At 71.7% G+C, this 57505-nt stretch carries 47 protein-coding genes and 2 pseudogenes (1 of these 49 only partly in view); 30 read left to right on the forward strand and 19 right to left on the reverse strand.

Features of this window, described 5'->3' with window-relative positions:
* Positions 1-394: 394 nt before the first annotated feature.
* Positions 395-850: a MarR family winged helix-turn-helix transcriptional regulator gene (locus tag ACZ6NC_RS14715; RefSeq protein WP_465732561.1), complete on the reverse strand. Its 456-nt coding sequence runs from the start codon at positions 848-850 to the stop codon at positions 395-397.
* Positions 851-957: 107 nt separating this feature from the next.
* On the opposite strand from ACZ6NC_RS14715, the gene ACZ6NC_RS14720 reads away from it, so the two are divergent.
* From ACZ6NC_RS14720 to ACZ6NC_RS14730, 3 genes are all read left to right on the forward strand, one after another.
* Complete coding sequence (locus tag ACZ6NC_RS14720; RefSeq protein WP_465732563.1) at positions 958-1989, forward strand: aldo/keto reductase; 1032 nt, start codon at positions 958-960, stop codon at positions 1987-1989.
* A gap of 311 nt (positions 1990-2300) precedes the next feature.
* Positions 2301-3422 (forward strand): Gfo/Idh/MocA family protein, encoded by a 1122-nt coding sequence (locus tag ACZ6NC_RS14725; protein ID WP_465732565.1) that lies wholly within the window; start codon positions 2301-2303, stop codon positions 3420-3422.
* A gap of 160 nt (positions 3423-3582) precedes the next feature.
* Entirely contained in the window at positions 3583-4017 is a 435-nt protein-coding gene (locus ACZ6NC_RS14730) for a hypothetical protein (RefSeq protein WP_465732567.1), read from the forward strand.
* A 605-nt stretch (positions 4018-4622) separates the two neighbouring features.
* Here ACZ6NC_RS14730 and ACZ6NC_RS14735 read toward each other — a convergent pair.
* From ACZ6NC_RS14735 to ACZ6NC_RS14745, 3 genes are read right to left on the reverse strand one after another with little or no spacing between them, the layout of a single operon-like run.
* A complete protein-coding gene (locus ACZ6NC_RS14735; protein ID WP_465732569.1) occupies positions 4623-6989 on the reverse strand; it encodes an FtsX-like permease family protein in 2367 nt (788 codons plus the stop codon).
* 4 nt (positions 6990-6993) lie between these two features.
* Positions 6994-7755: an ABC transporter ATP-binding protein gene (locus ACZ6NC_RS14740; RefSeq protein WP_465732571.1), complete on the reverse strand. Its 762-nt coding sequence runs from the start codon at positions 7753-7755 to the stop codon at positions 6994-6996.
* Positions 7752-8255, reverse strand: a complete 504-nt coding sequence (locus ACZ6NC_RS14745; RefSeq protein WP_360217492.1) for a PadR family transcriptional regulator — start codon at positions 8253-8255, stop codon at positions 7752-7754. Before ACZ6NC_RS14745 ends, ACZ6NC_RS14740 begins: the two co-directional genes overlap by 4 nt.
* A 144-nt stretch (positions 8256-8399) precedes the next feature.
* On the opposite strand from ACZ6NC_RS14745, the gene ACZ6NC_RS14750 reads away from it, so the two are divergent.
* From ACZ6NC_RS14750 to ACZ6NC_RS14770, 5 genes are all read left to right on the forward strand, one after another.
* Positions 8400-9707 carry an ABC transporter substrate-binding protein gene (locus ACZ6NC_RS14750; RefSeq protein ID WP_465732573.1) on the forward strand — a complete coding sequence of 436 codons (1308 nt, stop codon included), beginning with the start codon at positions 8400-8402 and terminating at the stop codon, positions 9705-9707.
* Positions 9708-9903: 196 nt separating this feature from the next.
* The gene (locus ACZ6NC_RS14755; protein WP_465732575.1) at positions 9904-11604 is read left to right on the forward strand and encodes a glycoside hydrolase family 13 protein; all 1701 of its coding nucleotides are present in this window, start codon (positions 9904-9906) and stop codon (positions 11602-11604) included.
* A gap of 51 nt (positions 11605-11655) precedes the next feature.
* Entirely contained in the window at positions 11656-12984 is a 1329-nt protein-coding gene (locus ACZ6NC_RS14760; protein WP_465732577.1) for an ABC transporter substrate-binding protein, read from the forward strand.
* 6 nt (positions 12985-12990) lie between these two features.
* Positions 12991-14307: a carbohydrate ABC transporter permease gene (locus tag ACZ6NC_RS14765; RefSeq protein ID WP_465732579.1), complete on the forward strand. Its 1317-nt coding sequence runs from the start codon at positions 12991-12993 to the stop codon at positions 14305-14307.
* Complete coding sequence (locus ACZ6NC_RS14770; protein WP_465732581.1) at positions 14304-15224, forward strand: carbohydrate ABC transporter permease; 921 nt, start codon at positions 14304-14306, stop codon at positions 15222-15224. Before ACZ6NC_RS14765 ends, ACZ6NC_RS14770 begins: the two co-directional genes overlap by 4 nt.
* A 75-nt stretch (positions 15225-15299) precedes the next feature.
* On the opposite strand, the gene ACZ6NC_RS14775 is transcribed toward ACZ6NC_RS14770, so the two are convergent.
* On the reverse strand, positions 15300-15977 hold the full coding sequence (locus ACZ6NC_RS14775; protein WP_465732583.1) for an alpha/beta hydrolase: 678 nt from the start codon (positions 15975-15977) through the stop codon (positions 15300-15302).
* A gap of 882 nt (positions 15978-16859) precedes the next feature.
* Between ACZ6NC_RS14775 and ACZ6NC_RS14780 the strand changes: the two are divergent.
* A pseudogene (locus ACZ6NC_RS14780) lies at positions 16860-16988 on the forward strand (family 1 glycosylhydrolase); the annotation flags it as partial.
* Positions 16989-17187: 199 nt separating this feature from the next.
* Here ACZ6NC_RS14780 and ACZ6NC_RS14785 read toward each other — a convergent pair.
* A complete protein-coding gene (locus ACZ6NC_RS14785; protein WP_465732585.1) occupies positions 17188-17730 on the reverse strand; it encodes a thioredoxin family protein in 543 nt (180 codons plus the stop codon).
* A 497-nt stretch (positions 17731-18227) separates the two neighbouring features.
* Between ACZ6NC_RS14785 and ACZ6NC_RS14790 the strand changes: the two genes are divergently transcribed.
* From ACZ6NC_RS14790 to ACZ6NC_RS14805, 4 genes are read left to right on the forward strand one after another with little or no spacing between them, the layout of a single operon-like run.
* The gene (locus ACZ6NC_RS14790) at positions 18228-19577 is read left to right on the forward strand and encodes an MFS transporter (protein ID WP_465732587.1); all 1350 of its coding nucleotides are present in this window, start codon (positions 18228-18230) and stop codon (positions 19575-19577) included.
* A 33-nt stretch (positions 19578-19610) separates the two neighbouring features.
* Complete coding sequence (locus tag ACZ6NC_RS14795; protein ID WP_465732589.1) at positions 19611-20939, forward strand: hydantoinase/oxoprolinase family protein; 1329 nt, start codon at positions 19611-19613, stop codon at positions 20937-20939.
* A 34-nt stretch (positions 20940-20973) separates the two neighbouring features.
* Positions 20974-22104 (forward strand): DUF917 domain-containing protein, encoded by a 1131-nt coding sequence (locus tag ACZ6NC_RS14800; protein ID WP_465732591.1) that lies wholly within the window; start codon positions 20974-20976, stop codon positions 22102-22104.
* Positions 22098-23612 carry a PucR family transcriptional regulator gene (locus ACZ6NC_RS14805; RefSeq protein ID WP_465732593.1) on the forward strand — a complete coding sequence of 505 codons (1515 nt, stop codon included), beginning with the start codon at positions 22098-22100 and terminating at the stop codon, positions 23610-23612. Before ACZ6NC_RS14800 ends, ACZ6NC_RS14805 begins: the two co-directional genes overlap by 7 nt.
* Before the next feature lie 122 nt (positions 23613-23734).
* Here the strand turns inward: ACZ6NC_RS14805 and ACZ6NC_RS14810 are convergent, their stop codons facing one another.
* The 3 genes from ACZ6NC_RS14810 to ACZ6NC_RS14820 all read right to left on the reverse strand — a co-directional run bounded on the left by ACZ6NC_RS14810 (position 23735) and on the right by ACZ6NC_RS14820 (position 28059).
* Entirely contained in the window at positions 23735-25432 is a 1698-nt protein-coding gene (locus ACZ6NC_RS14810) for a hydantoinase B/oxoprolinase family protein (RefSeq protein WP_465732595.1), read from the reverse strand.
* A complete protein-coding gene (locus ACZ6NC_RS14815) occupies positions 25429-27471 on the reverse strand; it encodes a hydantoinase/oxoprolinase family protein (RefSeq protein ID WP_465732597.1) in 2043 nt (680 codons plus the stop codon). Before ACZ6NC_RS14815 ends, ACZ6NC_RS14810 begins: the two co-directional genes overlap by 4 nt.
* A gap of 111 nt (positions 27472-27582) precedes the next feature.
* On the reverse strand, positions 27583-28059 hold the full coding sequence (locus ACZ6NC_RS14820; RefSeq protein ID WP_465732599.1) for a YybH family protein: 477 nt from the start codon (positions 28057-28059) through the stop codon (positions 27583-27585).
* A gap of 265 nt (positions 28060-28324) precedes the next feature.
* On the opposite strand from ACZ6NC_RS14820, the pseudogene ACZ6NC_RS14825 reads away from it, so the two are divergent.
* Positions 28325-28441 (forward strand): annotated as a pseudogene (locus ACZ6NC_RS14825) (family 1 glycosylhydrolase); the annotation flags it as partial.
* Positions 28442-28691: 250 nt separating this feature from the next.
* Positions 28692-29510 (forward strand): LURP-one-related/scramblase family protein, encoded by an 819-nt coding sequence (locus tag ACZ6NC_RS14830; RefSeq protein ID WP_465732766.1) that lies wholly within the window; start codon positions 28692-28694, stop codon positions 29508-29510.
* A gap of 125 nt (positions 29511-29635) precedes the next feature.
* Here the strand turns inward: ACZ6NC_RS14830 and ACZ6NC_RS14835 are convergent, their stop codons facing one another.
* The 6 genes from ACZ6NC_RS14835 to rph all read right to left on the reverse strand — a co-directional run bounded on the left by ACZ6NC_RS14835 (position 29636) and on the right by rph (position 37615).
* A complete protein-coding gene (locus ACZ6NC_RS14835) occupies positions 29636-31912 on the reverse strand; it encodes a S9 family peptidase (RefSeq protein ID WP_465732601.1) in 2277 nt (758 codons plus the stop codon).
* A 171-nt stretch (positions 31913-32083) separates the two neighbouring features.
* Entirely contained in the window at positions 32084-32965 is an 882-nt protein-coding gene (locus ACZ6NC_RS14840; RefSeq protein ID WP_465732603.1) for a GNAT family N-acetyltransferase, read from the reverse strand.
* Positions 32966-33095: 130 nt separating this feature from the next.
* Positions 33096-33548, reverse strand: a complete 453-nt coding sequence (locus ACZ6NC_RS14845) for an aromatic-ring hydroxylase C-terminal domain-containing protein (protein WP_465732605.1) — start codon at positions 33546-33548, stop codon at positions 33096-33098.
* Positions 33464-33844, reverse strand: a complete 381-nt coding sequence (locus tag ACZ6NC_RS14850) for a VOC family protein (protein WP_465732607.1) — start codon at positions 33842-33844, stop codon at positions 33464-33466. Before ACZ6NC_RS14850 ends, ACZ6NC_RS14845 begins: the two co-directional genes overlap by 85 nt.
* A 127-nt stretch (positions 33845-33971) precedes the next feature.
* Positions 33972-34859, reverse strand: a complete 888-nt coding sequence (locus ACZ6NC_RS14855; protein WP_465732609.1) for a LysR family transcriptional regulator — start codon at positions 34857-34859, stop codon at positions 33972-33974.
* A 134-nt stretch (positions 34860-34993) separates the two neighbouring features.
* Positions 34994-37615, reverse strand: coding sequence for a rifamycin-inactivating phosphotransferase (gene rph / locus ACZ6NC_RS14860; protein ID WP_465732611.1), 2622 nt, complete (start codon positions 37613-37615; stop codon positions 34994-34996).
* Between the two features lie 481 nt (positions 37616-38096).
* On the opposite strand from rph, the gene ACZ6NC_RS14865 reads away from it, so the two are divergent.
* The 4 genes from ACZ6NC_RS14865 to ACZ6NC_RS14880 all read left to right on the forward strand — a co-directional run bounded on the left by ACZ6NC_RS14865 (position 38097) and on the right by ACZ6NC_RS14880 (position 40504).
* Positions 38097-38312, forward strand: a complete 216-nt coding sequence (locus ACZ6NC_RS14865; protein WP_465732613.1) for a family 1 glycosylhydrolase — start codon at positions 38097-38099, stop codon at positions 38310-38312.
* A 40-nt stretch (positions 38313-38352) separates the two neighbouring features.
* Positions 38353-39123, forward strand: a complete 771-nt coding sequence (locus tag ACZ6NC_RS14870; RefSeq protein WP_465732615.1) for a hypothetical protein — start codon at positions 38353-38355, stop codon at positions 39121-39123.
* Between the two features lie 175 nt (positions 39124-39298).
* A complete protein-coding gene (locus ACZ6NC_RS14875; RefSeq protein WP_465732617.1) occupies positions 39299-39523 on the forward strand; it encodes an NAD-dependent epimerase/dehydratase family protein in 225 nt (74 codons plus the stop codon).
* 132 nt (positions 39524-39655) lie between these two features.
* Positions 39656-40504 carry an alpha/beta fold hydrolase gene (locus tag ACZ6NC_RS14880; RefSeq protein WP_465732619.1) on the forward strand — a complete coding sequence of 283 codons (849 nt, stop codon included), beginning with the start codon at positions 39656-39658 and terminating at the stop codon, positions 40502-40504.
* 312 nt (positions 40505-40816) lie between these two features.
* Here ACZ6NC_RS14880 and ACZ6NC_RS14885 read toward each other — a convergent pair whose 3' ends face one another.
* Positions 40817-42934 carry an alpha-galactosidase gene (locus ACZ6NC_RS14885; protein WP_465732621.1) on the reverse strand — a complete coding sequence of 706 codons (2118 nt, stop codon included), beginning with the start codon at positions 42932-42934 and terminating at the stop codon, positions 40817-40819.
* 171 nt (positions 42935-43105) lie between these two features.
* On the opposite strand from ACZ6NC_RS14885, the gene ACZ6NC_RS14890 reads away from it, so the two are divergent.
* The 6 genes from ACZ6NC_RS14890 to ACZ6NC_RS14915 all read left to right on the forward strand — a co-directional run bounded on the left by ACZ6NC_RS14890 (position 43106) and on the right by ACZ6NC_RS14915 (position 51401).
* Positions 43106-44263, forward strand: a complete 1158-nt coding sequence (locus ACZ6NC_RS14890) for an ROK family protein (protein ID WP_465732623.1) — start codon at positions 43106-43108, stop codon at positions 44261-44263.
* Between the two features lie 177 nt (positions 44264-44440).
* Positions 44441-45712 carry an ABC transporter substrate-binding protein gene (locus ACZ6NC_RS14895; RefSeq protein ID WP_465732625.1) on the forward strand — a complete coding sequence of 424 codons (1272 nt, stop codon included), beginning with the start codon at positions 44441-44443 and terminating at the stop codon, positions 45710-45712.
* Positions 45709-46701: a carbohydrate ABC transporter permease gene (locus tag ACZ6NC_RS14900; RefSeq protein ID WP_465732627.1), complete on the forward strand. Its 993-nt coding sequence runs from the start codon at positions 45709-45711 to the stop codon at positions 46699-46701. Before ACZ6NC_RS14895 ends, ACZ6NC_RS14900 begins: the two co-directional genes overlap by 4 nt.
* A gap of 5 nt (positions 46702-46706) precedes the next feature.
* Complete coding sequence (locus ACZ6NC_RS14905) at positions 46707-47552, forward strand: carbohydrate ABC transporter permease (protein WP_465732629.1); 846 nt, start codon at positions 46707-46709, stop codon at positions 47550-47552.
* A 97-nt stretch (positions 47553-47649) separates the two neighbouring features.
* Entirely contained in the window at positions 47650-49611 is a 1962-nt protein-coding gene (locus ACZ6NC_RS14910) for a glycoside hydrolase family 5 protein (RefSeq protein ID WP_465732631.1), read from the forward strand.
* Between the two features lie 35 nt (positions 49612-49646).
* Positions 49647-51401 (forward strand): beta-galactosidase, encoded by a 1755-nt coding sequence (locus tag ACZ6NC_RS14915; protein ID WP_465732633.1) that lies wholly within the window; start codon positions 49647-49649, stop codon positions 51399-51401.
* A 60-nt stretch (positions 51402-51461) separates the two neighbouring features.
* Here ACZ6NC_RS14915 and sigJ read toward each other — a convergent pair whose 3' ends face one another.
* A complete protein-coding gene (gene sigJ / locus ACZ6NC_RS14920) occupies positions 51462-52388 on the reverse strand; it encodes an RNA polymerase sigma factor SigJ (RefSeq protein ID WP_465732635.1) in 927 nt (308 codons plus the stop codon).
* A 138-nt stretch (positions 52389-52526) separates the two neighbouring features.
* Between sigJ and ACZ6NC_RS14925 the strand changes: the two genes are divergently transcribed.
* Both ACZ6NC_RS14925 and ACZ6NC_RS14930 read left to right on the forward strand, forming a co-directional pair.
* Complete coding sequence (locus ACZ6NC_RS14925) at positions 52527-53045, forward strand: nuclear transport factor 2 family protein (protein ID WP_465732637.1); 519 nt, start codon at positions 52527-52529, stop codon at positions 53043-53045.
* Entirely contained in the window at positions 53045-53674 is a 630-nt protein-coding gene (locus ACZ6NC_RS14930) for an LUD domain-containing protein (RefSeq protein ID WP_465732639.1), read from the forward strand. Before ACZ6NC_RS14925 ends, ACZ6NC_RS14930 begins: the two co-directional genes overlap by 1 nt.
* A 160-nt stretch (positions 53675-53834) precedes the next feature.
* Here ACZ6NC_RS14930 and ACZ6NC_RS14935 read toward each other — a convergent pair whose 3' ends face one another.
* Positions 53835-54275 carry an Lrp/AsnC family transcriptional regulator gene (locus ACZ6NC_RS14935; protein WP_465732768.1) on the reverse strand — a complete coding sequence of 147 codons (441 nt, stop codon included), beginning with the start codon at positions 54273-54275 and terminating at the stop codon, positions 53835-53837.
* Positions 54276-54366: 91 nt separating this feature from the next.
* Between ACZ6NC_RS14935 and ACZ6NC_RS14940 the strand changes: the two genes are divergently transcribed.
* Positions 54367-55287, forward strand: a complete 921-nt coding sequence (locus tag ACZ6NC_RS14940; protein ID WP_465732770.1) for an SMP-30/gluconolactonase/LRE family protein — start codon at positions 54367-54369, stop codon at positions 55285-55287.
* 135 nt (positions 55288-55422) lie between these two features.
* Positions 55423-55593 carry a hypothetical protein gene (locus ACZ6NC_RS14945; protein WP_465732641.1) on the forward strand — a complete coding sequence of 57 codons (171 nt, stop codon included), beginning with the start codon at positions 55423-55425 and terminating at the stop codon, positions 55591-55593.
* Between the two features lie 40 nt (positions 55594-55633).
* Here the strand turns inward: ACZ6NC_RS14945 and ACZ6NC_RS14950 are convergent, their stop codons facing one another.
* On the reverse strand, positions 55634-56296 hold the full coding sequence (locus ACZ6NC_RS14950; RefSeq protein WP_465732643.1) for a LysE family translocator: 663 nt from the start codon (positions 56294-56296) through the stop codon (positions 55634-55636).
* Between the two features lie 76 nt (positions 56297-56372).
* On the opposite strand from ACZ6NC_RS14950, the gene ACZ6NC_RS14955 reads away from it, so the two are divergent.
* Positions 56373-57505: the 5' portion of an aminotransferase-like domain-containing protein gene (locus ACZ6NC_RS14955; protein ID WP_465732645.1), read on the forward strand. The gene runs 295 nt beyond the window's last position; only the first 1133 of its 1428 coding nucleotides appear in the window; the start codon lies at positions 56373-56375; its stop codon lies off the right edge, out of view.

The raw sequence follows: 57505 nt of genomic DNA on the forward strand, positions 1-57505 counted from the left end.
CTGTGGGGGGGGGGGGGGGGTATCTCCGCTCTGGGTGGTCGGGTTTATCGGGGTGGGACAGGAGGAGGGCCCCAACCCCCCCCCCCCCCCACCCCCCCCCCCCCCCCCCCCCCCCCCCCCTCGGCTGTGCGACCGTCGGTCAAGAGAGGAGGGCCACCAGCGCGACCATCCCTGGACGCCCTGATCTCCGCTCCTGCCCGGAGACGACCGCCCTCGCCGGCCTCGTTCGCTCCTTCGCCGGCGGCCGACCTGCCCCACCTGTACGCCTTCGCACGCGGCCTCGAGCTGGACCGGGACGCCGTGACCGCTGCCCTGACCTGCTCGGCTGACGTCGCCCTCCGTCACCAGCGCATGTGAGACGGAGCCGATGGCTGGACCGGCCCTGTTCCGGCGCCTACAGCCTGCGGAACACGGAGCTCAGTGTTTCGATCTCCTGCGCAGAGAGCCTGTCGGTGAGGTGGCGGCGTACCGCGGTGTCCAGGCCGGGGTGTACGGCGGTGATGGCCGCGCGTCCGGTGTCGGTGAGGGTGACGGTGACAGCGCCGGCGCGTTCGCGGGTGACGAGTCCGCGCTTGCCCATGCGGGTGAGCTGGTGGGAGATGCGCGTGCGGTCCCAACCGAGTGATGCGGCGAGCTCGCTCTGGCGCAGGGCGCCTCCGGCCTTGTTGAGGTTGACGAGGATCGTCAGGTCCGGCTCGGACAGGCCCGCCGCCTCGGCGGTGTCCGCGATCACGCGTGCTCGGACGACCTCGTGGGCGCGCTTGAAGGCGCTCCAGAAATCGACGGGCTCGGACGCGGCGTCGGTCATGGCCTCGTCCGACGCGGCGGTCTCCCCGCTCCTTGTTGACATATCAACGCGCCTTTTCTTAGTGTTGAGATGTCAACGCTAACAGGTGGCTGCGCCCGCAGCAGCCCCCTGTCGGCCGCGTCCACCTTTCTCGCCCCGCAGGAGGCACCGTGCAAACCCGACCCCTTGGAACCGGCGGCCCGCAGGTCTCCCCTCTCGCGCTGGGTTGCGCCGGCATGTCCGACCACACCGCCCCCGCCGACGAGGCCGACGCCATCGCCACGATCCACGCGGCCCTCGACGCGGGCGTCACCCTCCTCGATACCGCCGATTTCTATGGCATGGGCCACAACGAGGACCTCATCCGCCGCGCCCTGCGCGCCGGCGATCGCGAAAAGGCGCTGCTGAGCGTCAAGTTCGGCGGTCTGCGCGGCCCCGACGGATCCTTCGTCGGCATCGAGGGCCGTCCCGCCCACGTGAAGAACGCGCTCGCCTACTCGCTGCGCCGCCTCGACACCGACCACGTCGACATCTACCGCCCCGCCCGCCTTGCCCCCGACACCCCGATCGAGGACACGATCGGCGCCATCTCCGAGCTGGTCCAAGCCGGGTACGTGCGGCACATCGGGCTCTCCGAGGTGCGGCCCGAGACCATCCGCCGTGCCCACGCCGTGCACCCGATCTGCGATGTACAGATCGAATACTCCCTGTTCAGCCGTGATCCCGAGGCCAACGGCATCATGGACACCTGCCGCGAGCTGGGGATCGGCGTCACCGCCTACGGGATCCTTGCGCACGGCCTGCTCACCGGCACCCACCGACAGCCCGCCGGAGGTGACCCGCGCGCCCACTGGCTGCCCCGCTTCCACCCCGACAACCTCGTCACGAACCTCACCCTCGTCGAACGGCTGCGGCCGCTTGCCGACGCGCGCGGCATCAGCGTCGCGCAACTCGCCACCGCCTGGGTCATCGCCGAGAGCCGCGAGCGCGGCACCGTCGTGGCCATCCTGGGTACCCGCCGACCCCACCACGTCGCGGAGGCCCTGGCCGCGGCCGACGTCGCCCTGACCGACGCGGACCTCCGCACGATCGACGACGCCATCCCGGCCGATGCCGTGGCTGGAACCCGCTACGCCGCGCCCCTGATGGCTCTGCTGGACAGCGAGCGCGCCCCGAATCCGTCTGTAAGTGCACGGAGCTGACCGCCGACGGCCGGCCGGACTTCGCGGTTTCCACCGACATGGTCTCCGTCGGCATGCTCGGTGAAACCGGGCCAGATGTTCCGCGGCACCTGCGACACCACCGTGTCCTTCACGCCCATCTGCGGCATCACCCGCTGACCCACACGCTCCGATCCCGCACCCACCGGGCGCGGGTCTCCTGTGCCGGCGCCTGCTCGACACATGGCCCTGCTTCCTGTGACGGGGCCCTGTGGTCGGTCACTCCTTCACCGGTTCCACGGCCACTGTTGGCGACGCCGGTGCCCACCCACACAGAGAACAGGCTGCGAATCGTGAACACATCCGAGTCACTGCTCACCGAGCTGGTCCGGTCCGACAAGCCGATCGGAGTAGGGATCATCGGACTCGGGGCGCACGGTAGCTGGGCCGAGCGCTCTCACCTGCCGGCCCTGCGCGCCGTCCCGGGTTACGAGCTGAAGGCCCTGAGCACCAGTTCGAAACAATCGGCGGAGCGCTCAGGTCAGAAGCACGGTGTCCCTCGCACCTTCGGGACGGCGGCCGAACTGGCTGCCTGCGAAGAGGTGGACCTCGTGGTCGTGGCGGTGAAGGTGCCGCACCACCGGGAACTGGTGCAGACGGCGCTGAGCGCAGGAAAGAGCGTGCTGTGCGAGTGGCCGCTGGGCAACGGGCTCGCGGAGGCCGAGGACATGGCGCAGCAAGCGCGCAGCCGCGCCGTGCCGACCGTCGTCGGACTCCAGGCGCGGTCGCACCCGGCCCTCGCCTATGCACGGGATCTCGTGGCCAACGGCTACGTGGGGGAGGTGCTGTCCACGACGGTCGTCGGCTCCGGCGGCGCCTGGGGCGCTACCGTCGGCCCCGGCGATCACTACGTGCTCGACGCCGCCAACGGCGCGACGCTGCTGACCATTCCCTTCAGCCACACCCTCGACGGACTCGCGTCCGTCCTGGGAGAGCCCGAGGAGCTGCGGATCCAGCTGGTGTCGCGGCGTACGTCGGCCGTGGACACCGAGAGCGGGCATCCCGTGCCCATGACTGCCGCGGACCAGGTGGTGGCCTCGGGACGGCTGCCGGGCGGCGCGGTGGCCACCTTCCACTACCGCGGAGGCATGTCCCGGGGCACCAACTTCCGCTGGGAGATCAACGGCACCGAGGGCGACCTCGTCCTCACCGCCCCGATCGGCCATCTCCAGCTCAGCCCGGTCACCCTCGAAGGCGGCCGCGGAACGTCCCCCGGACTCGCTCCCCTCACGGTGCCGGAATCGTACGTTCGCGTCCCGCAACTGGACCCCCGAGCCGACGCGCCGCTCTACGCGGTCGCTCACGCCTACCAGCAGTTCCTGGACGACCTGCGCGAGGGCACGTCAGCGGTACCCGATTTCGCGCACGGCGCCGCCCGGCACCGCAGCATCGAATCCGCCATGACGACAGCCTGACCGGACGTGCCGGCCTCGGCCCACCCACCAGCGGACTGCCACACGAAGCCGAAGCATCGCGCGGGTGGCGGACTTCGTCGAGGAGGAGCAGCTCCGCCTCGCCGCTCTGCCGATCGACTGAGCTCCCCACCCGAACCGGCGCACCGAGGAGCTGACCGGGGTGCTCGAGGTCTGCGACGTGGCCCTGCAGGCCCACGGCGAGGACGTCGACTTCGCCGAGGGCGCCTACGCCGGCATCTTCGAGGACGCGGAGCGGATGATCGGCGGCGCGGTCACCGTCACGGAGGTGCAACTGGTCGGCGAGATCGGCTCGCCGCGGGATCTCGACTTCAAGGTCAACGGCGATCCCAAGTCCTGGCGGATCGAGCAGGAGTCCGACGACTACCTCGACCTGGGCGCCGTCGAGGAGGGCATCTCGGACCTCGTCCCGGGCGGCGACGACCCGCGGGTCTTCCACTGCGTCCCCGGCGACGGCGCCTGCGCCGACGACTACTACCTGCTGGCCACACCCGGGCAGGCGGCGGTGCTGCGTGACGAGTTCGACCTGCGCATCGAGGTCCGCGGCGCGGACGGACTGCCCATCTACGAGCAGTAGCCCCGAGCCGGGCCGCCCGCCACTCGCGGCCCGAAGAGCGGCTGGCTGACGGGCGACTCCGGAGGTCTGACGCTCCGTCGCAAGTCGGCCTGTTGTGGGTGGGGAACTGCGGTGAGCAGGTCTGTCGCACCGCGAGCGCGGGGTGGGGATTTTCAACGAGCCTCGACACGCGGAAGCGGACGCCGAGGGCCTCGTACGCCTGGTACCGGGACCTGATCGCCGCCCATCGGAAGCGGTCCACGAAGTAGGTGGGCGGTGCGAAGGCGGAACCACAGAGACCCGACTGGCCGGGGCGAGCGGACCGCTCCGCTCGTCCCTGCCGCCACCGACCCGCTGCCTGCCCCGGAAGCGCCCTGCCTGAAGCGACCCTCTGCATCGCGAGTTCGTCGGACGGCCGGACAAGATCCATGCGGCACGGGTTCGAAGCAGCCGGCCTATCGGCCCTGCCCGACGACGGCCGCCCCCCTCCACCCCGAGGCGCAGGTCGTGGACGGGTCACCTCACCAAGGCCGGAGCCCGCGAAGCCGTCGACGCCGTCACCGAACAACTCGTGGGCGGGAGGGCGAGCAGTGAACCGGTGGTGAGCGGGTGTTGGGCCGGGACGTCTACCGGCCGGCGCCGTTCGGGGCCAGGGTGGGTGGGGGGATGCGCAGCACCGGGAGTGCGCAGAGGGCGGCGGCCGCCGTGGCGCAGATGGCGGCCATGGCGAGGACCGTCCAGGCGGAGGGCGCGCGGGCGATGCCCGCGCCGATGCCGCTCAGTTCGCCCTGCCGGTCGATGAGCCAGCGGACGAGCGGGATGGCGACGGCCGAGCCGACGGCGACCGTGATGAGGGCGATGGCTGTCCCGCGGACGGCGAGCACGACGGCGGACTGGCCCGGAGTCAGGCCGATCGCCCTGAGCAGGCCGAGGTCCCGGCGGCGTTCGTGGAAGCCGGCGGTGGCCGTGGTGAGCAGGTCGACCAGGCCGATGAGGGCGAGCAGGAGTAGGAGTCCGATCACGCTGGCCCGCAGGGCGCCGGGCCGGGTGACCGGGCCGGTGGGGATGCGGATCTCCGTCTGCCCGGCGAGGCCGGCGCGGGCGGGGAGGTCGCGTTGGACTTCTGCCGGGTCCTGGCCGGGGTGCAGGGTCAGCTGCCAGAAGTCGGGGTGGGTGGGGTCGCCGGGCCGGTCGAGGGTGTCGAAGCCGGTGGACAGGACGCGGCCGCCGTGTTCCGGTTCGAGGTTGCGTCCGACGATGTGCAGGATGCGCGGGGTGCTCCCGGTGGTGAGCCGCACCCACTGGCCGACCCGAGCGCCGAGGAGGTCGAGGGCGCCTTGTCCGGCGACGGCCTCGTCGGTGGCGCGGATCGCTCGGCCCTCGACGACGGTGTACGGGTACGGGGCGTCGGTGGTGCCGACGGCGCGGAGGGTGAGCGTCGCGGACTGGCCGGGCGCGAGGGCCTGCATCTCGGTGCCCGGATAGACGCCCTGTACGGCGGCATCGGCGGCCAGGGCGCCGGCGAGCTGCCCGTCGCCGGGCGTCTGATCGGGGGTGGTGCGGCGGGCGGTGACGGACGGGCCGGTGGCGCCGCCGTCGGGCCGGGTGACGGCGTCGAGGGTCGTCCAGGTGCTCAGGGCCAGGGTGGCGGCGACGACCGGGACGGTCAGCCGCAGGGCGCTTCCGACCAGGTCCGAGCGCCGGCGCAGGACGCTGCCGAGCCCGAACACGAGGGCTGGCGGCAGCCGTCTGAGTGGGCCGAGCCGAACGGGCCGGGCCGTCATGACGGGTGGCCGGGTGCCGTCGGTCGGGGGCACGGGGGCGACCCGGGCGGCCCGCAGGGCGGGCAGTGCGGCGGCGGCCCCGACGGCGAGGAGCGCGGCGGCGACCACGGCGCCGGTGGTCGCCGTGCCGCCGGGGACAAGCCCGTGGAGCGCGTCGGTCCCGCCGCCGAGGGCCGGTACGGTGTGGACGGCGATCGCGGCCCCGCCGGCGCCGAGCAGCACTCCGGCGCCGGCCAGCAGAAGCTGTTCGGCGATGAACATCCAGGCGACCTGGCCGGCGGTGAAGCCGAGCGCCTTGAGCAGGGCGATGTCGCCGGTCCTGGCCCGGATCCGCCCGCCGGCCGCGCCGGCCACCGCGAGGGCGGCGGCGAGCAGTGCGGCGAGTCCGCTGAGGCCCAGCAGCAGGCCGGCCAGCCGGTTGTCCTGCTGCCGTGCGGCCCGCGCGTCCAGCCAGGTGGTGATCCGGGAGACCCGCTCGGCGCCGAGGACGCTGACCACCCGCTGGGCCGTGTACCCGGCGTCGGAGGGGTGGGCCAGCCGCAGGCCGAGGGTGAGTCCTTGGGCCGCCCGTTCCGGCTGCACGAGGTCGAGGGTGGCAGGAGGGGCCCAGCCGAGGTCGTAGCCGGCGGCCTGGCTGGGCAACTGGTCGGGGCTGTCCGCGATGCCGAGGACCTGGAGGTCGACGGGGCCGCCGTGGGCGTCGAGGACGGTCAGGTGGTCCCCGGGGTGGGCCCAGGCGGCGTCGGCCGCGGACTGTTCGAGCACGATGCCGTGGATGTCGTCCGGAGCGAGCCAGGTGCCGGAGCGCAGCAGCGGGTGGGCCGCGTCCGGGTTGTCGCCGCGCAGTACGAGCGTGGTGCGGCCGGGTGGGCCCGCGGTGGAGGCGCCGTCGGCGCGTCGGCCGACCAGTGTGGTCTCGGCGGTGTGCTGGGGCGGTGAGACGGCGAGTACGCCGGGTTCGCCGGCGAGCACGGCGGCCGAGGGTTCGTCGGCGCTGCCCCGGGCGGGCGCGGACGGGCGCAGGTCGATCCGGATGTGAGGTGATCCGGCGGCATGGAACTGCCTCTGCCACGGGTCGGCGGCGGCGCCGAGCAGCGTGCCGGCGAGCAGGAGGGCGGCGGCGGTGCCGCCGGTGGCGAGGACGATCAGCAGGGCGTGGAGGCGGTGCGAGCGCAGGTCGGCACGGATCCAGCGGAGGATGGCAGGCACCGGCTCACCCGCCGAAATCGATGATGTCGCGGACCCCGACAGCGCGCCGCGCGGCCGGGGGCTCCTCCACCCGGGCGTCGTCGGCGATCCGGCCGTCGAAGAGGCTGACGACGCGGTCGGCGGTGCTCGCCGCCCTGGCGTCGTGGGTGACCAGCACGATGGTGGTGCCCTGTTCGTGGTAGCGGCTGAGCAGGGCGAGGACATCGCGGGTGCTGCGGCTGTCGAGGTTCCCGGTGGGCTCGTCGGCGAGGAGCAGTTGCGGCCGGTTGACCAGCGCGCGGGCCAGGGCGACCCGCTGGCGCTCACCGCCGGAGAGCTCACCGGGCCCGGCGCCGGCCTTGTGGGCGAGGCCGAGGTCTTCGAGGAGTTCCTGGCGGCGTTCGCGGGCGGTGCGGCCGGACATGCCCGCGAGCACCGCGGTCAGTTCGATGTTGTCGGCGACGGAGAAGTCGGGGAGCAGGTTTCCGCTCTGGAAGACGATGCCGTAGTGCCGGCGGCGCAGGCGGGCCCAGGCGGACTCGCGCAGGCGGTCCACCCGGCGCCCGTCGAGCCACAGCTCGCCCTCGTCGGGCCGCAGCAGGCCGGCGAGGAGGTGCAGCAGGGTGGACTTGCCGGCGCCCGAAGGGCCGGTGACGGCGACGAACTCGCCCCGGTCGATCCGCAGGCTGACGCCGCGGACCGCCGGTATCAGGGTCGAGCCGCTCAGGTGCGAGCGCACCACGCCGTCGACGGCCAGCAGCGGTGGTATCGGCTCCGAGCCGGTCACGTGAGCTCCTCCTGGCAACGCTCCAGCCAGTCGAGGTCGGCCTGCAGGTGCAGGACCGCACCCTCGATCAGCAGCAGCGAGGTCCGGTTGCCGCGCTCGGTGGCGGCCAGCTTGTTGAGTCCGCGCATCGTGTTGATGCAGTGCCGACGCTGGTTGTTGATCAGCGTCAGCTGGTCGGCGAGGTCGGTGCCTTCGGCCAGGATGAGTTTCATGAAGAACTCGTCCCTGACCCGGGGCCCCTCGGTGGGCGCCTCGAACCAGCCGGCGAGTTCCTCGGTGCCCTTCTCCGTGATCTCGTAGACCTTCTTGTCCGGCCTGCCCTCCTGCGTCACCTCGGTGCCGCGGATCAGTCCGGACTTCTCCAGTCGGCTCAGGGTCACATAGATCTGGCCGATGTTCGGCTGAGGGTACGCCGCGCCGAAGGTCTGCTCAAGCCCCTGCTTGAGCTCGTACCCGTAGGCGGGCTGCCGGGCCAGCAGCGCCAGCAGCTGATGGCGCACCGGGCGTCACCTCTTCCTTCTCGTCCCTGTTCGCTGGTTACACCTCGGTCACACAGTACGGGCAGACGGGTCCCCACCAGCAGGGAGGCCGTATAAAGGGACGTACGTCGGCGCCCACCCGTGCCGGCGGATCGAAGGAGCTCCATGGACAACCGGCCGCCCACCGGGCCCGACGCGGGCCGTCGGCGCGTGGTGCGCGCGCTGGTGGGCGGGGCGGCGGTGCTCGCGGCTGGGGGCGCGTCCGCCTGGTACGGCCTGGCCGGCGGTGCGCAGGCGGCGGGTGACCCGGAGGGCGTCGGGCCGGTCAGGCTGGCCACCGGCCGGGACACCACCCGCTACCTGCGCGGGCTGCTGGCCGACTGGAACGCCGAGCACCCGGACCAGCCCGCCGAGCTGGTCGAGCTGCCCGAGGCGGCGGACGAGGTACACGCCCAGCTCGCCGGCGAGCTGTCGGCCGGCGGAAGCCGCTTCGACGTGCTCAACCTCGACGTGGTGTGGACGGCCGAGTTCGCGGCCAAGCGTTGGACCGTGCCGCTGGACGAGTCGGACTTCGCACTGGACAGCTTCCTGCCGCCGGTCGTGCGGACCGGACGCTACGACGGGCGGCTGTACGCGGTGCCGTTCGTCGCCAACGCCGCCCTGCTGTACTACCGGAGCGACGTGCTGGCCGCCGCCGGTGAGCAGCCGCCCACCACCTGGGCGGAACTGGCGCGGCAGGCACGGACGCTGGCCCCCTCGCACGGGCTGTCCGGGTACGCGGGCCAGCTGAGCCCCTACGAGGGCCTTGCCGTCAACGCGCTGGAGGCCATCCGCTCGGCCGGAGGGGACCTGCTGGCCGGCGACGGAACCGTGGTGGTCGACAGCCCGCAGGCCCTGGCCGGATTGGAGTTCCTGGCCGGGGGCGTGCGCGACGGCTGGATCCCGCCCGAGGTGCTCGGCTACCAGGAGGAGGAGTCCCGCGCGGCCTTCGGCCGGGGAGGCCTGCTCTTCCTGCGGAACTGGCCGTACGTCTACCACGCGGTCGGCGCCGCCGGGTCCCCCGTGGAGGGGCGGTTCGGCGTGGTGCCGCTGCCCGGCCCGAACGGGCCCGGCAGCGGTGTGCTGGGCGGCTCGGGCCTGGCGGTCAGCCGGTTCTCCCGGCGCCAGCGCACCGCCCGGGCACTGATCGGCTACCTGACGAGCCGCCGGGCGCAGTACCGCGTGCTGACCGACGGCGGGCTGCCGCCGGTCTGGGCCGACCTCTACGCGGACCCGGACCTGACGGCCCGGTTCCCGTACCTGCCCGTGCTGCGCACGGCGATCCTGGCGGCCGGGGCGCGCCCCGGCGTGCCGCAGTACCAGCAGCTGAGCCTCGCGTTCAGCGAGACGGCGTTCGAGGTCGTGTCGGGCCGTCGGACCGCCGAGGCGGCGCTGCCCCGGCTGGCCGCGGACCTGCGCGCCATCGTCGGCTGAGCCGACGCCGAGGACGACCCGGGGGCGCTCAGCCCCTGCTTCGCGGGGCCCCTACCCGCAAGTACCTAACACGTATCTATGACTGATCAGGCATGTCGTCTCGTAACTCCTGGAAAACTCCATCAAACAAGGGCTTAACAGCGCTGGCATCTGCCTGCTATACCTAACGCGAATGCATAACCGTTGGAGTAGCGAGATGCCCAACCCCACCCTCCCCGACGGCGACGCGGTCACCCTGCCGCGCGCTCGTTCGCACGCCCCCACCACCCCCGCCGCCCCCGCCTGGTGGCGCGACGCCGTGATCTACCAGATCTACGTGCGCAGCTTCCGTGACACCGACGGCGACGGCGTCGGCGACCTCGCCGGCGTCCGGGAACAGCTGCACCACGTGCGGCGGCTGGGCGCCGACGGCGTCTGGCTCAACCCGTTCTACGTCTCACCCCAGCACGACCACGGCTACGACATCGCCGACCACTGCGCCGTAGACCCGGTCTACGGAGACCTCGCCGAGTTCGACCGCCTGGTGACGGACTGCCGACTGCTCGGCCTCAAGCTGGTCCTGGACGTCGTCCCCAACCACTGCTCAAGTGATCACCCGTGGTTCCAGAAGGCGCTGGCCAACGGCCCCGGCAGCCCCGAGCGGGCGCGGTTCCACTTCGCCGACGGGCGCGGCGCGGCCGGGGAGCTGCCGCCCAACAACTGGCGGGCCATGTTCGGCGGCCCGGCGTGGACCAGGGCCACCGAGGCCGACGGCCGGCCCGGCCAGTGGTACCTCCATCTGTTCACTCCGGAGCAGCCCGACTTCAACTGGCGCAACCCCGACGTCGCCGCCCACTTCGAGGAGGTGCTGCGGTTCTGGCTCGACCGCGGTGTCGACGGCTTCCGGATCGACGTGGCGGCCGGACTGTACAAGCACCCCGAGCTGCCGGACTCGCCCGACCCGGACGTGGACGAGCGCACCCGCGACTCGGTCAACCCGCTGGCCTGGAACCAGCCGGAGGTGCACGAGGTCTGGCGCCGGTGGCGCGCGATCTGCGAGGAGTACACCGTCCGCGACGGCCGGCAGCGGCTACTGGTCGGCGAGGCGTCCGTGCCCACGCCGGCCGAGCAGGCGCTGTACGTGCGCCCCGACGAACTGCACCAGGCATTCTTCTTCCACCTGCTGCACGCGCCGTGGGACCTCGCGCACTTCCACCGGGTCATCGACGACGCCGTGCGGGACATCACCGCCACCGGATCGACGGTCACCTGGGTGCTCAACAACCACGACCAGGTCCGCACGGTGAGCCGGTTCGCGGGGGAGGACCCGGCCTCCGGCCCCGCCCGGGCCAAGGCCGCCGCCCTGCTGATGCTGGCCCTGCCCGGAGCCGCCTACATCTACCAGGGCGAGGAATTCGGACTGCCCGAAGTCCTCGACCTGCCAGATGAGTTGATCACCGACCCGATCTTTCGCCGCACCGGCAGCCGGACCGGGATCCGCGACGGCTGCCGGATACCGCTGCCCTGGTCGGGCGCCGAGGCCCCGTTCGGCTTCAGCCCGCCGGACAGCCCGGCCGCGCCGTGGCTGCCGCAGCCGGCCTCGTTCGCCGCCCACACGGCCGAGCGGCAGCGGGCCGATGCCGGATCCGTGTTCCACCTGTACCGCACCGCCCTCCAACTGCGCCGTGAACTCCCGCAGCTCGGCGAGGGCACGCTGCGGTGGCTGGAGACCCCGCCCGGCGTCCTCGCGTTCGTCCGCGGCGAGGGCCTGGTGTGTGCCGTCAACTTCGGCGACACCCCCGCGCCGGCCCCGGTCGTCGGCCCGGCCCTGCTGGCCAGCGGTCCGTGCGATGACGACTTCCTGCAGCCCGACACCGCCGCCTGGTGGGTCAATCCCACTGCTGTCAGCGGTATCTGACCATTCATCACATAACGAAGTCCCCACCCCCTCACGGAAGAAGACTCGACGATGAGACTCCGTAGCGCTCTTCCCACCCTGGCCGCCTCCGTCGTGCTGGCCGCCACCGCAACCGCCTGCGGCAGCGGGGGAGGCGGCACCGCCGCCGACTCCGCCACCCAGGAACTCAAGGGACAGACCCTGACCGTCGCCGCCGTGTGGAGCGGCACCGAGCAGGAGAACTTCAAGAAGGTGCTGGACGCCTTCACCGCGAAGACCGGCGCCGCCGTCAGCTACACCTCCACCGGTGACAACCTCTCCACCGTGGTCGGCAGCAAGATCGAGGGTGGCGACCCGATGGACGTGGTCATGGTCGCGCAGCCCGGCGTGATCAGGCAGTTCGCCGAGAAGGGCTGGCTGGCGCCGCTCTCGCCCGCCGTCACCGACGCCGCGAAGAAGGACTACGCCGGCATCTGGTCCAGCCTCGGCACCGTCAACGGCACCCAGTACGGCCTCTACTTCAAGGCCGCCGACAAGTCGACCGTCTGGTACAGCCCCACCGCCTTCCAGAACGCCGGCGTCCAGCCCCCGGCCACCTTCGACGACCTGCTGAAGGCCGGCCGGACGCTTTCCGACTCCGGCACCCCGGCCTTCTCGGTCGGCGGCCAAGCCGGCTGGACCCTCACCGACTGGTTCGAGAACGTCTACCTCTCCCAGGCCGGACCCGAGCTCTACGACAAGCTCACCCGGCACGAGATCCCGTGGACCGACCCGTCGGTCCTCACGGCCCTGACCACCCTCGGCAAGGTCTTCGGCGACAAGCAACTCGTCGCCGGCGGCGGGCAGGGCGCCCTGCAGACCGACTTCCCGACCTCCGTCCAGGAGGTCTTCGGAACACAACCCAAGGCCGCCATGACCCACGAGGGCGACTTCGTCGGCGGCGTCATCGCCTCCGAGCTGAAGAAGCAGGTCGGCACCGACGCCAAGGTGTTTCCGTTCCCCGCCGTGGACGGCGGCAAGGCCCCGGTGATGGGCGCGGGCGACGCGGCAGTCGTCCTCAAGGGCGCCAAGCACCCCGAGGCCGCGCAGAAGTTCGTCGAGTTCCTGGCCGGCCCCGAGGCTGCGACCGTCTGGGCCAAGGCCGGCGGCTTCATCTCGCCCAACAAGGCCGTCGACCCCTCGGTCTACCCCGACGACACCACCCGGCAGTTCGCCAAGTCGGTGATCGACGCCGGCGACACCTTCCGCTTCGACATGTCGGACCAGGCCCCCGCCGCGTTCGGTGGCACCGCGGGCCAGGGCGAGTGGAAGGACCTCCAGGACTTCCTCGCCAACCCCTCCGACGTCCAGGGCGCCGCGGCCAGGCTCGAAGCCGACGCGGCCAAGGCCTACAAGGGCTGATCCACCATGTCTCTGCGCTCACCCCGCAGGGGCCGGGCATCCGGTGGCGCCCTCCGGCGCCACCGGGGCCTCGCCCTGCTCTTCGTCCTGCCCGCCCTGCTGCTGCTCGGCGCCCTCGTCGTCTACCCCATCGGCTACTCGGTGGCCCGCAGCCTCTTCGACGCCTCCGGCCACCGCTTCGTCGGTCTCGACAACTACGGCACCGCCTTCACCGACCACGCCACCCTCACCGCCGTGCGCAACAACGCGATCTGGGTCGCCGTCGCCCCGGCACTGGTGACCGCCGTCGGCCTGGTGTTCGCGGTGCTCACCGAGAAGGTCCGCTGGGCCACCGCGTTCAAGCTGCTCGTCTTCATGCCGATGGCGATCTCCTTCCTCGCCGCCGGGATCATCTTCCGCACGGTGTACGACGCGGACCCGCACCGCGGCGTGCTCAACGCCGCCGCGGTCGCCGTCCACGACACCTTCAACGACCAGCCGACCTACCCGGGCGCCCACCCGCGCCCCGGCGGCGGCCTCGACCAAGCCCAGGGCGGCGGCGACGTCACGGCGCCCACCAGCACGCGCGTCGTGCTGTTGCCGCTGGTCGGCGTGCAGCCCGCCGCGCTCCCGGCCACCGCCCGGACGGCCCAGGAGCCGGCCGGCGGCGACGGGGTCAGCGGCACGGTGTTCCTGGACTTCGTCCCGGGCGGCGGCGGCCACCCCGGCCGGCTGGACGCCGGGAAGAAGGGCCTGCCCGGCGTCACCGTCCAACTCCGGGACGGCGGAAGGACGGTCGACACCACCACCACCGCCGACGACGGCACCTTCCGGTTCGGCGCGGCCCCGTCCGCCACCACCTCGGTGGTGATGCCGGCCGCGAACTTCGCCGCCCCCTACCGCGGCGTCGACTGGCTCGGCCCGGCGTTCATCACCCCAGCCATCATCGGCGCCTACATCTGGATCTGGGCCGGCTTCGCCATGGTCATCATCGCCGGGGGCCTCGCCAACCTACCCCGCGAGACCATCGAGGCGGCCAGGATCGACGGTGCCGGCGAATGGCAGATCTTCCGCCGCATCACCGTGCCCCAACTCGCGCCGGTCCTCGGCGTCGTGTTCATCACCATGGTCATCAACGTGATGAAGATCTTCGACCTCGTGTACATCATCGCGCCCGGACCGGTGCAGCAGGACGCGAGCGTGCTCGCGCTCCGGCTCTACCTGGTCTCCTTCGGCGGCGGCAACGACCAGGGCCTCGGCAGCGCACTCAGCGTCCTGCTGCTGCTGCTCGTCGTCCCGGTGATGCTCCTCAACGTCCGACGCTTCCGAGGGAGCCGCGCATGACCACCACCCAGGCGGCCCCGTCCGCCGCCACCACCGTGCCCGCACCGGTGCCCGCCGGCCGGCCCGCGCTGCCGCTAACGACCCGGCTCGCCGCCCTCACCCGGAGCGGCGTCGTCCAAGCCGTGCTGATCGTGGCCGCCGTCGCCTGGCTGGTGCCCACCGTCGGCCTGCTGGTCTCCTCGCTGCGCCCCAAGCAGGTCGCCGCCACCGGAGGCTGGTGGACGGCACTGACCGAGCCCGCCCAGCTCACCCTGCAGAACTACACCGCGCTGCTCGGCGGCGGCGACGTCCCCAAGGCGTTGTGGAACACCGTACTCATCAGCGTCCCGGCAACCCTGCTGACCGTCGCCCTTGCCGCGGGCGCCGGCTACGCCTTCGCCTGGATGCGCTTCCCCGGCCGGGACGCCGTCTTCCTCGGTGTGGTCGGGCTGCTGGTCGTCCCCGTCCAGGTCGGGCTCATCCCGGTCGCCAAACTCGAGGGCGCCGTCGGGCTGTTCGGCACCATCCCCGGCGTCGTGCTGTTTCACGTCGGCTACGGGCTGCCGTTCGCCGTGTTCCTGATGCGCAACCACTTCCTGGAGATCCCCGCCGAACTCCTGGAGGCGGCGCGGATGGACGGCTGCGGGGAGTGGCGGATCTTCCGCACCCTCGCCCTGCCGCTCGCCGCACCGGCCGTCGCCTCGCTGTGCATCTTCCAGTTCCTCTGGGTCTGGAACGACATGCTGGTCGCGCTGATCTTCGCCGGCAACGACTCGCAGCCGCTGACCGTCTACCTGCAGTCCCAGATGCGGCAGTTCGGCAGCAACATGGACATCCTCGCACCCGGTGCGTTCCTGTCCCTCCTGGTCCCCGTGGGGGTGTTCCTCTGCTTCCAGCGGTTCTTCATCCAGGGAGCGATGGCCGGATCCGTGAAGTGACACCAGCGGGGGCGATGACGAGGGATGACCGCCCTGGCCGGGCGTGCTCACCAGCGCACTCTCGAAACACACTCCCTAGTCGGCCGGGGTGAGGCGGCCTCCGATGGCCAGTTGGTGGAGTAGTCCGATGGTCTCTTCTTCGTGTGATGCGAAGACTCCGTGGTCGCTGTGCAAGGTGAGCGCGCGGGTTGCGCGAGCGGCGAATCGGCGTTGCAGGTCTGGGTGCATGGCGCGGTCCTCGGTGCAGACCACGTAGGTGCTGGGCCGCTGGTGCCAGGCGGCGCTGGTCGTTGGCTGATGGCCGGGGGCCATCAGTTGAGGGACGAGCTCGGCGGTGTGGCGGGCACGTTCTTCTTCGCCGAGTTGGGCATGGAACAGTCTTCCCGCTGCCTTCGGGTCGATCGTCGTGGTTCCGGCAGGGTCACCGATCATGCTGGTCCCCAGGTCGGTGGGCGGTGCACCGGCGAGAAGGCCGAGGGCGGTCTCGCCGTGGTCGGGCATCATCGCGGCGAGGTACACGAGGTGGTCGGTCTTGTGCGGCGGAAGGCCGGTGATGACGGCTCCGCCGTAGGAATGACCGCACGCGATGGCGGGGCCGCCCTCGGGCAGCTGGTCCAGTGCGGTCTCGGCCGCGGCTATGTCGGCTGCCAGCGATCCACGGTGCAGCTCGGCGACGGCCACGGCGACACCACGTGCCCGCAGCCCGGCCGCGACGCCGTCCCAAGCGTGACCGGTGTGCCATGCGCCGTGCACCAGCAGCACCCCTCGGGATGCACGGGAGGGTGAGGAAAGGATCATGAGGGGCCTCTCGGTGTTCGATCGATTGCGGAACAGGGGCGCGGAACGCGGACGGCACCTGCGCGCGGGTGCCAACGGTGCGGGACGGGCGGGCGCCGCCTGCGACGGTGCCGCAGCCGTGGCGCCTGCTGCGAACGCGCCGTCGTCCATCTCGGGCTCGGCGTGTCTCAACGCGCTGTCGGAGGTGCTGTGCATCGTGAGGCGTTCTCCCCGGGGGCGGGTGTTCAGGTGCTCATGCACGGCGGCGCACGCCGTGCGGCCGCGACATCACCGCTGTCGTGATCAGCCTGAGCGACTGGGCACCGGTCTTTTCTGGTGGACCCCGGACGTCATGCGTGATCAGTACACGACACTGTTCATCGGGCAACCATGCGACAGCAGCGGCCACACGTTCGGTCTCCGGCCTCCCGGCCCGTCGTCCGCAGCCGAGGGAACAGCCACTTCGGTGAGCGACTTGGCTCCGGTCGCAGCCCCAGGAGCGCCACGCGACTGCACACCAGCACTGCAACGCGGCACCATGCTGACAACGACCACATCTACCTCCTCCAACACGCCCTCACAGCCGTTCGACCATAAGAGCCACCAGCCAGGAAAAGGATTCAGCTTCCGCCTGGAAAACTCTTCGTGGAGGCAGTGCCGCAGGCGCGCGGCGTGGTGGACCGCGTTGAGTGACTGGTGGATGCGCTCGTTGAGTGCGAGAGGGTCTGTTCCGGGACGAGGGCGTCGTACTCAAGGTGCCGGGCAGCTGTTTCGCGGAGGCGGTGCAGGTGGCTGAGAAGCGGCGCGATGTCGGCAGGAGTGATCGACGGGTCCGAACAATGACAGCCTGTTCGACGGGCCGAGGGGTTCAATCAACGATTCGGTCTCGTGCACGTCGACTTCGAGACGCAGCGGCGGACGCCCAAGGCCTCGTACGCCTGGTACCGCGACCTGATCGCCGCCAACCGGGCACCGAGCGGGAGGTAGAGCGCGGGTCGTTCCCGGGCGAGACAGTAGACGGGGAATCCGGCCGCACCAAACGGCCGTGCTGCCGGATCTGGGCGCTTGGGCGGTGGTAGCGGGACTTCAGGAGGCGGTGGGGCCGCACGGCATGTCGCGGTCGGTGGTACCGGGGGCGACGAAGTGCACGTTGTAGCTGCCGATCAGGCTGATGGATGCCCGCTGGTCAGGCCCATTTGATGGAGCAGCCCATGCTTGCCCGGTGAGGTTCCGGGACGGGCTTGCCGGCCAGCACCAGACCGATGGCCTCACGCAGCAGCTCGCCGGTGACCGGTTCCTGGTTGCCGGGTGTGGACTCGTCCATGGCACCCCGGTAGGCCAGCTCCCGACGGGCGCCGTAGAGGAAGAAGTCCGGTGTGCAGGCGGCGTGGTACGCCCGGCCGACGGACTGGTCGACGTCGACGAGATAGGGGAAGGTCCAGCCCGTGCGCACGACCTGGGCGCGCAGCCCGTCGGTGTCGTCGGTGGGCGCGACGGCCGGGCTGTTGCTGCAGATCCCGACGACTGCCAGGTCCGGGAACTCGTCGACCAGCCGGCCCAAGGCCTGCTCGACATGCCTGACATAGGGGCAGTGGTTGCACAGGAAGGCCACGAGCAGGGCCGGTGCGGCGGCGAAGTCGTCACGTGCCACGGCCCGGCCGTCGATCGTGGGCAGCGAGAAATCGGGCGCGGGCGTCCCGAGCGGAACCATGGTGGAGATGACAGCCATCTGCCTCACTTCCTCCGAGTGGCTGCGGCGGCCGTGCGTGTACCTCCATGGTCGCCCCGCGGGGCAAGCGGCTGTGGAGGGCCGGCGGACGGTGCCGGAGCCCGGCAGACCCCTGTGAAGTCTGAACGGCTCCGTCACGCAGGCTCGCCGAGCCTTGTCGTCCGCGTTCGCCCGCGCGATCAGAACCCGGAGTCGGCGAACCCCGCGGGCCGGCAGAACTGATCGCCCCGCCGTCCTCGGAGGCTCGCGCCGCCCGGGCACAGGAGTCGGGAGGGCAGGTGCCGGGGCGGTCCCCGGCGGTGTGGTGGGCATCCTCGTCCAGGGCGCGGTGCTCCCTTCGCCGTCGCCGCTTCGGCCGCCTGTGCCGTGGGCACACTCGGGAGTCCATCGGTTGTGCCCGGAGCACGGTTCCGGTTGTGGTGCCCTGTTTATGGTGCCTCGCATTCACACCGCGTCCGACGGTGTGCCTGTCGGTACCAGTGCCAGGAGGGCAGCCGATGAGCGCAGTCTCAGTACAGTCCGGAGTCGCCGGAGTCCCGGATGGGGACGCCGGCGCCCAGCCCGTGGGCGCCTACTTCGAACGCATGCCGTTCGGGCGGGCCCACGTGATGATCGCCCTCGCCCTGTTCATGGCCTTCGTCATCGAATCGTGGGAACAGCTCGCATTGGTCTACGTATCGTCCGACCTGGGCGACGCCTTCCGGATCGACGCCGGCCGGATCGGCTGGCTGCTGTCGGCCGTGGCCCTCGGCATGATTCCCGGCTCGCTGGTGTGGGGGCCGGTCGCCGACCGCATCGGGCGGCGGGCCGTGTGCCTGTGGAGCCTCGGCTCGTACGGTGCTGTGGCGCTGGCGAGCGCGTTCTCGCCGAACTTCGCGACGCTGATGGCCGGCCGGGTGCTGTCCGGGATCGCCCTGGCCGGGATCTACACGATCACCTTCCCGTACTTCATGGAGCTGCTGCCTGCCCAGGTGCGCGGGCGGGCGGCGGTGTACCTGTCGATCGGATGGCCGATCGGGGTGCTCGCCGCCGTGGGGGTCACGCAGGCGCTGTCGGGGATGGGCTGGCACGTGGTGGCCATCGCCAGCGCGCTGGCGGGCCTGTGGGTGTTCGCGATCCGGGCCTGGGTGCCCGAGTCGCCGTACTGGCTGGCGGGCCGGGGCCGGCACGCCGAAGCCCGGGAGGTCCTGCTCGGCCTCGGGGTCGAGGTCCCGGAGGGCACCGTGTTCGCCGTCGTCGAGCCCGAACGGGCCGGAAACCCCCTGGCGCTGCTGCGGGGTCGGCTGCTGCGGATCACCGTGCTCATGCTGGTCGTGAACTTCGCCTTCAACTGGGGTTACTGGGGTCTGCAGACCTGGCTGCCCACGCTGCTGCAGGAGAAGGGGCTGAGCATGTCCAGCAGCCTGGGCTTCGTGGCGCTGAGCGCGCTGTTCATGATCCCGGGCTACGTCTCGGCGTCGTACCTGACCGGGCGCTTCGGCCGCAAGAAGGTCTTCCTGCCGTACGTTGCGGCCTCCGCGGTCAGCGGTGTGCTGTTCGCCTACTCCAGCACGCTGACCGAGCTGTACGTCGCCAACTTCGCCCTGTCGTTCTTCAGCCTCGGCGCGTGGGGCGTCTGGAACACCTGGAACGGCGAGTTCTACCCGACCGCGCTGCGCGGCACCGGCTACTCCTGGGCGACCGCGGCTCAGCTGATCTCCACCTCGGTCGCACCGTCGGTGGTCGGCTACCTGCTGGCCCGGGCGACCGGGTTCTCGTCCACGGTGCTGTTCATCACCGCGTTCCTGGTCGTGGCGCTCGTCGTGGCCGTGCCGCTGCCGGAGACCGAGGGCAGGGATCTGGAGTGACATACCGGGACAGACGGTGACAGGATGGTGCGGGTGAGGCTGGGAGTGGACGTGGGGCGCGCCACCACCGTCGCCGTGCTGGTCGAGCCGGGAGGGTACCCGGTGGCGCACGCGGTGGTGGACAGCGTTCCCGGCCTCGCGGACTGCCTGCGTGCGGTGCTCGCCGCCCTGCCCGAGGACCGGATCGGTGAGGTCGACGCCGTCGGCCTCACCACCGATCTGGAGCGGGGCCCGTTGCGGCTCCGGCCGGTTGCCGTCCTGCGGATCTCCCCACCCTGTCATCCGGCTCTCGGGCCGCTCGCCGGCTGGCCCGAGCGGGCCGCCCGCGCCATCGGCCCGCTCAGCCGGGTCGTACGCGGCGGCTCGGCGCTGACCGGGCGGCCGCTCGCCCCGCTCGACCGGGCGGCCGTCACCGACTTCGCCCGGCGCGCCGCCACCGAGGGCGTCGCCGCCTTCGCCGTCGCGGCGGCCGGCGCGCTCACCCGGCCCGACCCGGAACTCGCCGCCGCCGAGGCCATCGCGGAGGCCGTGCCCGGCGCGGAGATCACCCTGTCGCACGAGACCGGCCGATCGGGACTGAGGGAACGCGAGAACACCGCCGTCCTCAACGCCGCCCTGCAACCGTGGGCCGTGTGCCTGACCGACACGGCCGAACGCGCCCTGCGGGCCGGCGGCGTCCGGGCGCCGCTGCACCTGGCCCGCAACACCGGCGGACTGGTCTGCGCCGCGTACTTCCGCCGCTACCCGATCCTCGCCACCGCCTCCACCACCGCGAGCGCCGCGCGGGGCGCCGCGCTCGCGGCCGGAGCGGAGCGCGCCGTGGTCGTGGACGCCGGTGCGGCGGAATTCCGGTGCGTGAGCGTCACCGACGGCGAGGTGGAACGCTCCGACGCCGGCCCCGGCCTCGGCGGCGTCGACCTGGACCTGGACCGGATCCGCGCCGACGTCCTCCCCAGCGGTGACCTGGCGCAGGCCGGTGCCGAGCAGGTCGCCGCCCTGGTGGCCAGGGTCCAGCAGAGGGCCCCCGGCGGTGTGCTGCTCGCGGCGGGCGGCGGCCCCTGGCTCGTACCGGTCCGCACCCCGGATCCGGCGGCCGCGATCGCCGCCGCCGCGTACGGAGCCGCCCGCTGCGAGATCGTCGCCGAGGTCGACCAGGTCGCCGTCGCCGGCGGCAGCGCCGAACTCGATCGCCTCCTCGGCCTCGCCGGCGACCAGGCCCTGGCCAGGGCCGTCGCGGCCGGCGCCGCCCCGGACACCGTCCGTATCGACTTCACCACGCACACCCCGGTCTCGTACCTGCCGGAGGGGGTGCACCGCATCCGTGCCCGCGCCCTCGGCAGCCCCACGGGACGCCCGTCATGAGCGGCCGTCGGCGGTGCCTGCCGGGTCGGCGCCCATGACCTCCGAGGCGAGGACCCTACTCGACGCCGCGCGGCTGGAGGATCTCGCGAAGGGGGCGCTGGTGCTCGCCGCCGGTGCCGAGTACTCCTCGCACCGGGCGAGCCTCGACTGGGCGCGGGCAGCGATCGGCGAGCACGGGCCGGTGCCGCTGATCGGAGCCGGGGCGCTCGGTGCCGGACGGATGTGCGTGACCGTCAGCCTGGTCGGATCCTCGGCGGCGCTCGCCGAGTACCTGCCCACCGGAGAGGAGCCGCGCCGGGCCGTACGGGCGCTGGAGCGGCGCCTGGGCCGGACAGCGGACGCCGTCGTCGCGCTCAACACCGCGGCCGAGAACGCCCTGCTCTCCGTCGTCACGGCGGCGTCATGCGGGCTGCCGCTCGTGGACGGGGACGGCTGCGGACGGGTGCTCCCGCTGCTGGAGCAGACGACGTTCACGATCGCCGGGATCGATGTCGCACCGGTCGCCCTGGCCACGCCCGCCGGCGATGTGGTCGTCCTGGACGCGGCCGGCAGCCGCGTGGAGGAGCTGGTACGGCCGCTGGTCCTCGCGGCCGGCGGCTGGGCCGTCGCCGCCTGCTACGCCATGGACGGCGAGCGGCTGGCCGCGACCGTCGTCCCGGGCACCGTGAGCCGGGCCCTGGCGGCGGGGCGTCCACCCCAGGGCGACCCGTTCGCGCCGTGGCAGCCGCGGCCCCGCAGGCTGGCAGTAGGGCGGATCACCGCCGTCGAGCACCCCGCACCACCGGGACCGGACACCGCTGCGGGCGCGCCGCTGCCGTCCCGGCCGACCAGCGTGGTCGTCTCCGAGACCGAGGGCCTGCACCGCCGGTTCCGGCTGGAGGCGCACAACGAGGTGCTGCTGGTCCTCGCCGACGGCGCACCTGTCGCGGCCGCGCCCGACCAGATCCTGATGCTGTCGGCGGCCGAGCAGCGCGTGCTGGACGTCGAACGTGCCGTGCCCGGCATCGACGTGGAGATCGTCGTGATCCCCGCCGCACCCGCCTGGCACTCCACACGGGGCCGCCGACTGGCCGCCGCCGGCGGCCTCATCCTGCTGGGCCCCGCCCCGGACGGGGACACCTCTCCGGACGGGGACACCGAAGGACCGGAGGAAACCCCGTGGTGAGACGGCCCGACCTGCCCGCGCCCATGACCGTCGCGGAGCTGGTCCAGTACGGCCCGCTGCCCGGCATCCGCATCTTCGGCGCGGCGGGAAGCGGCGGCGAGGTCCTGGACGTGCGCATCGTCGACCGGCGGGAGGCACTCGACGACCTGCGCCCGCACACCGCGGTCGTTCTCACCGACACCCTCGCCCGGACCGGATGGGTCGTGGAGATGGCCCTGCGCAAGGCCTGGGAGCACGCGGCCGCCTGCGTCGTCGTACCCGAGGCGGCGGTGGCCGCGCATCCGTCGGGGGCCCTCGCGGACCGGCTCGGGGTGCCGCTGCTGCTGATCCGCGAGGACGCACTGGAGGGCGCCGTACGGATCGCTTCCGCGGTGTCCCGGCCGGACGCCGGGCGGACCGCGCTGCTGGCGCAGGCCGCCCAGCGGCTCGCCGCCGCCGGGCCGCACGCCGAACGCGTGCTGGCGGCGCTGCATGCGGTGCTGCCCGCCACGTCGGTGGCGCTCACCGATCCGATGGGCGGGATGCTGACCGGGCGGCAGGCCGCGCTCGCTTCCGCGGACGCGGTACGGCTGGAGGTGCCGGGGCCCGACGGACGGCCGCTGGTGGTACTCGTCGCAGACTCCCGTTCGAAGGAGCCGGGCTGGGCGACGACGGTCGAGACGGTGCTGCGGCTGGCGGTCCCCGCGTTGACCGCATGGTCCGCCACCCGCCGCCTCGGCGAGGAACAGCTGGCCCGACGGAGCGAACTGCTGCTGGATCAGCTGACGCACGCCTCCCCGGAGCAGGACGAAGGAGCCCGCGACCGGATCCGCACCGAGGCGGCGGCACTCGGCTGGTCGCTGTCCGGCCCGATGGTCGCCTTCGCCCTGCGACTGGCCGCGGACCCGGGCACCGGGATCGAGCCAGGACCGGCGCTGCGTGCGCTGTGGGCCAAGTACGGCGTCGGCGGGCCGCTCGTCGCCCGCGAGGACGGCTGGGTGTCCTGGCGGTCCGCGGCGGCCGATCTTCCGGACGCGGGCCCGGAGGTGTGGCTGCGACAGGGCGAGACACAGCTGCTCGCGGCCGTTCGGGCCATCGCTGATCGCCTTCCGGTTTCCGGCGGGGTGGCCGGCCCGGCCACCGGCGCCGACACCCTCGGCGCGGCACTGACCGATGCCCGGGCCGCGGCGGCGGTCGCCGCCGTGCCCGGCTCCGTGGTCCGAGCTGACCGTATGGGGCCGGCCCAACTGATGGCCGCGCTCCCCACGGCGGCGCTGCGGCGCCCGGCCGAGGTGGTGCTGGCGCCACTGCTCCGCGCGGACCGGGACGGAGCACTGCTGCGCACCCTGGCCGTCGTGCTGGACCAGGGCGCGGCCCCGTCCGAGGCAGCGGAGATCCTGGGCGTCCACCGGAACACGGTCTCCGCCCGTCTGGAGCGCATCCGCGCGCTCGGCTTCGATCCCGAGGACCCGGACCAGCGCCTTCCGCTGCACCTCGCCTGCCGCGTCCTGCTCACGGGTCTCGAGTAAGCGGGGCGACCCCCGTCCGCACGGGCCGGCTCGTGGGGACGGGGGTGGCGAACGAGAGGTGGGCCCGGTCGCCGTGTGGGGGGAGTTGGCAACCGGGCCCGGATCAGGGGTGGTGGGGTGGGTCAGGCGTCGAGGCCGTAGGCGGCGGCCGCCCGTTCGCGGGTGAGCAGGCCCTGCCGGAGGTCTTCCCGCACTGCCTCGGCGGGGCGCTCGGCGACCGGGCCGAACCCGCCGCCTCCGCCGCTCTCGCAGCGCAGCACGTCGCCCCGGCGCACCGCCAGTGCGTTGACCTTGAGCAGCTCGCGCTCGTCGTCCCGCCCGGGGTTGAGGACGACCCGGGGCGGGGCGCCCTCGCCGCCGCCGAAGACGCCCCAGGCGGGGGTGACCGAACGCTCCCACCACAGGGAGAGGTTCTGGTCGGCCTCGAAGCGGTACTCGCGCACCACGCCGTTGCCGCCGCGGGTGCGGCCCGCGCCGCCGGAGTCGGGGCGGACGGCGTACTCGGTGACGCGCACCGGGAAGAGCGTCTCCAGCACCTCGACGGGCATGTCCCGCAGGGAGCCGTTGACGTTGTTGATCAGGCAGGACTCGCCGTCGTCGGTCTGCCAGGCCCCCCAGCCGCCGACGGTGGCCTCCTGGGAGACGAACAGCCTGCCGTTGCGCGGGTCGGTCCCGGTGAACTGCACGATCATCGAGTCGCCGTAGCTGGCGGCGGCCGCCCGGGCGGGCACCGCGGGCGCGAGCGCCTTGACGACCAGGTCGATGACCAGCCCGAGGTGGGAGTAGTAGTACTGACAGGCCGCCGGCTCGACGGCGGCGAGCATCGAACCCGGCCGGGTGACCACATCGAGCGGCCTGAACGATCCGCCGTTGAGCGGAACGTCGCCGCTGACCAGCAGCTTGTAGCCGACCCGGCAGGCGGCGACGGTCTGGGCCGCGCCGCAGTTGACGGGGCCGGTCGCCTGGTCGGCGCAGTCGGTGACGTCCATCGTCATCCGGTCGCCGGAGATCTCGACGCGCACGGTGACGTGCAGCGGGGTGGCGAGGTCGATGCCGTCGTTGTCCAGGTGGCCGGTCGCCGTGTAGACGCCGTCCGGGATGGCGGCGATCTGCTCGCGCTCCAGCCGCTCGGTCTGGGTGAAGATCGCGTCCCGCGCGGCGAGGACGGTCTCCAGCCCCCAGCGGCGAACGATCTCGGCGAACCGCCGGGCGCCGGTGCGGGCGCAGGCGACCTGGGCGCGCATGTCGCCGAGCGTCGGCTGCGGGAAGCGGACGTTGCGGGCGATCAGCGCGTGCGCCTGCTCGCAGGGCTCGCCGTCCTGGTAGATCTTCAGGGGGCCCATCCGCAGGCCCTCCTGGTAGATGGACGTGGAGTCCATCGACCCGCCGGGGTCCTTGGAGCCCATGTCGATCCAGTGCGCCCGCGAGGCGGCGAAGCCGATGAGTTCGCCGCCGTCGGCGGTGTCCTCGGCGAAGATCGGGGCGTACACGGTGACGTCGTTGAGGTGGGTGCCGCCGATGTACGAGTCGTTGAGGACCCAGACGTCACCGGGACGCCAGACCTCCGCGCCGTACATCGCCTCGGTCGCCCGGGTGCACACCTCCAGGTTGCCCAGGAAGATCGGCAGGCCCGAGGACTGGCCGAGCACGTTGTGGTCCCGGTCGAGCAGCGCGACCGCGCAGTCCTTCGCCTCGTAGATGGTGGGCGTGTAGGACGACCGGATGAGCGTGGTGTTCATGTCCTCCGCGGCCTGCAGCAGCGCGCAGCGGATGATCTCTGTCGTGACCGGGTCGATGGCCCGGGTGCCGGCGTCGGTCATGCCGTAGCTCCAACCTTGATGACGAGGAAGCCGTTCTCGTCGACGGTGACCGACGAGTCGGGCGGGACGACGGTGGTGGAGGTGGCCTCCACGATGACGGCGGGTCCGTCGACGCGCTGTCCGGGCACCAGCCGCTCACGGCGCAGGACCGCGGTGTCGTGCGGCCGGCCGCCGAAGACGACCTGACGCCGCTGCACGGTGTCGGAGGCGACCTCGCCGGCGGAGTACGGCACGGCCGCGATCTCGCGCAGCGCCCCGAGCGCGGTGCTGCGCAGGGTGACGAACTCGACGGGCGCCTCGGGCGTGGCGTGCCCGTAGCGGCACTCGTGCAGCTGGGCGAAGCGCCCGGCGGCGGTGGCGAGGAAGTCGTCGGCCGCCGGCTCGGCGGCGAACCGCAGGGGCACGGCGAGGGTGTAGTCCTGGCCCGCGTACCGCATGTCGACGACGTGCTCGACCCGCCGCCGCTCCACGGGGACGCCCTGCTCGCCGAGTTCGGCCAGCGCCTCGTCCTCCAGAGCGGCCAGCGCGCGGGCCATGGCCTCGCCGTCGAGGTCGGCGCCCGAGGTGAAGAACTGGCGGGTCAGGTCACGGCGGACCTCGGTGCCGAGCATCCCCCAGGCGGAGAACGCCCCGGGGAAGCGCGGCACGACGACCTCACGGATACCGAGCTCGCGGGCGATCTCGACCGCGTGCATCGGGCCCGCCCCACCGAACGCCAACAGGACGAACTCCCTTGGCTCCAGGCCGTGTTCGACTGTGAGGGTGCGGATCGCCTGGGCCATCTTGGCGTTCGCGACATCGCAGATGCCCCCCGCCAGTTCCAGCGGGTCGAGGCCGAGTTCGCCGGCGAGCGTGCCGACGGCCTGCCGGGCCGCGGCCACGTCGAGCGTCATGTGGCCGCCGGCGAACCACTCCGGATCGACCCGGCCGAGCACCGCGTTGGCGTCGGTGACGGTGGCCCGGGTGCCGCCGCGGCCGTAGCAGGCGGGCCCGGGCACGGCGCCGGCCGACTCCGGGCCGACGCGCAGCCCGCCGGCCTCCGCGTACGCGAGGGAGCCGCCGCCGGCGCCGATGGTGTGCAGGTTGACCAGCGGCATGAGGACCGGAAAGCCGTCCGCCGAGCCCTCGTTGGAGACGTCGGGCCGGCCGTCGAGGACCAGCGAGACGTCGAAGGAGGTGCCGCCCATGTCCACGCAGATCGCGTTGCGCCGGCCCAGCAGACCCGCCGCCGCGGCCCCGCCCATGGTGCCGCCGACCGGCCCGGACAGCAGCGTCTGGAGCGGGTGCCGGCGGGCGTGGGCGGCGTTCACGATGCCGCCGGAGGACTGCATCACCTGGACCGGGACGGTCAGGCCGTGCTCGGCGAACCGCCCCTCGATCCGGCTCAGATACCGGCGCACGACCGGGCCGGTGTAGGCCTCCAGGACGGCCGAGGACGTCCGCTCGTACTCGCGCCACTCGCCGGCCACCTGGTGCGACAGCACCACGACGACATCCTCGCCGAGCTCCTGCTCCAGGATCTTCGCCGCCAGCAGCTCGTGGTCCGGGTTGACGTACGAGAAGAGGAACGAGACGGCGACCGCGTCGAAGCCCTCGTCCTTCGCGCGCCGGGCAGCGGCCCGCACGGCGTCCTCGTCGAGTGGTTCGAGCTCGGCGCCACGCCAGTCCAGGCGGCCGCCCGCCTCCACCGTGTCGCAGCGGTCCACCAGCGGCTTCGGCTTGCGGTAATGCAGGTCGAACATCCGGTCCCGGTTGCCCCGGGCGATGTGGTAGACGTCCCGCATCCCGGCCGACGTGACCAGCAGGACGCGGGCGCCCTTGCGCTCCAGCAGGGCGTTGAGGCCCTGCGTCGTGCCGTGCACGAAGAAGGAGATGTCGCCGGGCGAGTCTACCGCCCGGCCCAGTGAGGCGAAGACCCCCTCGGCCAGGTCTCCCGGCGTCGTCGGCGCCTTGGCCGCGAAGAAGGTACCGCTGTCCTCGTCATAGGCGACGACATCGGTGAACGTCCCACCGATGTCCATGGCCACTCGATACGTCATGCCGCCTCCCGGCTTGCTCCAAGGGATCGCCGAGGACGCTAGTCCGGGGCCTCCGGGAGGAGCTGTGCGCAGCGCACGGCCGGCGGACCACCGCAGTGCGCTGCGCCCGGTTCAGTGATCTCCGACAGAGACCCCACCCGGCTGCTGCACGTCCTCGTGCAGGTGGACGATGTGCCACGCGGCGTTCCCGCCACGCCGCAGGACGGCGGTGTTGCGGACCAGCTCGGGGCGCAGCTCGCCGGTGTCCGGGTCGGGCGCGAAATCCACCCGCAGCCAGAAGCGCAACACCGCGATGTCGCCGAAGACGTCCACCACCGGTCCGTACGGCTCCAATCCGGTCTCCACCGGCCCCTCGCCCGGAGCCGGGCGGGCCTCCCGCACCTGGTCCAGGTCCGGCTTTCCGTAGAGCAGCTCGGCCGTCCCGGAGTCCCAGACGGTGGCCTCCGGGTCGAGACAGGCGTCGATCAGCGGGCGGTCCCCGGCCGCGTAGGCCTCGTACATGGTGGTGATCACCTGCCACACGGCTGCGGCGTCGGCCGGATCCGCGCCCGGCCGGGCGCCGGTGGGGAAACCTGGGAATGCGGGCATGGCGAGCCTCCTGAAGGCCGGGGGTGAGGGGCGCGGCCGGTCGAGCGGCGGCGGGCAGCCAACCTACACACGTCGGCGACCGGGTCGGGCCCCTGGTGGGGATGACCGCCGGGCCCGTGACCGGCAGGTGGCGGCGAGCGGGCCGGCCGGTCGCCGGACGGCGTCGGGTCCGGAAGGACGGGCAGCGGCGGGCGAATCCGCCGGTCCGATGTTCCGTGGACACAGCTGAGCCGGCAGACAACTACGATGACAGCCCGTTCGACGGGCCGAGGGCTACCACCAGCGCTTCGGCCTCGTCCACGTCGACTTCGAGACGCAGCGCCGCACCGCGAAGGCCTCGTACGCCTGGTACCGCGACCTGATTGCCGCTCATCGGTCCTGACGAGCGCAGTGGTTGAGGTCTCAGTAGGGCTTGGCGCTCGCCTGGCTTGCTACGTACTCGGAGAGGTCGTTGCGAGGTGGATGCGCTGTCGCCTCGTTGGTCGGTGGGCGAGGCCCGGGAGCTGTTGCTGCGACAGGTCCGGGCCGGGACGAATGCGGTCGACGGGGCTGCGCAGAGGGGGCGTCACGGGTGTGACATCGGCCACATCGTTGCCGTCGGGTGGCGGCCAACTGGCGTTCGCAGCGGCCGAATCTGCAGGTCACGGGCACAATCCGCAGGCCCGGACGAACCGGGTCCGGTCAAACGATCTGGCCACCCGGGGAGGATTGAGCCTAGCCTGCCCGCCATGTCCCAGAACACGAACACCCCCGGCTTCCCCGGGCAGCCGGCCGCTCCGGTCGGCGACTCCGCCAAGGTGCAGCGCCAGGTACAGCAGCAGGCGGGCGTCGGACCGGTCTCCGGTGGCGGCGGCACCCTCTTCTCCGAGCCGGTCCTGGTGGTGAACCAGAAGGCCAAGCTGATCGAGCTGACCAACGAGTACGCGGTCTTCGACCAGCAGGGGGCCGCGCTGGGCTCGGTGGTCCAGGTCGGCCAGAGCGCTCTGCGCAAGGTCGTACGGCTTCTCTCCTCCATCGACCAGTACCTGACCCACAGGCTGGAGATCCGTGACGCGCAGGGCACCCCGGTGCTGCTGCTGACCCGCCCGGCGAAGCTCATCAAGTCGCGGGTGGTCGTGCAGCGTCCGAACGGCCAGGAGGTCGGCCAGATCGTTCAGCAGAACGCCATCGGGAAGATCAATTTCGCGATGGAGGTCGGCGGGCAGAAGGTCGGCGCCGTCAAGGCCGAGAACTGGCGGGCCTGGAACTTCTCCATCGTCGACGAGACGGACACCGAGGTCGCCCGGATCACCAAGACCTGGGAAGGCCTGGCGAAGACGATGTTCACCACGGCCGACAACTACGTGCTCCAGATCCACCGCCCGCTCGCCGACCCGCTGCTCAGCCTCGTCGTGGCGACCGCGCTGACCGTGGACACCGCGCTGAAGCAGGACGCTCGCGGCCTCGGATAACCGCAACCCGTACGTGGTCCGAGCCCCCCGACGACGGTTTCCGGTGGGCGTGCTCAGCTGACCGGTCCCGTCACCGGTAGGTCGCAAGGCGGCCTACCGGTGACGGAGCGTCGGGGTGGTCGCACTCAGGCGAAGAGCTCGCTGAGCAACGCGGGGTCGATGGTGATGGGGGCCGGGCGGTAGCCGGGTGCCTGTGTGCCCATCAGCTCGCGTACCAGGAAGTCCCAGCAGCGCTTGCGGACGTAGGCCAGGCAGTCGATGAACGTGTGCTCGGCGCCCGGCACGATGAGCAGTTCGAAGTCCTTGTCGGCGGCGATGAGCCGGTCGGCCAGCCGCAGGGTGTGGTCAGGGTGGACCCGGTCGTCCATCTCGCCGTGGACGAGCAGCAGCTTGCCCGCCAGCCGGTCCGCGAGGTCCACGTTGGAGGCCCGGGTCCAGGCCTTCGGATTGTCCGCGCCGTCGTAGGCCTCCACGAAGTCCAGGCTGAAGGAACGGGCCTCGTGCGAGCCGGAGAGGGCCACGCCGGCCTTGTACACCTCGGGGAAGTCCACCATCGCCCGGACGGTGGCGAACCCGCCGCCGGAGTGGCCGAACGCGCCCACCCGGTCCAGGTCCATCCACGGCCGGGTCTCGGCCAGCCGGCGCAGTGCGGCGACGTGGTCGGCCAGGCAGCCCGCGTCGGCCAGGTGGCCGTAGGAGGCGTCGTGGAAGGCCTTGCTGCGGCCCGGGGTGCCGCGCCCGTCGACCGCGACCACCACGAAGCCGAGCGCCGCGAGGGGTTCCGCGTCGAGGCCCATGCCGCCGGGGTCGAAGCCCGGGTCGACCCGGTTGGTCTGCGGGCCGGGGTAGATGTTGTCCACCACCGCGTAGCGCCGGGCGGGGTCGAACCCGCGCGGGTGGTACAGCACCCCGTAGATGTCCGTCACCCCGTCGGCCGCCTTGACGCGGAAGCGCTCCGGCGGCGTCCAGCCGGTGGCGGTGAGCCTGCTGATGTCGGCGCGCTCCAGCTCGACCAGCACCCGCCCGGCCCAGTCACGGACGCGGGTCACCGGCGGGGTGTCGACGGTGGACGCGGAGTCGATGAAGTACTCCATGGTGTCCGGCAGGGTGACGATGTGGTCCAGCTCGTCGTCGGTGACCTTGGCGAAGCCGGAGCCGTCCAGGCCGGCCCGGCACACCGTGCGTCGGTACGGGTCCTCCGCGACCAGCCCGGAGGCGGTGAAGTACACCACCCGCTCGGCCTCGTCGACGTGCAGAATCTTCCGCACCGCCCATTCCCCGGACGTGACCTGCCCGAGCAGTGCGCCGGTGCGCAGGTCGTACCGGTACAGGTGGCCCCAGCCGTCCCGCTGGGAGTACCACAGGACCTCGTCGGCCAGCACCCGTACGATCGGCGGCTCGTAGTTCCACTGGTTGGGCTCGACGCGGGTTTCCCCGGTCTCGCTGAGCACGACGGTGACCTCGCCGGTGGCCGGGTCGAGGCGGTACAGCGAGAGCGTGTGCCGGTCGCGGGGCTGGGCGAGGTAGTACACCGCCGAGCCGTCCGCGGCCCACCACGCCCACTTGCCCATGACCGGCGACAGCATCGGCGTGAGCAGCGGCTCGGCCTGCGCGCGGATCACCGTGCCCTCGGCGACGTCCAGCACGACCAGCTCGGCCACCGGCATGTTCTCGTCCCCGGCGTAGGCGTACCGCTGGGTGTGCAGGAGGGGCGCGCCGCCGTCGGCGGGCCTGGCCTCCAGCAGGTGGGTCTGCCGGACACCGCGCTCATCGGTCCGGTGCGTCAGCACCTTCGTCGAGTCGGGGGACCAGGCCACCGCCGGCGGCAGGTACGGCACGCCGAACTTGCGCAGCAGGGTGCCGTTGCCGAGGCATTCCGGGCTGGTGCCGTACGCGTAGGAGGCTTCGCCGTCGGTGGTCAGCGCCCACTCGCGGCCGTCGGACGCCGAGACCGCCCACAGGTCGTGCCCCCGCTGGGACACCGCGACCTTCCGGTCGGGCGACGGCACGTCCAGCGGGTTGCCCGGCGGCGTGAACTCGGCGTGCTCGCAGCTGTAGTCGTCCAGGCGGCAGCGCCAGTACGCGTCGAACGCGACGAACTCCACGGCGTCCCCGACCAGTTCGATGGCCGTGAACGGAAGGGCCTCCGGGTCGACCTGCTGCCCGGAGGCGGCGGCCAGCGCGGTGGCGAGCAGGGTGTGGTCGAAGACCGGCTCGCGGGTGCCCGCCGCCGGGTCGACCAGTACGAACCGCCTGCCGACGCCGTTGCTCACCGCGTACCAGAAGCGGGCGCCGCCGTCGATCCACTGCGGCCTGACCTTGTCGCCGATGACGAGCTCGCCGGGGCGGGCGGGTCGGCGCAGGAGTTGCTCCGCGGCCTGGTAGTCCTCGGTGGTGCTCATTCTCTCTGTCCATCCTCGGTGTCGGTTCTGGGCATGGTGCTTGCCGCGGTGGTGCCATCACGGTGAGGCCGGCGGGCAGCCGCAGCTTGATCCGGACCATGGCGGTGTCGTCGCCCTCGGCGACGGGCAGCCGCGCCGGGGGGTCAGGGCGATGGCCCGGCCCCGTCGTTTCTAGAGGTCGAGTTGGTACTCGAATGTCGTGTGCGTCGGCGCGTAGCCGAGCGCGTCGTTGATGTGGCGCATGTACGGGTTGTTGTCGGCGGTGTCGGTGAGCAGGCCGCCGAGGTCGGGGTGCCGCTCGCGGGCGTGTCGGATCGACGCGGCCTTCATCCAGCGGCCGAGGCCGTGCCCGCGGTGCTCGGGGAGGACGCCGGTGCCGTAGTGCTGGCCGTCACCCTTGCCGTCGCCGGGGACGACCAGTTCGGTGAACCCGGCGATCGAGCCGTCCGACTCGTCGATGGCAACAACGGTGTGCAGCAGGTCGCCACGCTTTTCGACGGCCGCCGCCGCGGCCCGGACCCGGTCCAGGTCCCAGGTCACCGTGCCGAAGTCGGTGCCGCCCATCGGCATGTCGTCCATGGCGTGACGCGACGCGACGAACGTCTCGGCGAGGCCGTCAGGGACGGTGCCCTCCCATGACGCCAGCCGATAGCCGGGATGTGACTGTCCGGTGATCTCGGTGAGAGCGGTGATGTCCGCCTCGGCCAGCGGCAGCCGGGTGAAGGTCAGGGTCAGGACCTTGCGGAAGCCCCGGGCCGGCAGGAACCGGTCGCCGGGAGAGCCGGCCTCGGCCTGGGTGATGACACAGCGCCGGCCGTCCCGGCGTGCGGCGGCGACGGCCGCGTCCAGGAGTTTGGAGCCGGTGCGGTTGCGCCGCTCGGCCGGATGGACCTGAAGGTCCAGTTCGGCGAGGTGCTCCTGCCCGGTCCTGGTGAAAAGACGCAGGAACGCCGACCCGACGGGGATTCCGTCGGCGTCTGATGCCAGCCACGCCAGGCGGTGGCTGGCCGGGCCGGTATCGGGGTCGGTCAGCGCGGTGATGCGAACGGACAAGGTGTCTCCGTCGTAGAGAGGTCATAGAGAGGGGGAGGAACTGGACTGTGCCTGCGGCTTCTGCCTCGGTGATCCGACGCTCTGATCAGTACTCCTCCACGACCTTCCGGGAGCAGCACCAGGACCGGTCCTACCGCTGGTCCGGTGTGCCGAACCAGTGGCAGAGCGCTTCTCGCAGCGCGGGCGCGGCGGTGTCGGCGGGTTCGGCGAGCGTGGCGGCCCAGGCGACGTGGGCGTCCGGGCGGATCAGCAGGGCGTCGGCAGGCGGGCCATCGGTCTTGGCCATGCGGATGTCGACGAGGTGTTCCCATTCTCGGGCGATCTCGCGGAGTTCCGGACGGTCGGCCAGATCGAGCTGGACGGGCCGTGCGGCGTGCATGAGTTCCGCGATGCTGGTGGTGCCCTGGTCGGTGTGGAGCATGAGGTCGGGTACGAATGTGCCGGTCAACGCGGCTCGGTCGGAGCCGGGTATCGGGGGGCCTGCGGGCAGCCGGAGAGTCAGGCGCCGGTCGGCGGCACCCATTCGGTGAGCTGGACGACCACTCCGTTGGGGTCGATCAGCCGCACCACCAGCTCGCCCCATGGCTCCTGCTGGAGGGTCACGGCCAGGCCGGCCCCTTCGTTCCGCAGCCGCTCGTACTCGGCCGCGATGCCGGTGACCGCGAACGACACGATCACGTCGGTCGGCCCTTGGCCTAACCCGTGCTGTTCGAGGTCGCGCCGCACCAGGACGAGGTCGACGGCCGCGTCGTCACGGCAGAGCTCCACGAAGTCCTCGTCGACCACGACCTCACGGAACCCCAGGTGGGTGGTGAAGAACCGGCTGGAGGCGGCGGGGTCGGTGACCGTCAGGGACACCGCGGAGGACACGACGTTCATCGCGCATCCCTCTCTCGTGCTCGATCGTTGGAATGGATCAAGCTTCGGGCGCGGCGGTGCGGGGATCAACAGTGACTGTCGCAACGGTCGTTAACCCCGGGGTTGACGATCTCCACACCGGCACACCTCAGTCGGGCAGGGGCCCCAGGTCGCGTACGACGCGGGCGAAGGAGCGGATCATCTCGTTCTCCGAGTCGGTCCGCCACACCAGCGAGTACGCCAGCAGCTCCAGTCCCTTGACCGGCAGGTAGGTGATGTCCGGGCGCGGGTAGTAGCGGGCCACATGCACGGGGAAGAGGGCGACCGCATCCCGCATGCCCACCGTCATGAAGATCTCCTCGATGTTGTTCACGACGGCGCCCCGGTCGATGAACCGGCCTTGGGGCGTGTGCCGCGGAACGTAGTGGTCCATCCAGTAGTCGGGCGACGGGGTGACGCTCACGTGCTGGAAGTCGCTCATCTCCTCCAGGGTCACCGAGGACCACCGCGCGAGCGGATGCTCGTGGTCCACGGCCAGCGCTCTCGGCTCGGAGAAGAGTGTGGGACCCACGGTCAAGTCGGGCTCGTAGACGGCGGGCCAGGTGACCAGGATGTCGGCCTCCCCGTTGCGCAGCTGGGCGAAGGGGTCGGCGTAGGCCGACATTCGCAGCCGCAAGTCCCACTGCGGGTGGCGGGTGCGAAAGGTCTCGAAGTACCGCCGCAGCTCCTGGATGTTGGCGGGGAACAGGCTCACCCGGAGCGTGCCCGTCTTGCCCCGGGCGGCCAGCCGAGCCCGCTCCAGACTCTGCGTCAGCCCCTGGTGCACCACCCGCAGATCGTCCCGCAGTTGCTCACCGAGCGGCGTCAGCCGGACGTTGCGGCTGTCCCGGGAGAACAGCTCCGCACCGATGGAGCGCTCCTGCTTCTTGATCGCCTGGCTGACCCGTGCCCCGGAGACATGCAGACGCTCCGCAGTCCGGCCGAAGTGCAGTTCCTCGGCCAGGGTCAGAAAGATCTCGATGTCACGCAGTTCCACATGCCCCCACTTCCCCCATGACGTCCACACGGCGGACCGCCATGACCTATCCTTCCAGGTCCGCAAGGGCCAACAGACCCCGAGTCGGGCAGGAGACACTCAAGACCACACGGCGCCCGGAAGATCACCATCCGTCAATGCAGGATCTCGACGTACCCGTCGGTTCCGTGCACGCGGATCCGCTGCCCGTCCCGGATCAGCCGGGTGGCCTGATCCACGCCCACGACGGCCGGCAAGCCGTACTCCCGCGCGATCACCGCGCCATGGGTCATCAAGCCGCCCACCTCCGTCACCAGGCCCGCGATGGCGACGAACAGCGGTGACCAGCTGGGGTCCGTGTGGGCCGTGACCAGGATGTCGCCCGCTTCGAGATCGGCCTGCGCCATGTCGAGGATGACGCGAGCCCTTCCCTCGATGGTCCCGGCGGAGACCGGTAGGCCGATCAGGGCGCCGGCCGGCACGTCGTCGCGCCGGTACGCGCCGATGACGGCCTCGCCGTCCGAGGTGAGCACCCGGGGCGGTGTGAGCGCCTCGTACGACCGGAACGCCTCCTTGCGCCCCTGGATGAGCCGGCCGTCCACCTGCTTGGTGCGCACGACGTCGTGGAACTCCTGGAACGTGAGGTAGAAGACGTCCTCCGGCTCACGGAGCACGCCGGCCCGCACGAGGCGCTCGGCCTCCTTCAGCAGGGACTGCTTGTAGACGAAGTAGCGGCTGACGATGTTGTACTTCGGGTACTCCCGGTACCCGATGAAGGTTCGGACCTGGTCGATCATCCGTTTGGTCTCGTCGGCCTTCCGCTCGCCGTCCGGCAGGGCCCGCAAGCGTGACAGTACGTCCCGTTCCTTCCTCTGCGCCTCCTGCCGCCCGTGCTCGAAGCGCCGCTCGGCTGCGCCCGGCGCGAAGAGCCTGACGTTGTCGAGGATCACGGGCACGAGCGTGCTGGGGCGCTCGCGCCAACGCGGCCTCGTGATGTCGATCTCGCCGACGCAGCGCATGCCGTACCGGTCGAGGTAGGCCTCGACGGCGTCGCGCGCCTCGGTTCCGCCCGCGAGCTTCGCCAGCTCGCCCAGGAAGTCCTCGTCCAGGAAGCCCTCGTGCTGGACGCCCTGCAGGAACGCCACCACCTCAGGATGCGGGCGGATCACGTCGGCGACGTCGAGTAGCGCCAGTCCCATTTCCGACGTGACGTTGTCGGGGGCGGACAGCGTGAGCGTGTCGGCCGCGCTCTTCTCGCCCAGCCACTCCTGCAGCGTGTCGTTGAGCCACCAGGTGGCCTCCATCCCCGCCATGATCGCCTGCATGTTGAGCGGATCACCGAGGACTCGCTTGTGCTCCTCGAAGGCGCCCAGCAGGAAGTCGAACAGCGCCGGTCCGGTCTTCGTCCGGATGTCGCGCCGCAGGGCGGCGAGGGACGCCTGGCTGCGCGCGATCAGCTCGGTGACGATGGCCGGATCGGTCTCGATCGGAGCGGACGCGCCGCCCGCCGGCGGCCCCCCGGGCCCTGCGGGACCCGCGTCCGGGAGCGACGGAACGAAGTCGCCGCGGTCGAGGACGGTCTCCAACGCGTCCCTGACCAGCGGATCGCCTCTCCCCACGAGGTCCAGCAGGCCGGCGCGGCTCGCGGGCGAGCCCAGGCGCCCGGTGACGTCGACGAACAACCTCCCGCCGGCCTCGTGCATCGGTACCATCGCCGTCAGCTGCCACATGGACAGCCCCAGGGGCTTCATGGGGTCGGTCATCATCTGCTGGTGGCCGACGGAGACGTAGACGTGATTCTCCTGGTCGCCGGCCTGGGGGACGGGGAACAGCGTGGTGATCGGCCGGCTCTGAACGATCCGGAAGTCGTCGTCGACCAGGCACCATTCGATGTCCTGCGGGTGGCCGAGGTGCGCCTCGATCCGTCGCCCGAGCTGCACCAGCCGCACCACCTGGGCATCAGTCAGTGCCGGCTGCTCCTGCCGCTGCAGGTCGATCGCCACCTCGTGCGTACCGCCGGCCGGCAGGGGGCGAACGGCACGCGGTTTGGTGGCGATCGCCTTGGCAATCACTTCGCCGTCGCGCACCTTGAAGACGTCCGGGTTCACCAGGCCGGAGACCAGAGCCTCGCCGAGGCCGAAGCCGGCGTCCACGGTGGCGACCCGCCGGTTGCCCGTGACGGGGTCGGCCGTGAACAGGATGCCGGCCGCATGAGGGAAGACCATCCGCTGCACGACCACGGCCATCCGGACCGTGCGGTGGTCGATGCCGTTGCGCCGGCGATAGGTCACGGCTCGCTCGGTGAACAGCGAGGCCCAGCACCGGCTGACGTGCCGGAGGATCGCCGCCGGCCCCACGACGTTCAGGTACGTGTCCTGCTGGCCGGCGAAGGAAGCCGTCGGCAGGTCCTCCGCCGTCGCGCTGGACCGGACGGCGCAGGCGGCCTGCTCGCCGAGCCGGGCGAGCGCGTCGGTGACCGCCATCGCGAGGTCGCCCGGGATGGCGATCCCCTCGATGGTCCGGCGGATCTCCGCGCTGAGCGCGCGGATCGCCTCCCGTTCGTCCGGGTTCAGGCGGGACAGCCGATCGAGCTGATCGTCGATCGACGGCCCCTCCATCATGATCCGCCGGAAGGCTTCTGTCGTCACGCAGAAGCCGGCCGGCACACGGATGCCTTCGATCCGCGACAGCTCGCCCAGGTGCGCGCCCTTGCCGCCGACGATCGCCACCTGCGTCTGGTCGACCTCTTGAAGGTCGCGCACGTACTGCCCGGTCATCGCGATACCTCCGAGGCCGTGGTGTCCCGGCGCACCGCACCGGCCGATCGCGTCTCCGGCGTCTCCGGCCCTGTCGAACCGCCTGTCGGGCACGTCTTCAACTCCGGTTGCCTTCCCCCCGACGCGGCCGGCGGCCTGGCTCGGTCGCGCGGCGCGCACCCCCGCACCTTTGCCCCGGGCGCCCGCAACCGCAGTGCCGGTCCCACCACTGGACCGGCGTCACTGCGTCCCCCGTGTGTCGACAACAACACCCGCACGTCGTGCCCTCATTTCCGCAGGTTGTGGCCTCGGCCAAGGATTCTGCGTCGTGACCGGGGTCTTGCCGCAAGCCCCCCGGTGCGCTATACGTTGAGAGTGGCAAGGAGAGACGGATCTCCTTGCCTTTGCCTTTGCCTGCCTTTTGCCGTCCGCTGGAACTGACAAGCTTCTCGCTGAGCGGCGGCGCGCCGCTCGCAGCGACACGCGTCGCTGGCCCGGGCGAATGTCCCATCGGCGTACGGATGCAACCGCGGAACCGAGACAGTCTGCCCGACGGGCTGAAGGGTTCAGCCAGAGATTCGGCCTCGTCCACGTCGACTTCGAGACCCGGAAGCTCACATCCAAGGCGTCGGACGCGTGGTACCGCGACCTGCCGGGGACGAGCAGGAACCGCTCACCCCGTCCGCCCGTCATCTCCAGGGGGTTGCCGCAGACTTGACGCCCCTACAGCTCTTCACCACCGAGGCCCGAGGAGATCCATGGTCGACACCGTCAGCTCATTGGCCACCCGTCTTCACGAAGTGCTGGTGGAGTTCCTGACCAAGGGACCCGCCGTGGCGGGGACCAGGGGCCTCCACGACGTCGTCGCGCGTGCCACGGCGCTCGGCCCCGACGGTGCGTGGCTCGCCGCCGCGGGCCGCGCGAGCCTCGGTGGGCTGGCGTGCGCGCAGGGGGAGGCGGAACTGGCCATCCTCCACCTCGATGCCGCGGTGTCAGGGGGCTTCAACGACTGTGTGGTGCTCCACATGGCTCCCATGCTCCCGTTGCACCACGATCCCCGCTTCCAGGCCCTGTATCAGCGGATGCGCATCACCCAGGCCGACCTCGACGAGTTCTTCTGGCTGCACCGGGAGATGCAGATCACGATCAGGGAGGCCCAGGACGCGACCGTCGACAACATCGGCCGCCTCGACACCGGGGTGTCGCTGCTCCCGCAGGCCCCCATGCCGACCCGCGAACCGAACACCATCGGCGTCCTGATCGCCCGCATCGATCTCGCCGCGACCCAGACCGCGCTCCAACAGGCCGCCTTGAAGGCGGAGTTCCAGCGCAGCTCCGGCAACACCAGCCTCAGTCTCATCGACGACTCGTGGGACTACCCCCGGGCCAGGCTCGACGCGTGGCACGCCGACGAGCTGGAAACCCGGCGCCGGCAGGCCGCCGAGGCCCGGGCCTTCGTCGAACGCCCCGGCGCCGGCACCACGCTCATCCCCTGCCCGCCGCTGGGCTCGATCACCTACCCGGCCTGAGAAGGGCCGCACCGGCGCGGTGGCCGGTGCGGCTTCCTCGGACCTGCCAGGCAGGGCACACGCGTGGTCAGCCCGGCCGGCCGGGCCGCCCGCCCCGCCCGTTCAGCTGACGGCGATTCCGCTGATGGCGGATGGGGGTGGACCAACCGGCACATCGGTGAGGACAGTACTTGGCATGCGACTTCTCATGCTCGGTGGATCCGGCTTCGTCGGACGCGCCATCGTCAGCGAGGCCCTGTCCCGCGACTGGGACGTGACCTTTCTCCATCGCGGCAACCGTCACCCGCCGTCCGGAGCCACCATCCTGCTGAAGGAGCTGGGCGGAGTCTCGCCGCAGCGCCCCGACCGCCCGATCCTTGGGCTGGCCCCCGAAGCCGAGATCGCCGCACTGCGCGGTTGACGGACCGCTGCCCGCTGCGGGCCCGACACCGCAGCCACCCCATCGGCGAAGGCGTGCCCTCGGGCGGCCTCTCCGGTGCTCCGCACCGCTTCGACTCCACGATGACACCGCACACCTGCTGGGATCAGAACCATGCCTACTCTCATTGCGCCTGACGGCACCGAGCTCGCCTACCGTGTCCTCGGGGAGGGCGCCGGCGGCGCCCCCGTGGTCTGCCTGCCGGGCGGACCGATGCGGGATTCCGTCTACCTCGGCGACCTCGGCGGTCTCCCCGCGCACAGGCGGCTGATCGTGGCCGACCAGCGGGGCGCCGGGCTGTCCGCGACACCTGAGGACCCTGCCTCCTACCGCTGCGACCGCCTGGTCGGCGATGTCGAGGTGCTGCGCGAACACCTGAGCCTCGACCGCATGGACCTGCTCGCGCACTCCGCCGCCGCCAACCTCGCCGTGCGGTACGCGGAGCAGTACCCGCACCGCGTCGGCCGACTCGTCCTCATCACGCCCGGCACCAGCGCCGCCGGCCTGGAGGTCAGCGGCGACGACCGGCGCGAGGTCGCGCGGCTCCGCAGGGGCGAGCCCTGGTTCGCGGCGGCGTCGGCAGCATTCGATGCCATCGACGCCGGCGAGGCCGCGGCCGATGACTGGGTGACCATCGCACCATTCCTCTATGGCCGTTGGGACGAGACGGCGCAGGCCCACCGGGCGGCCGAGGAGGCCCAGTGGAACGCGGCGGCGGCGGAAGTCTTCGGATCGGAGGGAGCCTTCGATCCGGACGCCACCCGCGCGGCGCTCGCCGCGCTCGACACGCCTGTCCTGATCCTCGCCGGGGAGTTCGACCTGGCCTCGCCCCCGCACGTACTGGCCCGCTTCGCCGCGCTGTTCCCGCGCGCCGAGTTCGTCGTCCAACCGGGCGCGGGCCACTACCCGTGGCTGGACGACGCCGACAGGTTCGTGTCGACCACCGTGCGGTTCCTGGACTGATACTCGGCCCGGAGACACGCGATGCGCGTCCTGCGCGCGGTGGAGGTGCGGGACGCGCGAGGCACCGTGCCGACGGTGGCCGTGGCGGCGAGTGTCGCGCCGGCGGCTCCGGTCCGGTGAGACACCCGGGTACCCGCGCTTTCGTGGGGTGAACCGGTTCGACACGGTGGAGTTTCCGAAGGACGGGGACGGCTGTCGGGGCCGGCCGCGCCCGCGGGGATTGCGGGCCCGGAGGCGGCTGTCCAGGCGGTGCGCCCCAGCGGGCTCCGGCCGCCGTGGCCGCCTTCCTCGCGATGACCGTGGGGGCGGAGGTCAGATGATCCGGTGCAGTCGGAGCAGGCGGCTGGCGTAGTCGCCGGCGGGCAGCCGGAGGTCGATGCCCCGCCGGGTCAGGACGGCGCCGCTGTGGACGATGTCCTCGTCGACGTCGAGGTAGCGGGCCGCGGGGTCCAGGGCCGGCAGGGCGAGGCCGGGGGGCTGGTGGCCGAACCGGGTCGCGGGGCGCCAGGCGAGGACGGCGTGTTCGGTGCCGTCCTGGGCCGCGTAGTGCACGGCCGTCACTCCGCCGGGGCCGCGCAGGCGGTGTTGGAGGCCGTGCTGGACCAGGGGGCGGATCTCCTTGTAGCGGGCGACGAATGCGGCGGCCTCGTCGAGTTCCTCCTCGGACCAGGCGGTCAGGTCCGCGCCGAGGCCGAGCGCGCCGGCCATGGCGACGTGGAAGCGGAACCGCAGCGGGGTGGTGCGGCCGGTGGTGACGTTGGGGCTGTCGGTCACCCAGGCGGCCATCGCCTGGGCGGGGAAGAGCTGGCTGAAACCGTACTGGATGCCGATCCGGTCGACGGGGTCGGTGTTGTCGGAGGTCCAGACCTGGTCGGTGCGGGCGAGGATGCCGAGGTCGGCCCGTCCGCCGCCGCCCGCGCAGGCCTCGATGCGCAGGCCGGGGTGGTCGGCGCGGAGGCGGTCCATGATCCGGTGGACGGCGCGGGTGTGGTCGATCCAGAGCCGGTCGGGGTCGGGGTGGCCGGCCCACCCGGCTTCGGTGACGACCCGGTTGGCATCCCACTTGAGCCAGTCGACGTCGTGCTCGCGCACCAGTCGGTCCAGGGTCCGGTGGGCCCAGGCCTCGACGTCGGGACGGGCGAAGTTCAGCATGAGCTGATTGCGCAGCTCGGTGGCGTCCCTGGTGGGGGAGTGAACGACCCAGTCGGGACGGGCGCGGTGGAGGTCGCTGTCGCGGTTGACCATTTCCGGCTCCACCCACAGTCCGAAGGCCATGCCCAGGCGGTGCACCTCGTCGGCCAGTGGGCGCAGCCCGTCGGGGAACGCCTCGGGCCGGGGCGTCCAGTCGCCGAGGCCGGAGCGGTCACTGGTGCGGCCGCCGAACCATCCGTCGTCGAGGACGAAGAGTTCGGCGCCCAGACGTGCGGCCAGCCGGGCCAGACGCAGCTGGCCGGCCTGGCCGACGTCGAATCCGGTGGCCTCCCACGAGTTGTAGACGACGGGCCGGTCGCGCTCGGGGCCGGGCAGGACGGCGGTGCGGATGTGGGTGTGCCAGGCGCGGCTGGCGGCGCCGAAGCCGCCGGGGGTGTAGAGGCCGGCGAAGACGGGGGTGTGCAGGCTCTGACCGGGCCGGAGGGTCCAGCCGATTCCTTCGTGGCCGAAGCCGCCGGTCCAGGTGGTGCGGCCGACCGGGTCGCGGTGCACGGTGACGCGCCAGCTTCCGCTCCAGGCCAGGGCGGTGCTCCAGACCTCGCCCTGTTCCTCGTCGGCGGTGCCGTCGTCGAGGGCGAGCCAGGGGCCGGCGTGGTGGCTGGTGACGCCGCGCCGGCTGGTGAGCAGGGTCTCGGCGACCGGGAGCCGGTCGCGGTGCAGCTGGAACTCGCTGTTCCAGCCGCCCACGAGGTGGCTGAGCCGGTAGTCGGGCAGTGCCGGCGCCGTCCAGGAGGCGGAGTCCAGCCGGTCGACGCCGATCGGGCCGGAGTCGTCGGCACCGGTGTGGGTGAGTTCCGTCCAGCGCTCGATGACGTCACTGTCGGGGCGGACGCGATAGCACAGTTCGGCGGCCAGCGGGTAGCGGCGGTCAGCCAGGCGCAGCCGTAGCTCCCCGCCCCGGACCGTGTGCCCGGTGAAGGACCACTGCGCGCCGCGGGTGCCGTCGGCGAACCGCACCTGGAGGCCGGCGGGCCCGAACCGCGCACCGGTCTGCGGGGCCAGCTCGTCCGGCGCGGGGTCTGCCTCGAAGCTGCTCGCGGCAGGTGAGGTGGCCGCGGGCAGTCCATCGAGGGCGGCGGTGTCGAGCTCCGCCCCCCAGTGCAGGTGCCGGGGGCTGCCGTCGGCGCCGATGCGTACGGCGTAGACGCTGTTCGGGGTCCGCAGGACCGCCAGCCCGCGGGTGGGGTCGAAGGAAACGGATGAGGGCGTGGGAGGCACGGGAGGTCCTGAGGGGTGTCGAGCGAAGCTGGGGGTCAGGCGCGGACCGGAAACGGCCGGCCGCCATGGTGAACGACACGGGAGGCGCCCGGAGTTGGGCCAGAGCGTAGGACCGTCCTGACGGGAAATCAATACTGGACGAAGTTATTTATTTACCGGTAGGTTGCCGCCGTGTTTCCAAACCACTCGCGGCCGCTGGTCTCCGCACCGGCCGAAACCGCCATCCTCGCCCTGCTGCTGGCCGAGAGCCCGCTCAGCCGGGTGGAGCTGGCCCGCCGGACGGGCCTGTCCTCGACTGCTGTGACCAAGGCCGCGCGACCACTCATCGACGACGGCTACCTGCACGAGCTCCCCCCGGAGCGCACCGCTCCGGGGGCCGGACGTCCCGTCAACCCGCTTGCCGTCACTCCCGACCGGGAGTTCTTCGTCGGTGTGAAGATCAGTGCCGACACCCTCTTCGGCACGGTCTGCGACCTGCGGGCCCGGATGCGCACCACCGCTGCTCGCCCGCTGGGCGAGCGCGATCCCGCCGCCGTGTGTGCGCTGCTGACCGACCTCGTCGCCGAACTCCTCGACGCGAGACCCGAGTACCGGGCCCGCACCCGGCACCTGGGCATCGCGGTCTCCGGCGACGTGGACCGCCCCAGGGGGCGCGTCCGCTACTCCGTGCTCCCCGGCTGGCGCGACGTGCCGCTGGCCGAGACCGTCGCCGCGGCGACGGGCCTGATCGTCACCGTGGAGAACGACGTCAAGGCCCTCACCGCCGCCGAGCACTGGTACGGGGAGGGCATCGGCACCGAGTACTTCGCGCTGGTCACCATCGGAGCCGGGATCGGCTCGGGGATCGTCGTCAACGGTGAGCTGGTCACCGGCGCGTACGGCGTCGCCGGCGAGATGGGGCACATCAGCATCGACCCGTCCGGGCCGCGGTGCCACTGCGGCCAGGTCGGCTGCGTCGAGGCCATCGCCTCCAGCGATGCCATCCTCGCCACCGTCCGCCGCGCCACCGACGACCCGGACCTCGACTTCGACGGCGCCGTCCAGCTCGCCCGCGGCGGAGAACCTGCCGCCCGCGACGCCTTCGCCCGGGCCGGCCACGCGATCGGCACCGGCATCGCCACACTGGTCAACCTGCTCGGCCCCGAGCGCGTCGTCGTCACCGGCGAAGGACTCGACACCTACGACCTCTTCGGAACGCACATCAAGGAGGCCTACGCCGCACACTGCTTCAAGGCAGCGGCGAGATGCCCGTTGACCCTGCGTCCGCTCCCCTGGGAGGAGTGGGCCCGCGGAGCCGCCGTCGTCGGCATCCAGGCCCTGCTGCCCTGAAGACCTCTGGCGAATCGTCACCACGTCGACCCCCGGGCAGCCCGGGATCCGCCGATCACCCCTCCGAGCCTCCGGCCGACCGATGCCCGTCACCGCCTGCCAGCCGTGAACGTCGGACACCGGCCACGCCGGACGACCACCCGTACCCCCCCACACCCTCAGCCTGAAGGATGCGACGTGAGCGCACAGACATCCCAGCTTAGCCGCAGAGGATTCCTCGGCGGATCCGTCCTGTTCGTCGCCGGAGCAGCGGTCGGCTGCACCGGCAACCCGACCGGCGGAGCCTCCGGCGGGGCGAAGACCACCCTGAACGTCTGGTCCCACGCCTACGGCGAGGCCGGCACCCAGCAGGCCCTCACCCGCTACGCGGCCGAGTTCACCAAGGCCAACCCGGACATCGCGGTCAAGGTCACCTGGACCCCGGGCGACTACGCCGGCAAGCTCCACGCGACCCTGCTCACCGACGCGGCCCCGGACGTCTTCGAGATCGGCGACTTCGACGACAGCCTCGCCTGGCACGGCCGGATAGCCCAGCTGGACGACCTCTACGGCAGCGCCAAGCCCGACTTCAACCAGGGCGACCTCGACACGGCGACCGTCGACGGCAAGCTCTACGGCGTCAAGATGATCGACGACGTCATGATGCTCTACTACCGCAAGAGCGCACTGTCCAAGGCCGGCATCACCCCGCCCGACACCTTCGACGCGCTCGTCGCCGCGGCCAAGGCCCTGACCACCAAGAACACCAAGGGCCTGTTCGTCGGCAACGACGGCCTGGGAGACAGCGCCATCCTGGCGGTGTGGTCCAACGGCGGCGACCTGGTCGCCGACGGCAAGGCCGTCTTCGGCTCCCCGCAGGCCGCCGAGGCCGTGGCCGGCCTCAAGCGCCTGCACGACGACCAGTCCCTGCTGCTCGGCTTCACCACCGACTGGTGGGATCCCGCCGCCCTGACCCAGAACGTCGTCCCGATGCAGTGGGGCGGCCTCTGGTCGATGCCCGCCGTCAAGACCGCGCTCGGCGACGATTTCGGCGTCCTGCCCTGGCCCGCCTACAAGGCCGGCGGCACGCCGGTCGTGCGCGTCGGCGGCTGGACCAGCTGCGTCAACGCCAAGGGCAAGAACGTCGACGCGGCCAAGAAGTTCGTCCAGTGGCTCTGGATCCAGCAGACCGACCTGCAGAAGGACTGGTCGGAGAGCTACGGCTTCCACATCCCGCCGCGCAAGTCCGTCGCCGCCACCGCCGACAAGGTCGCCCAGGGCACCGCCAAGGAGACCGTCGAACTGGCCGCCAAGTACGGCCGGCACAACCCCGGCACCTGGAACAGCGCGGTGAGCTCCCTGTTCAGCGCGGCCGCGGCGAAGATCGTCAGCGGGCAGGGCGAGGCCGCCCCGCTGCTGGCCGACGCGGCCAAGCAGGCCCAGAGCGAGATCGACAAGCAGCGCGCATGACGAAGCCCGCATCTCCGGCCACGCTTCACGACGAGCGTGCCGGGTGCCCCGCGGCCGGGCCGCGGGGCACCGCCTCCACCCGCCGGCCCCGCGCGGACCGGCGTGCCTGGGGAGCGTTCGCACTCCTCGCCGGACCGCTGCTGATCGGCCTGGGGGTCTTCAAGTACGTCGCGATCGGCTGGAGCTTCCTGCTCAGCCTCAGCGAGGCCCGCGGCACCATCACCCTGGGCCACTGGGTCGGCCTGGACAACTACCGGGCGCTGCTCGCCGACGCCGTGTTCCGCAAATCGCTCGTCCAGATCCTGCTGTTCACGCTGTTCATCGTGCCGGTGACGTTCGCCGCCTCGCTGGGACTCGCGCTGCTGGTGCACCGGATCCGGCGCGGCCGGGCCCTGCTGCGCACCGCCTTCCTGATCCCGGCTGCCGTCTCCTACGTCGCGGCGTCCCTGGTGTGGAAGATGTGCCTGTTCAACGGGCTGCCGGCCGGTATCGCCAACACCGTCGGCGGATGGTTCGGCATGTCCGCCGTCCCGTGGCTGCAGACCACCTCGCCGCCGCTGTACTGGGTCGTCCTCGTCACCCTCCGCCTCTGGCTCCAGGTCGGCTTCTACATGGTGCTCCTCCTGGCCGGCCTCCAGGGCATCCCCAAGGAGATCCACGAGGCCGCCGCACTCGACGGCGCCACCGGCCTGCGCCTGCTGCGCAGGATCACCCTGCCGATGCTGCGCAACACCTCGGTGGCCGTCCTGATGCTGCAGTTCATCGCCGCCTTCCAGGCGTTCGACGAGTTCTACAACCTGTTCAACAGCGGGCTGTCCGGGGCGGCGACGGCCCCGGTCCGGACGCCGCTGGTCTATCTCTACGACACCGCGATGGGCGCCCAGAACTACGGCCTCGGATCGGCCGGAGCCTTCGTGCTCACCGCCGTCATCGTCGGTGTGACCCTGCTCCAGGGCCGGGTCACCGGCTTCGGCAAGGGTGAGGAGTGAGCGGAATGCGAAGCACGCGAGAGCTGCCGCGGGTACTTCGCCGGTGCGCGAGAGGGGCGCTGGCGGGCCTGCTGACGGCAGCGTTCCTGACGCCCTTCTACCTGATGCTGCGCAACGCGCTGATGGACACGCAGGGCCTGACGTCACCGCACTGGACCTGGTGGCCGTCGACCATGCACTGGGAGAACTTCGGCTCGCTCTTCAGAGACCCCGCCCTGCACATGGGCCAGGCCCTCGGCAACTCGCTGCTGATCGCCGCGATCACCGCCCCGGTGTCGACGATCCTCGCCTCCGCCGCCGGATACGCCCTCGCGCGGATACCGGTGCCCGGGCGTGGCGTCCTGCTCGCCCTGGTGGTGGCCACGCTGATGATCCCCGGCTCGGTGACGTTCGTGCCCACCTTCGTCCTCGTGGGCTCCATGGGCGGGGTCAACACTCTGTGGGGAATCATCGCACCCGGGCTGTTCAATCCCTTCGCCGTCCTGCTCTTCCGCAACTTCTACCTCCAGTTCCCCACCGAGATCGAGGAAGCCGGACGCCTGGACGGGCTCGGCTGGATCGGCCTCTACCGCCGGATCGCGTTGCCGTCGTCCGGAGCGATGCTGGCGTCGCTCGGCGCGCTCGCCTTCATCGACAGCTGGAACTCCTTCCTGTGGCCGCTCGTCATCGGCCAGGACCCGTCCGCGTGGACGGCCCAGATCGCCCTGTCGACCTTCCTCACCTCACAGACCATCAACCTGCCCGGACTGTTCGCCGGAGCCGTCGTGACCATCACACCGCTGGTGGCCATGTTCCTGGTCGCCCAGCGCTACATCGTCGAAGGCATCGCCACCAGCGGACTCAAGGGCTGAGCCGCCCCCGGTCCGCCCCCCCTTGACTCCGGACCGCCGGTCCGGGCCGCACCACCCGAAGATCCGAGGCCCCACCCCCACCCCTGGAGGGGAAACCATGAGATCAGACAGTTCGCCTCCCACCGTCCGAAGCTCCTTCGCCCGAATCCTGCCCGCCGCGGCCGTCGCGGTGACCCTCGTCCTCGGGGGAACACCCGCTTCCGCCGCAGCGCCCCTCACCACCGCCTCGACCACCGCGTCCGCCATGACGGGCACGCAGCTCGCGGCCTCGTGGACCGGTCCGCTGAGCACCCGGGGCCGGTACATCGTCGACGCCAACGGCGACCGCTTCAAGCTGAAGGCCGGCAACTGGGCCGGCGCGCAGGGCACCTGGGAGGGCAGTGGGGACGTCAACGATCCCGCCAACAACCAGGCGGGACAGGTGTCGCACAACATCCCGCTGGGCCTGGACCGGACCCCGATGACGCAGATCCTGGCCGACTTCCACGGCCTGGGCCTCAACAGCGTGCGGCTGCCTTTCGCCAACGCGCTGATCCACGACGCCGGCACCGTGCCGGACGCGGCGGTGGCCGCCAACCCGCAGCTGAAGGGCAAGACCCCGCTGCAGGTCTACGACGCGGTGGTCGCCGCGCTGACCGCCGAAGGCTTCGCGGTCATCCTCAACAACCACACCACCACCTACCGCTTCTGCTGCGGCCTGGACGGCAACGAGCGCTGGAACAGCAGCCAGTCCACCGAGCAGTGGGAGGCGGACTGGCTCTTCATGGTGCAGCGGTACCGGGCGAACAAGCGCGTCGTGGGCGCGGACCTGCGCAACGAGGTCCGCCGCGACACCTGGGACAACCCCAACTGGGGCTGGGGCGACTCCCATGACGAGTACGCCGCGTTCGAGGAGGCCGGCAACCGGATTCTCCAGGCCGACCCCGACATGCTGGTCGTCATGGAGGGCATCAACTGGTCCGGGATCCCGACCGCGATCACCTGGCACGAACGGCCGATGCTCACCCCGGTGCGCAACCTGTCGAACACGCTGATCCGGTCGGACAAGCTCGTCTACGCGGCCCACTTCTACGCCTACACCGGGCCCGCCAACACCGGGGCGGAAAGCGGCCCGGGCTCCACCAACGATCCCCGCTACCAGGACTTCACCCCCGAGCAGCTCGCCCAGGTCGTCAACGACGAAGCGCTGTTCGTCACCCAGTCCGGCCAGCACTTCACCGCGCCGGTGTGGATCAGCGAGTTCGGCGCGGCGGGCCGCGGCTCGACCAACGCCAAGGAGCAGGCCTGGTTCCACAACTTCACCGACATCCTGGTGAAGAACGACACCGACTTCGCCCAGTGGCCGGTCGTCGGCTGGAGCGACGCCAACGGCAACCCGCAGGACAACTGGGCCCTGCTCTCCTACGATGCCACCGGCAAGCGGCTCGGCCTGGGCGACCCCGGCGACTGGCGGGCCGCCGACTGGAACAAGCTGATCAACGCGCCGAGCCTCACCGGCCCGGTGGCACCGGTGAAACACTGGAACATGCTCGACCTCGACTTCGGTGACCAGAACGTCTCCGCCCGCATGCTCGCCCAGGGCGACTGGTCCAACGGCAACCGCAAGGGCAACTGCCCCGACACCGAGCGCCTGGTCGGCCTCGGCCGCAGCGACAGCCGCGGCCTGTGCACCGACGCCGGCCGGCCCGCCACCGGAGCCGGCGCCTGGGTGGCCGTCACCGACGAACGCTACGTCACCCACGGCGACTGGGCCTCGGGCTACAACAAGCTCCAGTGCCCCGACAACGCCTACGCCGTCGGCTACAGCGTCCACGGCAACGCGATGTCCGCCCTGCTCTGTGCGCCTGCCGCATCCCCGCTGCCGACCACCGGGCGCAACGCCTGGTTCGACCACGGCGACAACCGCCCCGCCACGGGCGGTTCCACCGCAAGCGACTGGGCACCCGGCTACTACAAGGGCCAGTGCGCCGACAACGAGTACCTCGCCGGCGTCGCCTACACCTGGAAGTGGAACCACGGCGGAGTCCCCGACGCCCTGCTCTGCCGCCCCCTGAGCTGACCTGACGACCCTCGATCGCAAGGAGCACCACGGCAATGCCACGACTGGAGATCGCCGCAGACGGCTTCCGTCTCGACGACCGACCGCTGCGGATCATCTCCGGCGGGCTGCACTACTTCCGCGTCCACCCGGAGCAGTGGGCCGACCGGCTCCGCAAGGCACGCCTGATGGGGCTGAACACGGTCGAGACCTACGTCCCATGGAACCTCCACGCGCCCCGGCGCGGGGAGTTCCGGCTGGACGCAGGTCTCGACCTGCCCCGATTCCTCGACCTGGCCGCCGCCGAAGGCCTGCACGTGCTGCTGCGCCCCGGCCCGTACATCTGCGCCGAGTGGGAGGGCGGGGGCCTGCCCTCCTGGCTGCTCGCCGACGAGGACATCGAACTGCGCAGCCGCGACCCGCGCTACCTGAAGGCGGTGGACGACTACCTCGGCGCCCTGCTGCCGTCCGTCCTCCCCCACCTCTCCACCCGAGGCGGCCCGGTCCTCGCCGTCCAACTGGAGAACGAGTACGGCGCGTACGGCGACGACTCCGGCTACCTGGAGGAGCTGGCGCAGATGCTGGGCCGGCACGGAGTCGACGTGCCGCTGTTCACCTGCGACCAGCCCTCCGACCTGGCACGCGGCGGCCTCGACGGCGTCCTGCGCACCGTCAACCTCGGCAGCCGGGTGGACGCCGGGCTCGCCGAACTGCGCACGCAACAGCCGTCCGGGCCGCTGATGTGCAGCGAGTTCTGGATCGGCTGGTTCGACCGCTGGGGCGGCACCCATGTCACCCGCGGCGCCGCCGACGCCGCGGCGGACCTCGACCGGCTGCTCGCGGCCGGTGCCTCGGTCAACATCTACATGTTCCACGGCGGCACCAACTTCGGTTTTACCAACGGCGCCAACGACAAGGGCACGTACCGCCCCACCGTCACCTCGTACGACTACGACGCGCCGCTGGACGAGGCCGGCGACCCCGGCCCCAAGTACGCCGCCTTCCGTGAGGTCATCGCCAGGTACGCGCCCGTCCCCGAGGAGCCGGCACCCGCCCCCGCACCCAAGCTCGCCCCGGTCGTCGTCGAACTCACCGCCTGCGCAAGCCTCCTGGACCACCGCGAGTGGTTCGGCAGCGCGGTGCACACCGACCGCCCCCAGCTGATGGAACAGCTCGGCCAGTCCTTCGGATTCGTCCTGTACGAGACGGTGCTCCCGGCGGCCGGGCCGGCGGTCGTGCGCATCGCCGAGGTGCGCGACCGCGCCCAGGTCTTCGTCGACGGCCAGCCGGTCGGCGTCCTGGAACGCGAGCGACACGAGCACGCCCTCGCCTTCCACGTGCCCCGCAGCGGCGCGCACCTGGCCGTGCTGGTGGAGAACCAGGGCAGGGTCAACTACGGGCAGGGCATGCACGACCGCAAGGGGCTGCTCGGCGAGGTCACTGTCAACGGCCTGGCCCCGGACGGCTGGTCCAGCCGGCCGCTGCCCCTCGACGATCTGTGCGGGCTTTCCTTCACCGCGTTCGAGCCCGCCGTTCCCCCGGTCGGCCCGGCCTTCCATCGCGGACACCTCGACCTGGAGCGGTCGGCCGACGGCTTCATCGCCCTGGACGGCTGGACCAAGGGCCAGGTGTGGATCAACGGCTTCGCACTCGGCCGGTACTGGTCCCGAGGCCCGCAGACCACGCTCTACGTCCCCGCGCCGGTCCTGAAGGCCGGCCGGAACGAGATCACGGTGCTCGAACTGCACGGCTCCACCACCCGCACCGTGGAACTGCGGGGCACTCCCGATCTGGGCCCCACCGAAGACTGAGGCCGACCTCGACGAGGAACGGAACACCGTCGGTGAGAAGCCGCGTCATCGACGCGGTCATCAGCCCGCTCTCCAGGGGCGAAGCTTCTCCGGGTTGCGTACCGCCCAGATGTGCGTGATCCGGTCACCGGCGATCCGGAAGGCGAACACGGTGACGGTGATGCCGTCCTGCTGGGCGACCAGGCCGGGCTGGCCGTTGACGGTCCGCTCCATCAGCGTCAGGTCGGGCGCGACGCGGGCGGCGAAGCCGAGATAAGCGCGGGCGATCCGTTCGCGACCCGCGATCGGCCGCAGCACGGCGCCGACCAGGCCGCCGCCGTCGGCGGTCACGGTGGCGTCGGGGTCGAGGAGGCCGATGAGGGCGTTGACGTCCTTCGCCTCCCATGCCCGCTTGAAGTCCCGGACGATGCCGGCCTGCGCCGTCGCCGGTGTTGCCGGAGCCTGCGACGCGCGAATGCGGCGGCGGGCGGAGGAGGCCAGTTGGCGGCAGGCCGCCGGCGTACGGCCGACGATCTCAGCCACCTCGGCGAACGAGTAGCGGAAAACGTCGTGGAGGATGAAGGCGACGCGTTCGGCCGGCGTCATGGTTTCGAGTACGACGAGGAAGGCCATGTTGACCGACTCGTCGAGGGTGATCCGGTCCGCCGGGTCCGCTGTGACCGCGTCGGTCCACTCCCGCCGTTCGGGAAGCGGCTCGGGGATCCATTCCCCCACGTAGCGTTCCCTCCGCACTCGGGCGGATCCGAGCACATTGAGGCAGATACGGCTGGCGACCGTCGTCAGCCAGCCGCCCGGTGAGGCGATGGCATCCCGTTGCCGCCGGGGCATGGCGTACCAGCGGGCGTAGGTCTCCTGCACGACGTCCTCGGCGTCGGCCAGCGAGCCGAGAAGCCGATACGCCAGATTGATCAACTGGCGCCGCTCGCTCGTGATCGCGCTCAGGCCCGGATCGGGGTGACCGTGTCCCGGCTCGAATCGGTCGGCCATGGTGTCGTGTACTCCCTTGCCTCGCAACTGTCCTCATCTCTTCGACAAGACAGTGCACCGGAATGTGAGGTCCGTCCCATCGCCTCACATTCCGAACGGCTGCGCTGTCGTCATGGGTGAACGGAACGGAGGAAGCTGATGAGCGACTTTCAAACGATCGCCGACCGTGTCGAGATCGAGGCGCTGCGCGGTGAGTTCACCGACGCGGCGATGATGCGCGACCGCGCCCGCCTCGCGTCGCTGTTCACGCCGGACGGCGTGCTGCGGATGCCCGACATCCCCATCGAGTTGACCGGCAGGGAGGAGATCCGCACCGGAGGCGAGCGGCTCCAGGCGCAGTGGGAATTCTTCGTGCAGAACACGCATCCGGGCACGATCCGGATCGACGGCGACACCGCGACCGGGCGCGCCTACCTGCAGGAGATCGCGCGCATGCGGGACGGCCGCCAGGGACTCAACTACGCCATCTACCACGACCGCTACCAGCGCACCGCGGACGGCTGGAGGTTCACCGAGCGGGTCTACGAGGTCAGGTACTTCGACACCACCCCGCTGGCGGGCTCGGCGCCGCGCGCCGAGGGTGCGTCCGACGAGCCGCCGACCGGGGATCTTCGCGCCCCGCGACCCGGCGCACCACACGGAACCCAGGAGGCATGATGACCATCTCGACTTCGGCGACACAGTTCACCGATCCGGTGCCCGCGCACCGCTTGGAGCGGGCGGCCGCCGCCTTGGCGGCACACAACTTCACCGTCGACATCCTCGATGATGCCGCCGCCGCGCGTACCCGCGTCAAGGAGCTGATTCCGGAGCACGCCAGCGTCTTCACCGCGGCCAGCGAGACCCTCCGGCTGTCCGGCATCGACGACGACATCAACACCAGCGGCCGGTACCGGGCCGTCAAGCCCCGCGTGCTGGCCATGGACCGGGCCACCGAGGCCGACGACATCCGGCGGCTGGTCGCCGGCCCCGACGTCGTCGTAGGCAGCGTCGCCGCGCTCACCGAGACCGGCTCCCTCGTGGTCGCCTCGGGCACCGGAAGCCAGCTGCCCGCATACGCCGGCGGCGCCGGGCGCGCGATCTGGATCGTCGGGGCACAGAAGGTGGTGCCCGATCTGAGCACCGCGCTGCGCCGCCTCGAAGAACACGCCCTCCCGCTGGAAGTCGCTCGCGCCCAGGCCGCGTACGGGCAGCCCAGCGCCATCAACCAACTCCTGGTCCTCAACGCGCAGCCCCGTCTCAGCCAGGGCGTGGTTCTGCTGCTCCGCGAGGCCATCGGGTTCTGAGCCCAAGACCGGCCGGCGCCTTCCGGCCCAGGTCGCTTGCGGTGTCTCGCAGCGAGCGGCGAGGCGCGGGGGTTCCTGTCACGCGGCCTTGGTCGTGGAAGCTGCCGCAGCTGTCCGCGGTGCCCCGGGTGGACTCGGCCGCCCGAGGGCAATGGGCCGTTCATGACGTCATGGACGGCGGGCGTTCGAAGAAGGTCTCCAGGACGACCGTGGCCTGGGTGCCGCTCACGCCGTCGATCGCGTAGAGGCGCCGGAGCACGTCCTGGAGTTGTTCGGTAGTCGTCGTACGCACCTTGACGAGCACCGACGCGCTGCCGGCGATGATGTGCGCCTCCTCGATCTCGGGGATGGCGGCGAACGCTTCGGCCGAATCCCCCATCCAGGCGGAAGATTCGATCATCACGTAGGCGAGGACGCCGAGTCCGAGGCTCTGTGGGTCGACCTCCACTGTCGTGCGGCGGACGATGCCGCGCTCCCGCAGCTTGCGCACCCGCTCATGGGTGGCCGCGGTGGAGAGCCCCACGGCTTTGCCCAGCGCCGCATACGCCTGTCCGGCGTCCTGCTGAAGCAGCGTCAGCAGTTCGCGGTCGGTGTCGTCCAGGTTCTCAATCGCCATGGCGGAACCATATATTGTCCTGTCATACTCCAGTTCACCGGAATCATGTTCGTCTCTTGTCGATTGGATGTGGATGATGTCTGGCGAGATCGAGTTCGGACTGTACGAGATACTGGACGACCGCTTCCGCCGGTGCACCTACGGGGACTCGCGGCTGGAGCAGCTGTACGGAGACTGCCGCTGGGCCGAGGGTCCCCTCTACCTACCTGCCTGGCGCCAGCTCGTCTGGAGCGACATCCCCAACGACCGGATGCTGCGCTGGGACGAGGCCACCGGAACGGTCGGTGTCTTCCGCTCCCCGGCCGGGCACAGCAACGGCAACACCCTCGACCGCGAAGGCCGCCTGATCAGCTGCGAGCAGGGCAACCGCCGCGTCACCCGCACCGAGCACGACGGCACGATCACCGTCCTCGCCGACCGTTACCAGGGCAAGCGGCTCAACTCGCCCAATGACGCGGTCGTCCGCTCCGACGGCTCGATCTGGTTCTCCGACCCGGACTTCGGCATCACCAGCGACTACGAGGGCCACCGTGCCGACAGCGAGATCGGCGCCTGCAACGTCTACCGGATCGACCCGCACGGCGGCGGAGTCCACCTCGCCGCGGACGGCTTCGCCGGACCCAACGGACTCGTCCTCTCCCACGACGAACAGCGGCTCTACGTCTCCGACACCCGCGCCGGACACATCCGCGTCTTCGACGTCCGCGAGGACGGCACCCTCGGCAACGACAGGGTCTTCACCAAGGCCACCGACAGCCGTTTCGACAACATCCGCTTCGACACCGACGGCCGGCTCTGGGCAGCGGCCTTCGGCGACGGCGTCCACTGCTACGCCCCGGACGGCGCCCTCATCGGCCGCCTCCTCATCCCCGAGCCCGTCTCCAACATCACCTTCGGCGGCCCGAAGAACAACCGCCTCTTCATCACCGCCACAACATCCCTGTACTCGCTGGTGACGTCGATGACGGGAACCCACCGCGTCCGCCGTCACCCGTGACAGTGGTGAACCCGCCTCACACCGGCGGCACCGCTCATGCCGGTCTCGGGGGAAACCCCACCCCCATCCGCCAACAGGGAGCCGCCGTGCCCGAACCTCCGTCCCGTCCAACGGGAGATCGCCCGTAGCCTCCGATTGGCTCCCGTCCCCGGCCCCGAGCAGGAGGCCGAACGCCGGGTGGCGTTCCTGGCCGACCAGCTGCGGTCCGTCGGCGCACCCTGTCCGGTGCTCGGCGTCAGCGGCGGTGGCGACCCCACGACCACCCTGCCGGCTGGAGGGGGGCGGGGGCGGGCCGCGGGCTGGTGACCCGGGCCTGCCGGGCGACCGGGACGGCTTGACGGCGGCATCAGGTGGCGACGACCTTGGCCCGGTCCGAAGCGATGTGCAGGGCGAGGCCCGCGAGGACCGTGCCCATGGCGTAGCGCTGGAACCGAAGCCACGCGGGGCGGCGGGCCAGGAAGGACGCGATGGTGCCCGCGCTCATCGCGATGAGGCCGTTGACGGTGACGGCTATGGCGATCTGGGTCAGGCCCAGCACGAGACTCTGCGCCGCGACGTGGCCTCGCGCCGGGACGACGAACTGCGGCAGCAGTGAGACGTACATGATGGCGATCTTCGGATTGAGCAGGCAGGTCAGGAAGCCCATGGTCACGAGCCTGTGCGGCGGGTCCGGCGGTAGTTGCTGCGGGGAGAAGACGGCGGTGCCGCCCGGCTTGACGGCCTGCCAGGCGAGCCAGAGCAGGTAGGCCGCGCCGGTGAGCTTGATTGCGGTGTAGAGGAGCGGCACGACTGCGAACACCGCGGTGATTCCCGCTGTCACGGCGGCGAGGTAGACCAGGAAGCCCATGGCGACACCGGTCAGCGAGAGCAGCCCTGCGCGGCGTCCCTGCACGATCGAGCGGGAGATCAGATAGATCATGTTCGGTCCGGGCGTGAGCACCATGCCCGTTGCCACGGCGGCGACCCCGAGCACAGCGTGCGCGTCGACGGCCGAGATGAGTACGTCCATGCCGGGAGGCTATGGGCGGGTGCGGGGTCGGTGCAATAATGACTTTGCGCTCGGTGCAATGAGGAGGAACGGGCCGATGGAGGACTACCGCGTGATCGCGGACGAGATCGCGGCTTCCATCGCCGAGGGGCGGCTGCGTCCCGGCGAGCAGTTGCCGACGCAACGCGCATTCGCCCGCCGGCGCGGCATCGCCGGATCGACGGCGGGCCGCGTCTACCGCGAACTGGTCCGGCGCGGGCTGGTCGTCGGCGAGGTCGGCCGCGGCACCTTCGTGCGGGCCGGCCACGGCACGCCCGGCGCGCGCCTCCCGCTCGCCGAGCCCGCCGGTGCTCCGGTCGACCTGGAACTCAACTATCCCGTCGTGCCCGAGCAGTCCGCCCTGCTCGCCACCGGACTCGCACCCATGCTGCGGGCGGATGCGCTGGACGCCGCCCTCCGTCCGGTCGGTGCGAGAGGCACCGCCGCCGCCCGCGAGGCATGTGCGGTGCTCGCCTCCGGCCCCGGGTACACAGGGCGTGACACCTCCGACCAGGGTGACGCCGGCTACGGGCCGGCCTGGCGCGCAACCGCCGACGACGTGCTCTTCGCCGCCAACGGCCGCCAGGCCATCGCCGCCGCCCTGGCCGCGCTTGTGCCACCCGGTCAGCGCCTGGGCGTCGAGGCGCTGACGTACCCCGTGGTCAAGGCGATCGCGCAGCGCCTCGGCATCACGCTTGTGCCGCTGCCGGTGGACGAATCCGGCCTGCTCCCCGACGCTCTCGCGGCCGTCCACCGGGCCACCCCCCTCCGTGCCCTCTACCTTCAGCCGCGCCTGCAGAATCCCCTCGGAGTCACCCTCGCGCCAGAGCGCCGCGAGGCGCTGGTCGCCGAACTGCGCCGCCTCGACCTCCCAGTCGTCGAGGACGCGATCTGGTCCTTCCTGCGACCCGGCATCCCGCCGCTGGCGGCGCTCGCGCCGGAACGGACCATCCTCGTCGACAGCCTCTCCAAGCGCCTCGCTCCTGGCCTGACCACCGGATTCGCAGTGGTGCCGGCCGCACTGCGCGCCTCCGTGACCGCCGCGCTGCGCTCGGGCGGTTGGACGCCGAGCGGATTCGCCCTGGAAGCTGCGGTGCGCTGGATCGCCGACGGCACGGTCGGCACGGTGGAGGCCGCCAAGCGTGCCGACGCGACGCAGCGTCAACTGCTCGCCCGTCAGTACCTGGCCGG

The sequence above is a fragment of the Kitasatospora sp. NPDC041988 genome, from assembly GCF_055588525.1.

What these genes read in the sequence shown, in the direction of transcription:
- ACZ6NC_RS14915 (WP_465732633.1), top strand. Translation starts at nt 49,647, where the DNA reads ATGCCACGACTGGAGATCGCCGCAGACGGCTTCCGTCTCGACGACCGA.
- rph (WP_465732611.1), bottom strand. Translation starts at nt 37,615, where the DNA reads ATGACCGGGCAGTACGTGCGCGACCTTCAAGAGGTCGACCAGACGCAG.
- ACZ6NC_RS14880 (WP_465732619.1), top strand. Translation starts at nt 39,656, where the DNA reads ATGCCTACTCTCATTGCGCCTGACGGCACCGAGCTCGCCTACCGTGTC.
- ACZ6NC_RS14900 (WP_465732627.1), top strand. Translation starts at nt 45,709, where the DNA reads ATGACGAAGCCCGCATCTCCGGCCACGCTTCACGACGAGCGTGCCGGG.
- ACZ6NC_RS14760 (WP_465732577.1), top strand. Translation starts at nt 11,656, where the DNA reads ATGAGACTCCGTAGCGCTCTTCCCACCCTGGCCGCCTCCGTCGTGCTG.
- ACZ6NC_RS14770 (WP_465732581.1), top strand. Translation starts at nt 14,304, where the DNA reads ATGACCACCACCCAGGCGGCCCCGTCCGCCGCCACCACCGTGCCCGCA.
- ACZ6NC_RS14750 (WP_465732573.1), top strand. Translation starts at nt 8,400, where the DNA reads ATGGACAACCGGCCGCCCACCGGGCCCGACGCGGGCCGTCGGCGCGTG.
- ACZ6NC_RS14950 (WP_465732643.1), bottom strand. Translation starts at nt 56,296, where the DNA reads ATGGACGTACTCATCTCGGCCGTCGACGCGCACGCTGTGCTCGGGGTC.
- ACZ6NC_RS14925 (WP_465732637.1), top strand. Translation starts at nt 52,527, where the DNA reads ATGAGCGACTTTCAAACGATCGCCGACCGTGTCGAGATCGAGGCGCTG.
- ACZ6NC_RS14785 (WP_465732585.1), bottom strand. Translation starts at nt 17,730, where the DNA reads ATGGCTGTCATCTCCACCATGGTTCCGCTCGGGACGCCCGCGCCCGAT.
- ACZ6NC_RS14755 (WP_465732575.1), top strand. Translation starts at nt 9,904, where the DNA reads ATGCCCAACCCCACCCTCCCCGACGGCGACGCGGTCACCCTGCCGCGC.
- ACZ6NC_RS14790 (WP_465732587.1), top strand. Translation starts at nt 18,228, where the DNA reads ATGAGCGCAGTCTCAGTACAGTCCGGAGTCGCCGGAGTCCCGGATGGG.
- ACZ6NC_RS14930 (WP_465732639.1), top strand. Translation starts at nt 53,045, where the DNA reads ATGACCATCTCGACTTCGGCGACACAGTTCACCGATCCGGTGCCCGCG.
- ACZ6NC_RS14910 (WP_465732631.1), top strand. Translation starts at nt 47,650, where the DNA reads ATGAGATCAGACAGTTCGCCTCCCACCGTCCGAAGCTCCTTCGCCCGA.
- ACZ6NC_RS14820 (WP_465732599.1), bottom strand. Translation starts at nt 28,059, where the DNA reads ATGCCCGCATTCCCAGGTTTCCCCACCGGCGCCCGGCCGGGCGCGGAT.
- ACZ6NC_RS14835 (WP_465732601.1), bottom strand. Translation starts at nt 31,912, where the DNA reads ATGAGCACCACCGAGGACTACCAGGCCGCGGAGCAACTCCTGCGCCGA.
- ACZ6NC_RS14870 (WP_465732615.1), top strand. Translation starts at nt 38,353, where the DNA reads ATGGTCGACACCGTCAGCTCATTGGCCACCCGTCTTCACGAAGTGCTG.
- ACZ6NC_RS14905 (WP_465732629.1), top strand. Translation starts at nt 46,707, where the DNA reads ATGCGAAGCACGCGAGAGCTGCCGCGGGTACTTCGCCGGTGCGCGAGA.
- ACZ6NC_RS14940 (WP_465732770.1), top strand. Translation starts at nt 54,367, where the DNA reads ATGTCTGGCGAGATCGAGTTCGGACTGTACGAGATACTGGACGACCGC.
- ACZ6NC_RS14810 (WP_465732595.1), bottom strand. Translation starts at nt 25,432, where the DNA reads ATGACCGACGCCGGCACCCGGGCCATCGACCCGGTCACGACAGAGATC.
- ACZ6NC_RS14765 (WP_465732579.1), top strand. Translation starts at nt 12,991, where the DNA reads ATGTCTCTGCGCTCACCCCGCAGGGGCCGGGCATCCGGTGGCGCCCTC.
- sigJ (WP_465732635.1), bottom strand. Translation starts at nt 52,388, where the DNA reads ATGGCCGACCGATTCGAGCCGGGACACGGTCACCCCGATCCGGGCCTG.
- ACZ6NC_RS14715 (WP_465732561.1), bottom strand. Translation starts at nt 850, where the DNA reads ATGTCAACAAGGAGCGGGGAGACCGCCGCGTCGGACGAGGCCATGACC.
- ACZ6NC_RS14875 (WP_465732617.1), top strand. Translation starts at nt 39,299, where the DNA reads ATGCGACTTCTCATGCTCGGTGGATCCGGCTTCGTCGGACGCGCCATC.
- ACZ6NC_RS14845 (WP_465732605.1), bottom strand. Translation starts at nt 33,548, where the DNA reads ATGGGGCGAGCTGGTGGTGCGGCTGATCGACCCCAACGGAGTGGTCGT.
- ACZ6NC_RS14850 (WP_465732607.1), bottom strand. Translation starts at nt 33,844, where the DNA reads ATGAACGTCGTGTCCTCCGCGGTGTCCCTGACGGTCACCGACCCCGCC.
- ACZ6NC_RS14815 (WP_465732597.1), bottom strand. Translation starts at nt 27,471, where the DNA reads ATGACGTATCGAGTGGCCATGGACATCGGTGGGACGTTCACCGATGTC.
- ACZ6NC_RS14865 (WP_465732613.1), top strand. Translation starts at nt 38,097, where the DNA reads ATGTCCCATCGGCGTACGGATGCAACCGCGGAACCGAGACAGTCTGCC.
- ACZ6NC_RS14800 (WP_465732591.1), top strand. Translation starts at nt 20,974, where the DNA reads ATGACCTCCGAGGCGAGGACCCTACTCGACGCCGCGCGGCTGGAGGAT.